Here is a 41,511-nt window from a genome sequence, read left to right on the forward strand (position 1 = left end):
CGCCAAACCTGCCCCTGCCGCCCCCAACACCCCGTCCTGGATCGCGCGCCCGGACGGCCTCGTTGCCAAGGCGAAGAACTGGCTGTTTACTGGCAACCTGGTCGCCAAGCTGGGCTTGCTGATCCTCTTCCTCGGGGTCAGCTTCCTGCTCAAATACGTGTCGGCGCAGATCACCGTGCCCATCGAACTGCGCCTGGCCGGCATCGCGCTGGCCGATATCGCCCTGCTGGTCTGGGCCTGGCGCATCCGCATCAAACGCCCCGGCATCAGCTTGCCGCTGCAGGGCACGGCGCTGGCGATATTGATGCTGGTGACGTTTGGCGCCTTCCGCCTGTATGAACTGATCCCGGCCGGCCTCGCGTTTGCCGTGCTGTTCGTGCTGACGGCGTTCACGTGTTTGCTGGCCGTGCTGCAAAACGCCGTCTGGCTGGCCGTCTTCGGCATCGTCGGCGGCTTTGCCGTGCCCCTGCTCGTATCGACGGGCAGCGGCAACCATATCGGCCTGTTCAGCTATTACGCGCTGCTCAACGCAGGCGTCTTCGCCATCGCCCTGAAACGCGCCTGGCGCGTCCTGAATGTGCTCAGTTTTGGCTTTACCTTCGTCGTCGCCACCACCTGGGGCCTGCTGCGCTACACGCCCGAGCACTATCTGTCGACGCAACTGTTTTTGATCCTGTTCGTGCTGTTCTACATCGGCATTGCGATTGCCTACTGCGCGCGCCAGGCGCCGCGCTTGAAACACTATGTGGATGGCACCCTCGTGTTCGGCACGCCGCTGGCGGCGATGGGCCTGCAATACGACCTGGTCTGGCACTTTGAATTTGGCCTGGCATTTTCCGCGCTGGTTGCCGGCTTGACCTACACGGGCCTGGCCGTGGCCCTGTGGCGCAGGAACGGCTTCAAACTGCTGGCCGAAGCCTTCCTCGCGCTGGGCATCGTCTTCGGTACACTGGCCATCCCGTTCGCCCTTGATGGCCGCTGGACGTCCGCCGCCTGGGCGCTGGAAGGCGCGGGCATCGTCTGGGTCGGCTTGCGCCAGCGCCAGACCCTGGCCTGGGCTTTCGGTCTGCTGGTGCAGGGGGCCGCCTGGATTGCCTTCCTCATCGCCATGCAGGGACTCGATACGGCAGCGGCCCTGCAAGCCAACATCTGGCTCGGCTGCGCGCTGCTGGCGGCCGCCGCGCTGGTAATGGCCTACAATTTCCGCCGCCACGCGAGCCACTTGCTTCCTGAATTCATGAGCAGCCTGTCCGTGCTGTTCCTGACGGCCGCCACGGCCTGGCTGCTGGGCGGTATCTGGAGCGAAATCCTGCTGCGCACGGATGCCGCCACGCAATTGAACCTGCTCACCGTCAGCGCGCTGGCGGTAGCGGCCCTGCTGGCGGCGCTGGCGCGGCGCGAACAATGGCATGCGCCGCGCGCGCTGCTGCTGGCCGTGCAGGTGCTGGCCGGCATGGTCATGCTCAGCCGCGCCAGTTGGGCCTGGGACCAGCACCCGGCCAGCTTGTTCGGCGGCTCCTTCCTCAGCGCCCTGCTGCTGGGCGCCGCCGCCTTTGCCAGCGCCCGTTTCCTTGCGCTGCGCGCACGCGGCGGCGACGAACTGCTGGCCCTGGTAGCGCGCCCGCTGCTGGTCTGGAGCGGCTTGCTGTGGTTTGCCGCCATCCTCGTGCCATTCACCAGTTGGCTGCTGCGCCTGATCGACGGCGACCTGAGCATGCAGCCGCACGCGGGCGAGCACTGGCTGGCGCTGTACCTGATTGCCGTGTCCGTTACGACGCCGGTGTTCGCCATCCTGGCCCGGCGCCTGGCGTGGCCGCAACTGCGCTGGTTCAGCGTGGCCGCCTGGCTGGGCCTGGGATTGTGGAGCGCCAACCTGCTGCTGGCGCTGTACCTGCGCGACTACCTGCCGACGGGCTTGAGCTGGCTGGCCCTGGCCAGCGCGCTGGCGGCCGGCGAATACCTGTTGCTGGCGTGGCCGCGAGCCAGCTGGCAACTCGACGTGCGCGCGCTGCGCCTCTTGCATACCCTGCGCACGGCGGCGCCATGGCTGATGCTGTGGCCCGTGGGCGCCATGCACGTCAGCACGTGGCTGGCGCGCCACGAAGACAGCGTCAGCCCCGCCTGGTCCCGCTACTTGCCGGCATGGGCCATGATGCTGGCGCTGGCCTGGCTGATCCGCCGCTGCCGAGCTGGCGCCTGGCCAGTGGCGCCGATTGCCGAGTGGTACCAGCGCACCCTGATACCGCTGGGCGCGCTCTGGTCGCTGCTGCTGATCGCCGCATGGAATATCTTCGACGATGGCGCCATGGCGCCGCTGCCCTATTTGCCGCTGCTCAATCCGCTGGACTTGAGCACGGGTTTTGCCGTGCTGCTGGCCATTGCCAGCTACCGTCTGCTGCCGGCGAAGCAGTTGCCGCTGCCCGCCCTGTGGCAGGCGCGCTTGCCCGTCGTGGCCGCGTGCTTGCTGTATGTGTGGTTCAACCTGATGCTGCTGCGCACGGTGTCGCATTACGTCGGCGTACCTTATACCTTCGACGCCATGCTGGCCTCGCAGTTCGTGCAAGCGATGCTGTCGCTCGTGTGGAGCGTCACGGCCCTGCTGCTGATGCGCCACGCGGCCCGCCAGCAGCGGCGCCAGCAATGGAGCATGGGCGCCGTACTGCTGGGCTTGGTTGTCGTGAAACTGTTCCTGATCGACCTGTCCAACGTGGGCGGCATCGAACGCATCATCTCCTTTGTCGGCGTCGGCTTGCTGATGGTCTTGATCGGCTACCTGGCGCCCTTCCCCAAGGCTGCCGCAGCAGCGCCAGCCGAACCGCAACAAGGAGCAGCATGAAAGCCTCATTGATCTGTTGCAGCCTGCTGGTGGCAGGCGCCGCGCTGGCCGCCGCCCCGGCGCCACCGGACCGGCCACAAGACTATGCCTGGAGCATGCCCATCCAATCGCCGGCCGGCGCGGGCATCGTCCAGCTATCGTTGCCCAGGGAAGTCTACCTGCACGCCAGCTCGGCCAGCCTGGCCGACGTACGCCTGTTCGATGCCGACGGCAAGCGCCTGGCCTATGCCATCGGCGCGCCGCCCCCGCAATCGGCGACGCAACGGACAGCCATCCCAGTGCGCATTTTCCCCGTGACGGGCGCGCCGACAACTGGCGACGGCTTGCAAGGAATCGACATCCGCACGGCCGACGACGGTCGACTACTCTCGGTCAGCACGCGCGCCGGGACGGCAGCGACCACGGCGGCGCTGCAAGCGCTGATCCTCGACCTGGGCAAGCAATCGCAAGACAAGCGCATTGCCGCCTTGCGCTTCACGCCACCGGCCCGCACGGATAATTACAGTGCGCAAGTGCTGCTGGAAGTGAGTGACGACCTGAAGCAATGGGACGCCATCGGCACCACCACCCTGAATTGGCTCAGCAACAGTGACACGCAAACCCTGGCCAACGACAGCATCGCCTTTGCGCCGCGCGCGTTTCGCTACGCGCGTCTGAGCTGGCAAGCGGGCGAACCACTGGCCTTTGCGGCGATCACGGCGCAAGCCGTCAGCGAAACGGACATCGCCACGCCGCGCGCCACCGTCGTGCTGCAAGGCAAGCCCGGCAAGCAGGCAAATGAATGGCGTTATGCCACTTCCCTCGCGATTCCGGCCGACAGCATCGCCCTGCAATTGACGCAGACCAACACGGTACTGCCAGTGACCCTGGGCGTATATCGCCAGAACAGTTATGTTCCCCGGCACCGGCTGCACCTGCGCCAGCAAGCGCGTCCCGCGCAAGGCGCGTATTTCGATCCCCTGCTGAGCACCACGTTTTACCGCATCGGCCTCGACGGCAAGGAGAGAATCTCGGGCGACTTGGCCATGCCGGTGACGCAGACAACCGAATGGGTGCTGCAGACGGCCACGGAACACCCGTTCTCCGCCAGCGATGCGCCCACATTGCGCCTGGGCTGGACACCTGCCACCGTGATCTTCCTGGCCAGCGGCAAGCCGCCCTATCAGATGGCATTCGGCAACAGCAACGCAGCTGCCGTTGCGCAGCCGCTGTCACAGGTGGCGCCCGGCTTCAAGGCGGACGAACTGCTGGTGCTCAAGACGGCCATCGCTGGCCCGCTCAAACCCAACACCGGCGCGGCGGCGCCAGCACTCGTTACAAAGGACGCGGCACCATGGCGCCTGGCCGCACTATGGGCGGCCCTGCTGCTGGGCGTGGCCGTACTGGGCTTTTTTGCCTGGCGCTTGCTGTCGCAGATGAAAGAGGAACAAGGCAGTACCGACAAGCAGGAACATTAGCCGCAACGTTAGCCACTTGAACGCTGCATTCGCCGGCTCACTGCCGCAACAGCGCCTTGAACGTCTGCGGCATCCAGGGACGCGCCGCCAGCATGAAGCTGATGGCCAGGCGCTCGTCGCCAGGCAGGCGGGCGTCTTCCTGGTGCTGCTGCGAAAATTCCACCGCTACTTGCTTCAAGCGTTCCAGCAAGGCCGCCGTGGATTTTTTCGACAGCATCACGTTCACCAGACGCAGCAATTCCGTCTCGCCATCGAACTGCGAATTCAAATAATCGCCATAGGCTTCCTTTTTGAAATACGTGTGGATGGGACCGTTAGGTATCCACGCAAACGTGCGCGCCACCAGCAATTTGACCCGGTTATTCGGCAGCAGTTCCAGAAAACCGATCTTGTCGAGGCGCAGCAGGTATTTCACGGCTTGCGCTTCGCTGATGTCGTAGATGGCGACGATCTGTTCCAGCGGCAGCAGGTTCAGGGCGGAGACGGCCACCACGAACAGCCGGGTATCCTCGATGATTTCCTTTTCCTGCGCATACGTCAGCCCCGTGATCAGGGTGGGCGCGGCCTGGGCTGACTGCACAGCCAGCGCCAGCTGCTGGAAATCGCTGCCGATGGCCACCAGGATCTGGTCCAGCCGTTGCAGGGTAAATTGCTTCTGCGAAAACATCCGCTTGACGCTGGCTTCGGACACGCCGATGCGCTGGGCCAGCTCGGCATACGTGACGGAACGCGCTTTCAACAGGCGTTTCAGGGCTTCGATCAAGGCGTGGGTTTGCGGCATGCACTTCCTTTATAAAAATAGCATCGGTTCTGGCGTCAAAAAAGTAGCGCAATACGCTACCTGCGGTATGCCTTCCTGCTACGAGTAGCGTATTCATTGACCAATTGCCCACAGTCTACAATGATGGCGTTGCCACTTGGCACACTTGAAGGAGAAACACATGAAACGCCTGCTGCCCCTCTGCCTGTCCCTGTCGCTGTTGACGCTCTCCGTGGCTGCTCCCGGCCTGGTCCACGCCGCCGCCTCCGAGAACCTGTCGAAAGGCTCGCAAAACCTCAGCGACGGTTCTGCCGTCGTCGTCGCCGGTTCCATGTCGATGCTGGTCGCCTCCGGCCAGGTGGTCGTTGCCAGCGTGGAAACGGTAGGCGAAGGCATCGTCATCGTGCTCAAGGGCGCCTCCGAAGCGGGCGGCGCCTCCATCCAGATGAGCGGGCAAGCGGCCAGGGGCCTGTCCTTGGCGGCCGGCACCGTGGTCAATGTGGTGGCGCTGTCCACCGGCCACATGCTGGTGCTGTCCGGCAAGGCCATCGCCTTCATCCCGAACGAACTGGGCAAGGCGCTGCTGCACCACTCCAAAGTGTAACCACCAATGAAGAACGGACATCCCATGAAACAGTTGCTCGCCACCGCCCTGCTGTGCGCCGCCGCCATCTCGCCGCTGGCCCAGGCCGCCAACTCCGACACCACCAACGCCTCCGACAACGCCAGCATGGCGTCGGCCATCGTGCTGGTCGGCTCCATGTCGGCGCTGGCCGCCGCCGGTGAAATCGTCATCGACAAGGTGGAAGACGTGGCCGACGGCAGCGTCCTGGTGCTGAAAAGCACGGCAAAAGGCGCGTCCTCCGCAGCCACGGCCTCCGTCAAGCTGAGCCAGAAGGCCACGCAAGGCCTGTCGCTGGCGGCCGGCACGGTCGTCAATGTCGTGGCCGTCTCGACGGGCCACATGCTGGTGCTGTCGGGCAAGGCAATCGCCTATGTGCCGAATGCGGCTGGCCAAGCCATCCTCCACCATTCGAAAGCGTGAATCCCATGAAACGCCTGACCGTGATGATCATCAGCCTGGCCCTGGCCGGCGCCGCCCATGCGGGACGCTCGTGCGAGGACAAGCCAACGGATGCGAGCACCCTCGTCAAATCGATGGACCTGGCGCAAAAGACCTTGCAGGCGCTCGACGCCTCGGGCGCGCAAGTGGCGCTGGTGGCGCGCGCCGGGCAAGACCTGTCGAAGTACAATTTGCGCTATTCGCACATGGCGCTGGCCTGGCGCGACCACCCGAAGGGCCGCTGGCTGGTGGTGCATGAACTCAATGAATGCGGCACGGCGCAATCGTCGCTGTACAACGAAGGCTTGGGCAATTTCTTTATGGATGATGTGTTCATGTATGAAACGCTGATCCTGGTTCCCGGTCAGGATACGCAGCAGCAACTGGTGCGCCTGCTGACGAGCAACACGCCCAAGCGCCTGCATGAGCCGCACTACAATATGCTGGCCTACCCGTTTTCCACCAAGTACCAGAACTCGAACCAGTGGGTGCTGGAAACCCTGGCCGCGGCCAGCAACGAGCCTGGCAAGATCGAAACGCGCGCCGAAGCGCAAACCTGGTTGCGCAGCGCCAGCTACGCGCCGCAAACGCTCAGCATCCCCGCCGCCACGCGCCTGGGCGCGCGCATGTTCCGTGCGAACATCGCTTTTGACGACCACCCGTTCGAGCGCCGCATGACGCGCCAGATCGACGTCGTCACCGTCGACTCCATCGTGCGCTTCGTACGCCAGCGCGAGCCGAAGGCGCAGGAGATCGTCGTGCGGGGGAATTGAGAACGCGGCAGCACGGATGAGGTGGCCAAGGTGGCCACCTCGTCGCCGTTAAAACACCCAGAGCTTATCGGCCGGCATGTGCAGCCAGTACTTGCCCGCTTCGAGCTTGTGGCGCGAATAGGCGCGCAGGCTGATGTTCTCGGCGCCGCCGCGCTCGAACAGGCATTCCCAGCGGTCGCCCAAATACATGCAGGTCAGCAGCGGCAGCTCAATGGCGTTGTCGACCTGCGTGGCGCTGATCTTCACTTCCTCGACGCGTATCATGGTCGTCACTTCCGTGCCCACGTTGGCGCCGCGCGCCACGCCCTGCATGGAGGCGCCGTCGACCAGCAGGCGCACCTGGTTGCCTTCGCGCTGCACCACCTTGCCGGGCAGGCGGTTATTACTGCCCATGAATTCGGCCGTAAACAGGGTGTCCGGCGTTTCATACATGCTTTGCGGCGTGCCCTGCTGCTCGATCTTGCCGTTATTGAGCAGCAAGATACGGTCGGAAATGGCCATCGCTTCGCCCTGGTCATGCGTCACCATCAGGGCCGACAGGCCCAGGCGCACGATCAATTCGCGCAGGAAGGCGCGCGCTTCCTCGCGCAGCTTGGCGTCCAGGTTCGACAGCGGTTCGTCGAGCAGGATCACAGGCGGGTTGTACACCAGGGCGCGGGCGATCGCCACGCGCTGCTGCTGGCCGCCGGACAGCTGGTGCGGATAGCGCTCGCCCAGGTGGCCCAGGCCCAGTTGCGTCAATACTTCCTTGATGCGCGCGGCGATTTCCGTGCTGCCCATCTTGCGCAGTTTGAGGCCGTAGGCGACATTATCGAACACGGTCTTGTGCGGCCACAGCGCGTACGACTGGAACACCAGTCCCAGGTTGCGGTGCTCGGCCGGCATCTCGAAATGCTTCGCGCCATCGAAGACATTGCGCTCGCCGATCTGAATGGTGCCTGCCTTCGGGCTTTCCAGCCCGGCGACGGCGCGCAGCAAGGTGGTCTTGCCGCTGCCCGAAGGCCCCAGCAGGGCGACCACTTCGCCTTTTTTCAGGTGCATCGAGACACCCTTCAGGATCTGGTTGGCGGAGGCGCCGGTGCCGTAGTCCAGGTACAGCTCATTGACGGTCAATTCATTCATGATGTGGTCTCAGTCTTTGTATTTAGTTATGCGGCTCAGTTGTGTAACTTGACGCCGAAACGCAGTGCGATGCCCAGGCCGATGGCCACCAGGGTGATATTGATGAAGGACAGCGCCGCCACCAGATCGGTCGAACCGCCCGCCCACAGCGATACCAGCATGGCGCCGATCACTTCCGTGCCCGGCGAGAGCAGGTACACGCCCGTCGAATATTCGCGCTCGAAGATCAGGAACACCATCAGCCAGGCGCCCAGCAAGCCGTATTTGATCAGCGGCAGGGTGACGTCGCGCGTCACCTGGCCGCGGTTGGCGCCGACGGCGCGCGCCGCCTCTTCCAGTTCCGGGCCCACTTGCAGCAGCGCGGTGGAAATCAAACGCATGCCGTAGGCCATCCACACCACCGAATACGCAAGCCACAGGGCGAAGATCGTCGAGCGCAGTTCGCGCAGCACGGGGATCACATGGCCGCTCAGCCACAGGGCCACGCCGTTGTCCATGCCTTTCAATATGCCGTCGAGCCAGGCCGGCACGAACAGGAACACCCACAGGAACGACAGGCCGGCCAGCAGGCCCGGCACGGCGCGCGGCACCAGCACGCTGTAATCGAGCAGGCGCGTGATGCCGTCCTGCTTGCGGTGCATGGCCAGCGCGATGAAGCTGTAGCAGCCGACGGCCAGCGCGCCGCCGACGACGCCGATCAGGATGGTGTTGACGATGCCGCGCACCAGCGATGGCTGGTCGAAGATATCGCGGAAATGCTGCAATGTCAGCACGTCGGCCAGGTGCACGCCCTCGCCCCAGTACTGCACGAAGGAGCGCAGCACGATACCCGTCAGCGGCAGGATGATGGTGAAGATCAGCCAGCCTGCCAGCAAGGCAAACGCCAGCCACTTCCAGCGGCCCAGCGGCATGGCCTTGCTGCGCGCGCCCTTGCCCTTGATCGACACATACTTGTTGGCGGACTTGAGCAGCCAGCGCTGTATCATCACCAGCGGCATGGTCACCATCACCAGGCAGACGGCGACGGCGGCCATCAGGTGGTACGACGGCGTGCCCAGTTTGTTCGTCAGCTTGTACAGATAGGTCGGCAGCACCAGGTGGCCTTCCGGATCACCGAGCACCAGCACCAGGCCGAACACTTCAAAGCCCAGGAAGAACACCAGCACGCCCGCATACGCCAGCGCCGGCATGATCATCGGCAGCGACACGTTGAGCATGACCTGCACCGGCGAAGCGCCGGCCACGCGGGCCGCTTCTTCCACGTCCGAGCCCAGGCTTTTCAGCGCCGACGAGGCATACAGGTAGACATGCGGCACGTGCGTCAGGCCGGCAATGATGACGATGCTGGTGAAGGAATAAATATTCCAGGGCACGAAGCCGAACAGCTCCTTGGCCCAGATCGAGTAAAAGCCCACGGGCCCCATCGACACGACGTAGCCAAAGCCCATCACCATCGGCGACACAAAAATCGGCACCAGCAGCATGGGCGCCACCCAGCCGCGGCCCGGCAAGTCCGTGCGCACCATCAGGAAGGCCAGCATGCCGCCCAGTGGCACGGCGATGACGGTCAGGCCGCAGGCGAGCATCAGGCCATTCTTGAAGGCCATCGAGAAATCGGGATCATCGAAGATGAAACGATAGGAATCAAAGCCGAATTCGCGCACCGGCATGAAAAACGGCGCGTTCAAAAAGCTCTGGTAAAAAATCAGGAACAGCGGCAGGAAAATGGCGACCATGGTGATCGCCACGACCACGCCGCGCGGCCAGTTCAGGCGCGACAAGGGAGAGCGCGACCATGCAGGCAGCGGCAAGATAGCAGTTTGCATGATGAATCCAATGAATGAAGGGTACGGCATCCGTCCGCGGGCACGCGCCTGCGGACGGCCAGGACGGCATTATTTTTTGCCGGCTGTTTCTTTCCATTGCTTCAAGAAGGCCATGCGCTTGGCTGGCCCCAGGAATTGCAGGATGATCGGGTGCACGGGAATCGGTTTGACATTGGCCGCGCCGATTTCCTTGATCAGGTCCGCCGAGGTGGTTTCGCCCGTGACATCGGCGCGGATCGCGAACAGCTTCGCGCCGTTCGCGATGATGGTCTGGCCGCGGTGCGACAAAATGTAATCGAGCCACAGCTTGCTGGCGTTGACGTTCTTCGCGTTCTTGTTGATGAACTGCACGCGCGACAGGATCAGGGTGTAATCCTTGGGCAGCACCACGCCGATCGACGGATCGGTCTTGGCGCGCACCAGGGCGTAGGAACCCAGCACGTTGTAGCCGATCAGGTTTTCACCCGACGAGATACGCTCCATCATGGTGCCGGTCGACGACTGCACGCGCACCTTGGCCGTGCCAAAGGCGTTTTCCAGGGCCAGGAATTGCGGGTATTCCTTGGCATCCTGCGCCATGAACATGAAACCCACGCCCGACTTTTCGATGTCGTAGGTGGTGACTTTGTCCTTGAATTTCGGCGTGGCGATCAGCTTGACAAAGTCGTCGTGGTTCTTCGGCACTTCCTTCGGATCGAGCAAACGCTTGTTGTAGACGATGGCGGCAGGCTCGAACGTGGTGCCGTAAGCCTGGTCGTCCCACATGGCCCAGCCGGGGATCTTGGACGCTTCGACCGACTTGTATTTCAGGGCGTAGCCGTCCGAGGCCAGGCGCATCTGCAAGTCCATCGCCGACGACCACATCACATCGGCCGTGTTGCCGCCGGCGGCCACTTCGGAAATGAAGCGGTTGTACACTTCGGTCGAATTCATGTCGTTGTATTCGACCGAGATGCCCGGATACAGGGCGCTGAAATCCTTGATCAGCGGCGCGGCGGCCTTGCTGTCGGTGGCGCTGTAGATCACCACCTTGCCTTCCTTCTTGGCCGCGTCGATGATCTTCTGGTAGTCGGCCGGATAACCTGCCGGCACCTGGGCGAAAGCGGCGCAGGTGGTACCCGCGAAAGCGGCTGCCAGGGCGATGGCGAGTATGGTCTTGGTTTGCATGGTTTGTCTCCGTCTGTGATTGTTGTATGGTTTGCTATTCGATTCAGCGCATCAGGCCCAGTTCGGCCGCCTGCCTGGAGTAGCGTTCGACTGCCTGGTTTACGTACTGCGTCAATTTGTCGCCCGTCAGCGCGAACGGATACATGCCCGATTGCGTGCGCCACTGGGCAAACTGCGGCGTGGCCATGGCACGGTCGAACGTGGCCACCCAGCGCTGGTAATCCTGCTCCGGCACTTGCGGCCCCATCCACAGGCCGCGGATGATGGGCCAGACCACGTCGATGCCCTGCTCGCGCGCCGTCGGCACGCTGGCCAGCACGCCGGGCAAGCGCTTTTCCGACAGCACCGCCAGCACCCGCGCATGGCTGTCGCCCGCGTTCAGGGTCGCTTCCGACGTATCGCCCGACATCACCTGCACGTAATTGGCCTGCATCGCCGTGAATATCTCGCCGCCGCCTTCCAGCGCCACGAAGCGCAGCACTTTCGGGTCGATGCCGGCCTGGCGCGCCACCAGCGCCATCTTCACCCAGTCCTGGCTGCCGATGGTGCCGGACACGCCGATCAGCACCTTGTCGGGGTGGCGCTTGAGCGCGGCGATCAGGTCGGCCAGGCTTTTGTAGGGCGAGTCGCTGCGCACGGCGATCATGCCGTAGTCGGCGCCCAGCGCCGCCACCCAGCGCACGTCGCCCGTCTTGGCGTTGCCGAACTTGCCCTGCGCCAGGTTCAGCAGCGAGCCGCCCGAAAACACCACCAGGGTGTTGGCTTCGGCACGCCGGCGCTGCGAGCCCATCGAACGCCACGCCACCGCGCCGATGCCGCCCGGCAGATAACTGATGCGCACCGACGACGCGAACGGCGCTGCCGCCGCAGGATCGGGCTGCAGCAAGCCTTTCTGCGCCAGCTTGCAGGTCAGGTCCATGGCGCCGCCCGGCTTGGAAGGCACCACGCAGTCGACTTCAGGCGCGGCGGCCGTTGCCAGCGCAGGCAGCAGCGCGGACAACAACAGCGACAGGAACGCGGTGCGCAGCATCGTCATGCCTTAGAAGCGGTGCTGGATGCCGGCGATCAGGCCGCGCTGCGTGTCGCCGAAACCGGCGTCGTCACGCGACAGGCTGACCAGCTGGTTGTGCTTGGCCTTGGCATAGGCGCCGGCCACGTACAGGTCGGTGCGCTTGGACAGGGCATAGCGCACGCGCGCCACATACATGATCGGGTCGGCATCGAGGTTGGCGGCCACGTTTTTCACGTCCTGGTAGTAGATCACGCCCGTCAGGGTGATGACCGGCGTGGTCTTGTAGCTGACGCCGCCCCAGTACAGGGTGCCGCGCACGTCGGCCTTGCCGGCTGCCGCAGGATCGAGCTTGTAGTCGCGCGCCGCCGCCTGCACTTTCCACGGGCCGTCGTCGTACATGGCGCCCAGGTGGTACACGGTGGTCTTGTCGCGCGCGCCGCCGGCGATGCTGTTGCCGTTCACCTGTTCATACGTGGCCAGCAGGCTGACAGGCCCCGTCTTGTAGGTGACGGCCGTCGACAGCTTGGCGCTGTCCGAGGTGCCCGTCGACTGTTCACCGAAGCCGTACGATGCGCCGTAGCTGAAATCGCCCGTCTTGCCCGAGTACTTGACCATGTTGTCGAAGGCCGTCGTCATGCCGTATTTGCTCGGGCCCGTCGCGTTGGCCGAAGTGGCCCACGAGTAGAACGGCGCGTAGGCCATCGGATCGAACGGCAGCACGAAGTCGTACACGGTGGTGAACGAGCGTCCCAGCACGACGCGGCCAAACGCGCCTTCCAGGCCCACGTTGGCCTGGCGCTTGAACAGCGCGCCGTCGGCCGCGCCCGTGTCGACGAGGATGCCGCCTTCCAGATTGAATACGGCTTTCAGGCCGCCGCCCAGGTCTTCGCTGCCCAGGATGCCCCAGCGCGACGTGTTCATGCCGCCGGAGCTCACTTGCGTCATCGAGCTTTTGTTCGGGCCGGCGTTGCTGGTGTTGCTGATGCCGGCGTCAAGACGGCCGTACAGGGTGACGTTCGACTGGGCGTGGGCGCTGCCGGCTGCGGCGAGTACCGCCATGGCGGTCAGCGAGAATGCAGTTTTCTTCATGTAGAGTGTCTCCCTTAGATATAGTTATTAGTGATATGCCTGATCAATTTCATGAATCAGGATCACACTATATGATCGCGATCCTTTCAATTCGCTTTCAGACTGACAGGTGTCGTCCATCAGCCACAGGGCATACCAACAAATTCATTGCGGCCCCTGTCGGCGGCGTGCCGACAGGCTTACACTGCATCAATTCAAACGAATGGCGGAGACCATGCGCATATTATTAGTGGAAGACCATCTGGAACTGTCGCACTGGCTGGCAAAGGCCCTGCGCGACGCGCACCTGACGGTGGAGACCGCCCACAACGGCGCCGATGCCGACGCCCTGCTGCATACGCAGGAATATTCCTTGGTGCTGCTCGACCTCTCCCTGCCGAAGATGGACGGCCTGGACGTGCTGCGCCGCCTGCGCGCGCGCGGCGGCACGCGCGGCAAGACTCCCGTCATGATACTCACGGCGCGCGGCGGCCTCGATGAAAAAGTGCAGGGCCTGAACCTGGGCGCCGACGACTACATGGCCAAGCCGTTCGAACTGGCCGAACTGGAAGCGCGCGTAAAAGCCCTGCTGCGCCGCAGCCAGGGCAACGAAGCGCTCGTGCACACCTGCGGCGCCCTCAGTTTCGACACCGTCACACGCATGTTCAGCTATGGCGGCACGGCGCTGGCCCTGACGCCGCGCGAACACGCCGTGCTCGAAGCGCTGATCACCCGCTCCGGGCGCGCCGTGTCGAAGGAAAAGCTGTTCGACGAAGTCTTCGCGCTGGCCGACGACGCCAACCTGGACGCCATCGAACTGTATATCCACCGCGTGCGCAAAAAACTCGAGAGCGGCGTCGAAACCGGTTCGCCCGACGGTGCCGTCATCACCACCTTGCGCGGCATCGGCTACCTGCTGCAGCCGCGCAGCGCGATGGCGCCGGCCGCGTCGAAATGAGCGTACGCGCCCCACGCCTGCCCCTGTTCGAAAGCCTGCGCCGACGCTGGGCACAGGGCCGGCCGCTGGGCAGCCTGCGCAGCCAGCTGCTGCGCTGGCTGCTCATCCCGCTGGTGATGCTGGTGCTGCTCGATGCCGTTTTTGTCTACCGCAACGCGCTCGACGCGGCCGACATGGCCTACGACCGCTCCTTGCTGGCATCGACGCGGGCGCTGGCCGAACGCGTCTCCATCGTCAACGGCAAGGTGGTGGCCGAAGTACCCTACGTGGCGCTCGACAGCTTCGAGACCGACACCCTGGGCCGCATCTACTACAAGGTGACGGGCATCAACGGCGAACTGGTGTCGGGCTATGCCGACTTGCCGCCCGTGCCGAAAAACGTGCCCCGCTCACAGAATTATCCGGCCCTGGTGCGCTTCTACCACGCCGACTACCACGGCAAACCGATCCGCATCGCCGCCCTGCTGCAGCCCGTGTATGACGACTCGATGCGCGGCATCACCCTGATCCAGGTGGCCGAGACGCTGGATGCGCGGCGCGGCCTGTCGAACCAGATCCTGTTCGACACCCTGATCTGGCAGGCAGCGATGATACTGGTGATGGGCGCCCTCGTGTGGTTCGCCGTGCGCCTGGTGCTGCGTCCGCTGATGCGCCTGAAAACGGAAGTCGAGACGCGCACCCTGTCCGACCTGTCCGACGTCGATCCCACGCTGGTGCACAAGGAAATGCGTCCGCTGGTGAGCGCCATGAATGGCTCCATGTCGCGCCTGCAGCAGCTGATCGCCAGCCAGCGCCGCTTCATCGCCGACGCCTCGCACCAGCTGCGCACGCCGTTGACGGTGCTGAAAACCCAGGCCGAACTGGCCATGCGCGAATGCGACCGCCAGGCGGGTACGCCGCCGGATATCGCCGCCCTGCGCGACATCGTGCGCTCGATCGCCGTCACCACAGATTCGACCGTGCTGCTGGCCAACCGCCTGTTGACCCTGGCGCGCATCGAGCATGGCGGCGAGAACCTGGCGATGGACACCGTACCCTTGCGCGACGTGGCGCAGCAGGTGGGGCTGGAAATGGCCATGGCCGCTGTCGGCAAAAATATCGACCTGTCGCTGGAAGCACCGGACGAAGCGCCCGTGCATGGCCAGGCCCTGCTGCTGCATGAACTGGTGGCCAACCTGGTCGACAACGCCCTGCGCTACACGCCGCCGGGCGGCAGCGTGATCCTGCGCGCGCGCGCGGGCGGCCCTGGAAACGAAACGCTGCTGGAAGTGGAAGACAGCGGCGCCGGCATCCCGCCATCCGAGCACGAACGCGTCTTCACGCCGTTCTACCGCGTCGGCGCGGCGCTGGAAAGCAATCCTGGCGGCGCCGGCCTGGGCCTGGCCATCGTGCGCGACATCGCGGCCCTGCACGGCGCCCGGCTGGAACTGGCGACCGCCGCGAATGGGCATGGATTGAAAGTCGGCGTGTATTTCGCCCCGGCGCCAGTCGATGCTAAGATCGCGTCCTGAGATTTTAAGGAAGGCAGCGCCATGATGACCAAAGAAGATGTGACCGAACTGTTTGCCAATATCGCCGAGAACGCGCCGTGGGACCTGTCCCAGCCGCTGCTGTGGGGCTATTACTTCACCAACCCGACCTCCGAACCGCTGGAGCAGGCCGCCACCCTGCTGGCGCTGCAGGGCTACCGCCCGGTGGAACTGTACCAGCCGGAACTCGACGATCCGGCGGCACCGCCCGTGTGGGTGCTGCACGTGGAAAAGGCTGAAGTGCATGGCGTCGACAGCCTGCACGCGCGCAATGGCGAACTGATGGCGTTTGCGCAGGACAACCAGCTGGCCAGCTATGACGGCATGGATGTCGGCCCCGTGGGCACGGCGGCGTAGGTCGGAGCAGGTCCGCAGGAGCCTGATCCGGCAACCTCGCGGACAAAAAAAACGGCGCCCTCGGGCGCCGTTTTGCATGGCTCGCTGAAAAAGATCAGCTGAGGTTTTCCAGGCGGATCTTGGTGACCGTGCCCACCACGCTGTTCAACGCTTCCATCTTCTCGATGGCTGCCGTGACGTTCTTTTCCTGCGTCTGGTGCGTCAGCATGATGATGTCCGTATGCGTCTCGCCCTCGGCCGGCTCTTTTTGCAGCATGGCGTCGATCGAGATGCCGCGTTCGGCCAGGATGCGCGTCAGGTCGGCCAGCACGCCCGGCTGGTCGGCCACGTGCATGCGCAGGTAGTAGCTGGTGGTGATTTCCGACATCGGCAGGATCGCGATATCGGTCATCGCATTCGGCTGGAACGCCAGGTGCGGCACACGGTGTTCCGGGTCGGCCGTGGCCAGGCGCGTGATGTCGACCAGGTCGGCGATCACCGACGAAGCTGTCGGCTCGGCGCCAGCGCCGCGGCCCGAGTACAGGCTGGCGCCGACGGCGTCGCCATGCACCAGCACGGCGTTCATGGCGCCTTCCACGTTGGCGATCAGGCGCTTGGCCGGGATCAAGGTCGGATGCACGCGCAGCTCGATGCCTTCCACGCCGTTGACGGTGGCGCGCTTGGTGATGCCCAGCAGCTTGATGCGGTAGCCCAGTTGCTCGGCGTAGCGGATGTCGACGGCATTGAGGTTGCTGATGCCTTCCACGTAGGCCTTGTCGAACTGCACCGGGATGCCGAAGGCGATGGCCGACATGATGGTGGCCTTGTGCGCGGCGTCGACGCCTTCGATGTCGAAAGTGGGATCGGCTTCCGCGTAGCCCAGTTCCTGCGCCTGTTTCAGCACGGTGGCGAAATCGAGGCCCTTGTCGCGCATTTCGGACAGGATGAAATTGGTGGTGCCGTTGATGATGCCGGCGATCCATTCGATGCGGTTGGCCGTCAAGCCTTCGCGCAGCGCCTTGATGATGGGGATGCCGCCGGCGACGGCCGCTTCGAAGGCCACCATCACGCCCTTGTCCTGGGCGGCGGCGAAGATTTCGTTGCCGTGCACGGCCAGCAGGGCCTTGTTGGCCGTGACCACGTGCTTGCCGTTGGCGATCGCCTGCATCACCAGGGTTTTCGACAGGTCGTAGCCGCCGATCAGTTCGACGACGATGTCGATCTCGGGATCGTTGACAATCAGGTGCGGGTCGTTGACGACCTTGCACCCGCCGGCGACGAGCGCTTCGGCGCGCGCCACGTCGCGCACGGCGACGGCGACGACTTCAATGCCGCGGCCCGCGCGGCGCTTGATTTCTTCCTGGTTGCGCTTCAGGACGCTGAACGTGCCGTAACCGACATTGCCCAGGCCCAGCAGGCCGATCTTGATGGATTTCATAGTTGTGCTTGACTGCTCATAAGTGGCGCCCCCTTGGGCGGCGCCAGGTTGATCGAGATTGCTGCTGGCTGGTTCAGCCCCGGCCGTGACGCTTGCGATAGCCTTCGAGGAAGCGCGCAATGCGCCCCATGGCCTCGGTCAGGTCATCGGAGTTGGGCAGGAAGACGACACGAAAATGGTCGGGCGCGATCCAGTTGAAGCCCGTGCCCTGCACGATCAGGACCTTCGCTTCGGCCAGTAATTCATAGGCAAACTGCTGGTCGTCGGCGATCGGGTAGATCTCCGGGTCCAGGCGCGGGAACATGTACAGCGCGGCCTTCGGCTTGACACAGGTGACGCCCGGAATATCGGTCAGCAGCTTGTGCGCCAGATCGCGCTGTTTCAACAGGCGCCCGCCGGGCCCCACCAGGTCTTGTATGCTCTGGTAGCCGCCAAGCGCCGTCTGGATGGCAAACTGCCCCGGCGCGTTGGCGCATAGCCGCATCGAGGCCAGCATGTTGAGGCCCTCGATGTAATCTTTTGCGTGGCGCTTTTCGCCCGAGACCACCATCCAGCCGGAACGGTAGCCGCAGGAGCGGTAATTCTTCGACAGGCCGTTCATGGTGATGAACAGCACGTCGTCGGCCAGCGAGGCGATCGACACGTGCTCGGCTTCGTCGTACAGCACCTTGTCGTAGATCTCGTCGGCGAAAATGATCAGTTGGTGCTGGCGCGCCAGTTCGACGATCTGCAGCAGCACGGAAACCGGGTACAGCGCGCCCGTGGGATTGTTCGGGTTGATGACGACGATGGCCTTGGTCTGCGGCGTGATCTTGCGGCGCATGTCCTCGATGTCGGGATACCACTCGTTCTGCTCGTCGCACACATAATGCACGGGATTGCCGCCCGACAGGCTGACGGCGGCCGTCCACAGCGGATAATCGGGCGCCGGCACCAGCACTTCGTCGCCACTGTTGAGCAGGGCGTTCATCGACATGACGATCAGTTCGGAAGCGCCATTGCCCAGGTAAATGTCATCGATGGTCACGCCGGCGATATTCTTGCCCTGCGTGTAGTGCATGACGGCCTTGCGCGGCGCAAACATGCCTTTCGAATCCGTATAGCCGGCCGCATTCTGCAGATTGAGCATCATGTCGCGCACGATCTCGTCGGGCGGATCGAAGCCGAATACGGCCAGATTGCCGATATTGAGCTTGGTGATCTTGTGGCCTTCTTCTTCCATTTGCCTGGATTTTTCCAGGACCGGGCCGCGGATGTCGTAGCAGACGTCCGCCAATTTATTCGATTTCTGAATCGGTCGCAAAATAAATCCCTGTCGTGATGCGGCGCGGTGACCAGAACTTGCAGCGTGGCCGCCGCGCCAGAACTATGAACCCGTGAAACTGCGATGCGAAAGACTGCAAGGCGAAAACAACCATTCTCGCCGAAAACAGGGCATTTTATCAAATTAAACATGGCGAACCGCAGCATTTGACGCCGATTCTGCCACGCCGGCGCCTCCGGACGGCAATCGGGCGGGCGCCATCTTCATCTTCCCTTAATCTTGCAGCATTACCATGGCGCAAGCATGCACCGCCACTGTGGCGCCGAACATTGCAATTTGGAAAGGATATTGCTTTTCAGTCGCTCTTTTCTGTCATTTATGGCATGCTTACGCCCTTGGCCGCGGCACGCAGTTTGGCCGCGCGCGTACCGATCAACCGACACGACCAGCCCCGATATCGCCATGAAACTCCACGCCAGCAGCACCCAACAATACCAGACTGTCACCGGCTATGACGAAAACGGCGTCGAGATCAATGCCCAGCCGTACAACTATAGCCTGATCGTCATGCCGGAAACACCGCCGCGGGCGTGGGAAGTCACCAGTTTCGAAGAATTGACCGAGGCGCATTTCGCGCAAATCCTGGCCGACTCTCCCGACGTGGTCATCCTCGGCACCGGCGAGCGCCAGCGCTTCGTGCATCCGAAACTGACGGCCGCGCTGACCATGCGCCGCATCGGCGTCGAATGCATGGATAGCCAGGCCGCCTGCCGCACCTACAATATCCTCATGGGCGAAAGCCGCAAAGTCACCCTGGCACTGATCCTGGCCCCGGCCGCAGGCAAGGCCGCATGAAAATCAACGTCAACGAACTGCACTCGTCGCGGGTGCTGATGTGGTCACTGCTGGGCATCTTCATCGTCGTCACCCTGTATGCGCTGGGCGTGCGCACCCTGGTGCCGCCCGACGAGGGCCGCTACGCCGAGATGGCGCGCGAAATGTTCGTCACGGGCGACTGGATCACCACGCGCCTGAACGGCATCAAGTACTTTGAAAAGCCGCCGCTGCAAACGTGGATGAATGCGCTGACCTTCGCCGCCTTCGGCCTGGGCGAGTGGCAGGCACGCCTGTGGACTGGCCTGTGCGGCATCATCGGCGTGTGCATGACGGCCTACGCGGGCAAGAAGGTCTTCGGCCCGCGCGTGGGACTGTATGCCGGCCTGGTGCTGGCGTCGAGCCTGTTCTGGCTCGCTTCCGGCCAGATCAATTCGCTGGACATGGGCTTGTCGGGCATGATGACCCTGACCATGGGCAGCCTGCTGATCGCCCAGCGCGACGACGCCACGGCGACCGAGCGGCGCAACTGGATGCTGGCCTGCTGGGCAGCCATGGCGCTGGCCGTGCTGGCCAAGGGCCTGATCGGCATCGTGCTGCCGGGCGCCGTGCTGGTGCTGTATTCGCTGTGCGCGCGCGACTGGCGCATCTGGACGCGTCTGCAGCTGGTCAAGGGCTTGCTGGTGTTCTTTGCCATCGCCACGCCGTGGTTCGTGCTGGTCGCCCTGCGCAATCCGGAACAGCCGCATTTCTTCTTCATCCACGAGCATTTCCAGCGCTTCCTGATGAAAGGTCACAAGCGCGAAGGCGCCTGGTACTACTTCCTCGTGCTGCTCATTCCCGGCATCCTGCCATGGATAGGCCTGCTGCCGCAAAGCCTGGCCGCCGCCTTCCAGCGCCAGGAAGGCGCCTTCCAGCCCCGTTTGATGCTGCTGGTCTGGGCTGTCTTCATTTTCTTCTTCTTCAGCTATTCGACCTCGAAGCTGCCTGGCTATATCGTGCCCATCTTCCCGGCGCTGGCCCTGCTGGTGGCGCTGTACCTGGAATCGGCATCGCGCCGCCAGCGCCTGTTCGCCGCCGGCCTGTTGTGCGTGCTGGGCGCGGCCATCCTGATCGGCGGACCGATCGCCTTCAGCAAGGCCAGCGCACGCGATGCGGATGCCCTGGTCGCGCTCAAGGGCTACCAGCCATGGCTGATGGCGGCCGGTTTCTTCGCCTTGGCGGGCGGCGCCCTGGCCTTGCTGCATGCGCGCCAGTTGCGCCGCGACATGACCGTGCTGACGATTGCCGGTGCCGGCTTCCTGGCCACGCATTGCATCCTGGCCGGCTCCGAACTGTATGGCCAGAACCGCGCGGGCACCGACATGCTGCCGCAGATCCAGGCCGAACTGACGGCCGATACCAAGCTCTATTCGGTCGGCATCTATGAACAGTCGCTGACGTATTACCTGCAGCGACCCGTGATCCTCGTCGATTACTGGGATGAGTTTACGTTTGGCCTGAAACAGCAGCCGGAACTGTCCATCCCGACCATCGAGCCTTTCATCACGCAATGGACGAACGATGCCAACGCCGGCGTGCACGACATGGCCATTATCAGCCTGAACCGTTACAAGGAATTGCAAGATCGTGGCGTGCCCATGCGTGTTATCGCCGAGGATGCGCGCCGCATGGTCATTGCCAACAAATAGTGTTTAACTGGGGCGCGAGGCAGCACGGAGCGCGCCCCCGGCCAGCTTGCCCCGCCCCCGCAGCAGCAGGATTTTTTCACTGCTGAACCGGCTGCGCCGCCATACTGACGATATAGAATAGCCATGCCTGCCGGCCGCGTTTGAGCGCACGGCAGCCTCGGCGACACCGATACCCTGACACCATACCGACCCAAGAGCCGCACCCATGACCTCTACCCTGCCCTTTTTGCCATTTTCCAAACCCACCATCGACGAAGCGACCATCGCCGCCGTCGGCGAAGTGCTGCGCTCGGGCTGGATCACCAGCGGCCCGAAAGTGCAGGCCTTCGAAGCCCAGCTGTCCGAGTATTTCGGCGGGCGTCCCGTGCGCACCTTCAATTCGGGCACGTGCACCATGGAAATCGCGCTGCGCATCGCCGGCATAGGCCCCGGCGACGAAGTCATCACCACGCCCGTGTCGTGGGTAGCGACGGCCAACGTCATCATCGAAGTGGGCGCCACGCCCGTGTTTGCCGATATCGATCCCGTCACGCGGAACATCGACCTCGACAAGCTGGAAGCGGCCATCACCCCGCGTACGAAAGCCATCATCCCCGTCTACCTGTCCGGCTTGCCCGTCGACATGGACCGCCTGTACGCGATTGCTGACAAGTACAATTTGCGGGTCGTGGAAGATGCGGCGCAAGCGTTCGGCTCCACGTGGAAAGGCAAGCGCATCGGCGCGTTTGGCGACTTCGTCTCGTTCAGCTTCCAGGCCAACAAGAACATCACCACGGGCGAAGGCGGCTGCCTCGTCCTGAACAACCTGGAAGAAGCCAAGCTGGCCGAGAAATACCGGCTGCAGGGCGTCACGCGCAGCGGCGTCGACGGCATCGACGTCGACGTGCTGGGCGGCAAATACAACATGAGCGACATCATGGCCGCCATCGGCCTGGGCCAGTTCGCCAATATCGACGCCATCACGGCCCACCGCCGCGCGCTGGCGCGCCATTACTTTGAGCAATTCGGCAGCGACTTCGAAGCGCACAGCGGCGCCCAGCTGCCCGTGCAGGACTTTGAAAACAGCAACTGGCACTTGTTCCAGATTATCCTCCCCGACAACGGCCCCGGCACGCGCGCCGCGTTCATGCAGCAAATGGCACAACAAAACGTGGGAACGGGCTATCATTACGCACCGATCCACCTGTTTACCATGTACCGCGAACGCGGCTTTACCGAGGGCATGTTCCCTGTCTCGGAAAAGATCGGCCGCCTGACCGTGACCTTGCCGATGTTCTACGCCATGACGACACAGGACGTGGAACGCGCCGTCGCCACCGTCAAATCCATTCTCATCAAATGAGCAGCGCGCCGATGAAACCTGAACTGTCCGTTATCATTCCGATCTACAACGAGCAGGATGGCCTGGCCAGCCTGTTCGCCCGCCTGTATCCGGCCCTCGATGCCTTGCAGACGAGCTACGAGATCATCTTCATCAACGATGGCAGCCGCGACAATTCGGTGGCCATCCTGGCGGAACAGTTCCGCCAGCGCCCCGACGTCACGCGCGTCGTCTTGTTCAACGGTAATTATGGCCAGCACATGGCCATCCTGGCCGGTTTTGAATCCTCGCGCGGGCAGATCATGGTCACGCTCGACGCCGACTTGCAGAATCCGCCCGAAGAAATCGGCAACCTCGTGGCGAAGATGCGCGAAGGCTACGATTACGTGGGTTCGATCCGGCGCAAGCGGCAAGATTCCGCCTGGCGCACCCTGGCCTCGAAGATGATGAACCGGCTGCGCGAGCGCATCACCAACATCAAGATCACGGACCAGGGCAACATGCTGCGCGCATATGGCCGCAACGTGATCGACCTGGTCAACCAATGCGCCGAAGTCAACACCTTCGTGCCGGCACTGGCCTACACGTTTGCCCGCAAGCCCACGGAAATTACCGTCGAACACGAGGAACGGGCAGCCGGCGAGTCGAAATACTCGCTGTACAGCCTGATCCGCCTCAATTTCGACCTGGTCACGGGCTTTTCGCTGATTCCCCTGCAAATTTTCTCGATGCTGGGCATGCTGCTGTCGCTCAGTTCGGCCGGGCTGGTGATCTATCTGCTGGCGCGCCGCTTCCTGTTCGGCGCCGAGGCGCAGGGCGTATTCACCCTTTTCGCCATCGCCTTCTTCCTGATGGGCGTGATCCTGTTCGGCATCGGCCTCGTGGGCGAGTACGTGGGACGCATCTTCCAGCAAGTGCGCGCCCGCCCCCGCTACGTGGTGCAAACCATCTTGCAGGACGGCATGGTCCAGGCGGAAGCCGAGGCGCCATCGTACGTGCGCCTGGAAAAACGCCAGGTGGGCCGCTGATGGGCGCCCCGCGCGCCGTCGTCTTCGGCTACCACAATGTGGGCGTGCGCTGCATCAAGGTGCTGCTGGCCGGCGGCGTCGATATCGCCTTGGTCGTCACGCACGAAGACAGCCCCACGGAAAACCTGTGGTTCGAATCCGTCGCCAGCCTGTGCCAAGCCGAAGGCATTCCCTACATCACGCCATCGGACGCACGCGCGCCCGAACTGCTGGCGCAGGTGCAGGCAGCCAAACCGGACATGCTGTTCAGTTTTTACTACCGTCACATGCTGCCGGCCAGCATTTTGGAAGTCGCGCCCGCCTACAATATGCACGGTTCGCTGCTGCCGCAGTTCCGCGGCCGCGCACCCGTCAACTGGGCCGTGCTGCACGGCGCCCCGCAAACGGGCGCCACCCTGCATGAAATGACGGTCAAACCCGATGCCGGCGCCATCGTCGCGCAAACGGCCGTCCCCATCCTGCCCGACGACACGGCTTTCGAAGTCTTCGGCAAGGTCACCGTGGCGGCGGAACAAACCCTGTGGAACGTGCTGCCAGCCTTGCTGGACGGCACGGCGCCGCGCCAGCTCAACGATTTGCGCCAGGGCGGCTACTTTGGCGGACGCACGCCGGAAGACGGCCGCATCGACTGGAAGTTACCCGCGCAGCAGGTATACAACCTGCACCGGGCCGTCGCGCCGCCCTATCCCGGCGCGTTCACCGAAGTCAACAATGTTATTTACACCATCGAAAAAGCCCGTTTAAGCAAGCATTCAGCAGGAAGTTTGCCACCGGGCTTGGCGGTAGTGGATAATTGCATCTTTGGCGTCTGCGGAGACGGCCACATGCTGGCCATTTCCGCGCTGAGGGCTGCCGGGGAGCCGGTTTCGGCTCAGCAATTGCAAGCAAGTCTGACCACCCGCGTCAGCACACACTGATATCACACAAGAGAATCTCACATGAAAAAAGTCCTCATCTTAGGCGTCAACGGCTTCATCGGCCACCACCTGTCCAAGCGCATCCTGGAAACCACCGACTGGCATGTCTACGGCATGGACATGAACACGGACCGCATCACGGAATTGCTGGAGGATGACAACTACAAGTCGCGCATGCACTTCTTCGAAGGCGACATCACGATCAACAAGGAATGGGTCGAGTACCACGTCAAGAAATGCGACGTGATCCTGCCGCTGGTGGCCATCGCCACGCCGTCGACCTACGTCAAGCAGCCGCTGCGCGTCTTCGAACTGGACTTCGAAGCCAACCTGCCCATCGTCCGCTCGGCCGCCAAGTACGGCAAGCACCTGGTCTTCCCGTCGACCTCGGAAGTGTATGGCATGTGCCATGATGAAGAATTCGATCCGGAAAACTCGGAACTGATCTGCGGCCCGATCAACAAGCCGCGCTGGATCTACTCGAACGCCAAGCAGCTGATGGACCGCGTGATCTGGGGCTACGGCATGGAAGGCTTGAACTTCACCCTGTTCCGTCCATTCAACTGGATCGGCGCGGGCCTGGACTCGATCCATACGCCCAAAGAAGGTTCCTCGCGCGTGGTGACGCAATTCTTCGGCCATATCGTGCGCGGCGAAAACATCTCGCTGGTGGACGGCGGCGCGCAGAAACGCGCGTTCACCTACATCGACGACGGCATCGACGCGCTGATGCGCATCATCGCCAACAAGAACGGCATCGCCAGCGGCAAGATCTACAACATTGGCAATCCGACCAATAACTATTCGATCCGCGACCTGGCCGGCATGATGCTGACCCTGGCCACCGAATATCCGGAATACGCCGAAGGCGCGAAACACGTGAAAATCGTGGAAACGACTTCGGGCGCCTACTACGGCGCCGGCTACCAGGACGTGCAAAACCGCGTGCCGAAAATCACGAATACCTGCGAAGAGCTGGGCTGGGCGCCGACCACCACCATGGCCGATTCCCTGCGCAATATTTTCGACGCCTACCGCAGCCAGGTAGCCCAAGCCAAAGCCCTGATGGATTAATGTTGAGCAAGCCGTTCCTGACCCTGAAAATCGACGTCGATACCTATCGCGGCACCCGTGAAGGCATGGGCAATCTGGTGCGCATGCTGGCCGCGCACCAGGCCAACGCCACCTTTCTGTTCTCGCTGGGCCCAGACCACACGGGCTGGGCCCTGCGGCGCGCCTTGAAGCCCGGCTTTTTCAGCAAGGTGTCGCGCACCTCGGTGGTCGAGCACTACGGCTTGAAGACATTGATGTACGGCACCTTGCTGCCGGGCCCCGATATCGGCAAGCAATGCGCGGCGCAATTGCGCGCCGTGCGCGATGCCGGTTTCGAGTGCGGCATCCACACCTGGGATCACACCCTGTGGCAAGACAACGTGGCCAAGCGCAACGCCGCCTGGACCATCAACATGATGCGCAAGGCCGCCAACCGCTACGAGCAGGTGTTTGGCGCCAAGCCGCACACGCACGGCGCGGCCGGCTGGCAAATGAACGTCAGCGCCTTTGTCGAGCACGACACGGCCGGCTACCGCTTTGCCTCCGACGGCCGCGCCATGCTCGATGCGCGCGGCGCCATGGCCCAGCCAACGCAAGGTCCGCACCGCGTGCGCAACGGCAACACCATCCTGCAATGCGTGCAATTGCCCACCACCCTGCCCACCCTGGATGAATTGCTGGGCTGCGAAATCGACGGCAAACTGATCACGACCGGCAATGTTGCCGCGCATATATTGTCATTGACGGCGGATAATCCCCGCGATCACGTGTATACCTTGCATGCGGAACTTGAAGGACAGAAACTCGCCCCCATTTTCGAACAACTGCTGGCTGGCTGGAAAGCCCAGGGCTACCAGTTCGCAGCGATGGGCGATTATTATGAAAAGATAAAAAATACGGACTTGCCCGTTTGCCCCATCACCTGGGACGAGTTGCCCGGGCGTTCGGGGCGCCTGATTGTGCAGGGCAAAGCGGCCTGAATGCTGTATTGTTGCACCTGGATGCGTTGCCAGATTAAAAACCAGCGCTGATGATCACCGTTCAGGAGAGAACCTGTGGCTGATAGCCAATCCCTCGTTAGCATACCCGACTTTAACGCCGCCATGACCAGCGGCAAAACCTTTCAGTTGCTGGGCCGCCCGGCCAAGGCCACCGTGCTGTTTTTCTATCCGAAGGACAACACCCCTGGCTGCACCACGGAAAACATCGCCTTCCGCGATGCGTATCCGCAATTCATCGCCGCCGGCGTGGAAATCTACGGCATCAGCCGCGATTCCCTGCGCTCGCACGAAAGCTTCAAAGCCAAGCTGGAGCTGCCATTCGAGCTTATTTCCGACACGGACGAAGCCGTTTGCCTGCTGTTTAACGTCATGAAGATGAAACAGATGTACGGCAAGACGGTCCGTGGCGTCGAGCGCAGTACGTTTGTGATTGACGCCCAGGGCCGATTGGTGAAAGAATGGAGAGGCGTGAAGGTCGCAACTCACGTGGAAGAAGTGCTGGAATTCGTAGCGCATCTGAATTGATCGTCCATTTTGATCCAATGCGCGTTGTCGGCTTCCAGCGAGCCTGGTTCAACCGCAGTTCAGTTCACGGTACCTATCGCCATTTTGAGTCAACGAAGCGCCTCCATCCACTCCGCCAGGCGGGCCTGCAGCCCGCCGATGGCGTCCATGACCGGCCATGCTGCCGGCCTTCCGGCAGTTTCTCGTCTTGTAGCATTGTTGTTCCCCTCGCATCCCCCCATGAGAAGTGCCGCCAGAAGCTGGCTGCCCATGGGAGATTCATTCCAGAAATTTTTTGATTGAGATCCTGATGCCACTGCCAAAATTACCGAGCAAGCCAGCCACCATCCTGGCCACCCAAGATTACCCAACCGCAGGCGCAGCGCGCCCGACCACCAAAACCCCGGCAGCCAAGAAAGTGGCTGCACCGATTATTGAAGCGGCGATCGCCGAAGTTGCCAAGCCGGTCCGCAATGCGGCCACGAAGATCAAGCAAGTGGCGGCCCTTATGGTCGCCAAGCCGGCGCCTACGCAAGCCGTTGCCGCGCCTGCCGCCGTTGCTCCTGCGGCGAAAGCCAAACCGGCGGCAAAAGGCAAAGTCACGCCGATCAAGCCCGTCAAGCAAGCCGAGCAGCCACATCCGGCCAAGCACAAGGCGGTGGAAGTGCAGCTCAAGTCGTCCGCCAGCCGCGCCGCCGACCAGCGCGGCATCAGCAAGCTGTTCGTACTCGACACGAACGTGCTGATGCACGATCCATCGTCGCTGTTCCGCTTCGAGGAACACGATGTGTACCTGCCGATGATGACCCTGGAAGAGCTGGACAACCATAAAAAGGGCATGACGGAAGTGGCGCGCAATGCACGCCAGGTCTCGCGCACGCTCGACGCCCTGATCAGCAACACGGACGACGACGCCATCGAACACGGCATCTTGCTGTCCAAGCTGGGCAACAAGGATGCCAAGGGCCGTCTGTTCTTCCAGACGCGTTTGCAAAGCGCCGATTTACCGGCTGGCTTGCCAGTGGGCAAGGCCGACAACCAGATCCTCGCCGTCGTGCGTTCGCTGGAATCGGAACAGGAAGGCCGCCCCGTCGTCTTGGTGTCGAAAGACATCAACATGCGCATCAAGGCGCGCGCCCTGGGCTTGCCAGCCGAAGATTACTTCAACGACCATGTGCTGGAAGACACGGACTTGCTGTACTCGGGCATCGTGCAATTGCCGGACGACTTCTGGAACAAGCACGGCAAGGACATGGAATCGTGGCAGGAAAGCAAGAACGGCTACAGCTCGACGTTCTACCGCGTGACGGGTCCGTTCATTCCATCCTTGCTGGTGAACCAGTTCATCTACCTGGAACCGAAAAACGGCGAAACCCCGTTCTACGGCCAGGTGAAACAGATCAATGGCAAGACGGCCGTGCTGCAAACCCTGCGCGACTTCAGCCACACGAAGAACAATGTGTGGGGCGTGACGGCGCGCAACCGCGAGCAGAATTTCGCGCTGAACTTGCTGATGAATCCGGAATGCGACTTCGTCACCCTGCTGGGCCAGGCCGGTACCGGCAAGACCCTGCTGGCCCTGGCCGCCGGCCTGGCGCAAGTGCTGGAAACCAAGCTCTACAATGAAATCATCGTCACCCGCGTCACGGTGCCGGTGGGCGAAGACATCGGTTTCCTGCCAGGCACGGAAGAAGAAAAGATGTCGCCATGGATGGGCGCCTTCGACGACAACCTGGAAGTGCTGAACAAGTCCGATTCGGACGGCGGCGAATGGGGCCGTGCGGCAACGCAAGACCTGATCCGCTCGCGCATCAAGATCAAGTCGCTCAACTTCATGCGCGGCCGCACGTTTGTGAACAAGTTCCTCATCATCGACGAAGCGCAAAACTTGACACCGAAACAGGTCAAGACCCTGGTCACGCGCGCCGGTCCCGGCACGAAGATCCTGTGCCTGGGCAACATCGCACAGATCGACACGCCGTACCTGACGGAAGGCTCGAGCGGCCTGACCTACGTGGTCGACCGCTTCAAGGGCTGGACCCACAGCGGCCACGTCACCCTGGCCCGCGGCGAGCGCTCGCGCCTGGCCGACCACGCCAGCGAAGTGCTGTAAGTGTTAGCGGGCGGCGCAAGCTGCCCAGTCATTCGAAAGCCCCGGCTGCAGTAGTTGCGGCCGGGGCTTTTTTCATGTGCGCAGCTTTTCGTGGCGGCATGTTCTAATACCGCTCCCTTCTTCCTGGACACCCCGCCCGATGCATCCCGCCTTTCAGTTGTTGCTCTGCTTTATCCTTTTCATGCTGATTCACATTTCCGTCATGCCCGTGTGCGCCCGCGCATTGGGCATCACCGTGCGCAGCGTCAGCTACGGCGTGGGGCCAATCCTGCTGGCCGTGGGAAAAATCCACGTCAGACTGCTGCCCCTGGCCGGGAATGTGGTGCTGAAGGATACGCGCGAAGAAATGCTGTATGACGACGATCCCTGCCTGGACGCCTATAATTTCCAGCCGCTGTGGAAGCAGGTGCTGCTGCCGTTGAGCGGCGTGGGGGTACTGCTGGCCTTATCGCTGAGCATCATGGGAGCTTCGGGCTGGGAACACTTTGTCGCTGCTTTCGAGCAAATTATCCATGGCGCGCTGGCGCCATTGTCAACGGCGCAGGCATTGCTGGGGGATGGAGAAACCTTTGCCCGCACGCACGGCTTTGCGCTGGTATTCGCCCTATTCTCGTTGAAACTGTGCGCCTTCAATCTGCTGCCGTTTGCCGGCTTGAACGGGGGCCAGGCGCTGCTGGCGATCGCGCGCGCAGGCAAGCCTTACGTGGCGTGGGAAGAGACGGCAGCAAAATGGCTGTTGCTGCCGGGGCTGGCGATCTTGCTGGCGTGGATAGTGGCATTCGGCTGGTACGGCTGGCAAGCCATGCCGGCGTAGGTCGGCTTGGCGCCTGCACGCGAATCAGCCAGCACACATCAGTTCACGCGCCTGGCCGGCATGTCCTGCCCTTCCTGGCGCAATACCAGCTGCTCGGTCTTGCCGCTGGCATCCTTGCTGAAACGCACTTCCGCATCGACTTCATTCGAGAAGAATGCCGTCTCGCTCATGGGCAGCATGAGCCAGCTTGCGGAAACCCGTCACCTGGGCAAAGAATCTATCGCCTTCGCGCGTCACTTCCAGGTACACCTCGGGCGCCAGCGCATAGCGGCCCACGTAGCCATCGAATTGCGCATGCGTCATGGCGACCACGGTGCGGGCCGGCTTGACGGCGCTGGCGCGCTCGTGCACGGACTTCGATTCGCCGCCATCGTTGAGGATCAGCTGCGCCTCGCCCTTCGGTCCCCGCTCGAACTCGGCCGTCGTCAACGTGTTTTCAATCAGGAAACCATTGGGCGAATACGCCAGCAAGCGCTGCGCCGGACGGCCCGTACGCTGCAGCAGCAAGTTGCCCTCGAAGTTGCGGATCGTGTAGCCGGCCTTGTCGTTGATCGCGTACACGCCCGCATAGGCGTCCAGGATGGCCGGCTTGAGCGTAATGACCTTGATCTCGGGATACGGCCGGCCCACGGCGATGGCGGCCGCCTTGCGCGCCACCACGTCAGGATCGACCAGACCCGTGTCCGAGTTTTCCAGCACGGCCACGTAGACTTTTTCCTTCGGCAAGCGCATCGCATAGGTGGCAAAACCATTGATGCCGCCGCTATGGTGGATGACGGGGGTGTTTTGCCAGGTGCCCACCTTCCAGCCGTAGCCGGAACGGACCGCCTTGCCATCGTTCAGCTTGGCCTGCGTGAACGCCTGCTGCCAGGTGGCTGGCTTGAGCAGCTTGCCGTCCGAGATGGCCGCATCCCAGCGCGCCAGGTCGTCCACGGTGGAAACGAGCGCGCCGGCCGCATAAGGCTGCGTCATGCTCAAGGGCAAGTTCGGCACATACGCCTCGCCCGAACGGATATGCCCGGCCGCGCGCTTGGCAGGCTGGCGCTCATGGCCTTCATAGGCCGTATCGTTCATGCCCAGCGGTACGAAGATCTGCTGCTCCACAAACGTGGCATACGGCTGGCCCGACGCCTTCTCGATGATGGCGCCCAGCAGGAAATAGCCGGAGCTGCTGTAACTCCACTGCGTGCCCGGTTCAAAGTCGGGCGCATCGTTCTTGAAGAAATCGATCATCTGCGCCACGCTCAAGTCTTTCGTGCTGTTGGGCACAAATTCCGGCTTCCTCGTGTAGTCATGGATGCCGGACGTGTGCGCGAGCAACTGTTCGATCGTGATTTTCTTGCCGTGGGTGGGATAGTCGGGCAGGAATTTCGTGATGTCATCGGTAACGGCCAGCTTGCCCTGGTCGGCCAGCAACAGGATGGCGACGGCCGTGAATTGCTTGGAAATCGACCCCAGGCGCAGCGACATGTCGGGCGTCAGCGGCGTGCCGTCCTGCACGCTGGCCAGGCCATACGCCTTGCGCAGCAGCGGCTGGCCATCCTTGACGACGATCACGACGGCACCAGGCTCGCCGGACTTGTAATAGGGCGCGATGCTGGCGTCGATTTGCGCGGCCAGCGCTTGCTGCTGCCGGCTCAGGGGCACTGCTTGGCCTGCCCAGCCGGCTGGCGCTTGCAACAGGATCAACGTGGCGAGACAGATGCTGGAAACTTTAAACATGCGGATCACTTTCACAAGAAGGATAAACAAGCTTGGTCGCCCCTTGGCGGCAGCTATTGGAATGACATGTTTTGCTTTAGGAAATATTTCCAAATAGCTCATTCAGCCTAACAGACGCGACCTGCGCAATTCTCCCCATTTGTCACATTGATAATTCATGCTTGCCCAAGGCTATGCATTTCGGGATACCTGTCGTATGCTCGAACCACTGCTTTACAACAATCGCAAAGGATGCATCATTCTCACGCTCGATACCTGTGGCAAGCACTTGGCCCTGTGGGCCATCCGCGCCTACCAGCGTTACCTGTCGCCATGGAAAGGGTTTTCCTGCGCCTATCGCGTGCTCACGGGGCGCGACAGCTGTTCCGCCTACGGCTACAAGGTCATCGCGCGCCACGGCTTGCGCGCGGGCCTGCCCCTGCTGCAACGCCGCTTGCGCGCCTGCGGCGAACGGCATCGCCAGCACCTCGCGCTGCATCCGCAGGCCCGGCGCAGCGCACGCCGCCAGGCACAGGCGGGGTATTGCGACTGCGACGTGCCCCTGTTCGACTGCGCCTGCGACTGCGCCGACGTGGCCAGCCTGGCTGATTGCTCCCGGCCGGGTCGCGGCAAGAACCCGACGTGGTTCCGCAACGACTATACAGCCAGTGCCGCACTGAAACGGCAGCAGGAAGAACGCCGCAAGAAGATACGGCAGGGACAGACCCCGGAAAGCTGAAATTTTTACTTACAAATGAAATATTCATTCATGAAATGAATAATACCCATTATCACTGTGAATTGGCTGGAAACAGGTCTGCGGCCTATACTCGGGCCGTCTCCCCTACTCTGCTTCCCATGCACACCCTGCTCAGCCCGCATACATCGCGGGCTTTTTGTTCCCGGCAATTGCCACCCTGTCTTTCCACCCTTACCGATCACCAAGTGCGTGTTTCCCCGCCAGCCCAGCCCCAAACCGGGAGTACGGCATGATCGTGCGCGAGCGTCCTTCGGCGCTACGGCTGTTCCTCGTGGTGCGCGGCTCCGTCCTGCCGCGCATCCGCACCACGCTGATCGTCAACACCCTGATCGCCACCCTCGTCACCTGGTGCCACGGCACCTTGTTCGACCACAAGGTGATCCTCACCACCATCCCGTTTACCCTGATCGGTTTGCCGCTGGCCATCTTCCTCGGCTTTCGCAACACGGCCGCCTATGACCGCTACTGGGAAGCGCGCAAGCTGTGGGGCGAACTGGTCTTGCGCAGCCGTAATTTCTCGCGCCAGTGCCAGACGATGATACGCAGCGACACGCCGGCCCACGCCAGACTGGGCCTGGAAGACGTGCGCGTGCGCATGATCTACCGCACCATCGCCTTTTGCCATGCGCTGCGCCACCAGCTGCGCGACACGCGCGGACCGGCCGACTTGCAGCCGCTGCTGCGCCCGGCAGAATGGGAAGCGGCATGCAAGGCGGCGAACCCATCCGACTATCTGATGCTGCAGATGGGCCACGACCTGGCCGACTGCGTCCGGCAGGGCCGCATCGACAGCATCTTCGCCACGCAGATCGATAACACGGTCTCGGCCATGGTGGCGGCGGGCGCTTCGTGCGAACGCATCCGCAGCACGCCGATTCCGTTTTCGTATTCGCTGCTGCTGCACCGCACGGCGTATCTGTACTGCTTCCTGCTGCCCTTCGGCCTCGTCGACTCGCTCGGTTTCATGACGCCATTCGTCGTCGCCATCGTCGCCTACACCTTCTTTGGACTCGACGCACTGGGTGACGAGATCGAGGAACCGTTCGGCGAAGACGCCAACGATCTGCCCCTGTCCGCCATGTGCCGCGCCATTAACATCAGCTTGCGTGAATCCCTGCAGGATGAGAACGTGCCGCCGCCCATGCAAGCCGTCGATTTTCTGCTGCACTAAGCTTGACCTTACCATTGGGGTAAGGCTTACAGTGGACACACTTAACCATTCAAGGAGTGCTTGCCATGTACCAGTTACAAGTTGAAAACATGAGCTGCGGCCATTGCGTCGGCTCGGTCACGAAAGCGGTGCAAGCCATCGATCCGCAAGCGCAGGTGCAGATCGACCTGGCCAGCAAGCGCGTCACGGTGGAATCGCCCGCCGAACTGGGGGCCATCAGCGCGGCCATCGTGGAGGCGGGCTTTCCCGTTACCAGCGCGCAATAAACCACACCCACACAAAACAGCCGGCCTTTGCGCCGGCTGTTTTTTTATCCGTCCAGTTCGGGGTAATGGCGGAAGATGCCGTCCTGGTTAAATGGGATTCTCCGCTTCGAACGCAGGTAACGGGCAATGTTCGGCCGCGCCGCCACGGCATCGTGCAAGTCGGACAAGGCGGGATATTCGGGCGCGAGGCGCGCCATGGCTTGCGGAAACGCATACTGCAGGCCCGCCAGCATCTGGAACAGCGACAGGTCGCCATACGTGAGTCTGGCGCCCACCAGATACTGGCCGCGGCTGCCATTGTTCTGCAACACTTGCGTGAAATAATCGAGAAACTTGGGCAAGCGTGCTTCTCGGAAATCCGCGCTGCGCAGCAGGGCCGCTTCTTTTTGCTCTTCGTAATATTGATTCATCGACAGCGGATGGTGCGTGTCGTGCACTTCCGTCAGCCAGTCGGCCATCGTCAGTTGCAGCTGGTTCAGCCACAAACGGCCGCTTTCCGCGCGCGGCGCCAGTCCCAGGCGCCGGCCCAGGTAGAACAGGATATTCGTCGTCTGGCCGATCAGCATCTCGCCATCGCGCAGCACGGGCGGCGCGTAGGCGGCCTGTGGCGTGCTGTCGCCGTCGAGGCAGGCCAGCATTGCGGGCATGCCTTGCCCCTTGCGCTCAGGCAAACGGGCGACGTCGCGGTAGTCGGCGCCCGCCTCTTCCAGGGCCAGTCGGATGAATTCGCCGCGGCCCTGTATCGTGGGCCAATAGTACAGTTCATACGCCATACGCCACCTCCATTGACTTACATCAAGGGCAACATGCTTTCGCTTCCTTGTCACCGGCCAGTCCCAGGCTTTGCAGGATGGGGCAATCGGGCTTGTCGTCGCCATGGCACGATTGCGCCAGGTGCGCCAGGGTATCGCGCATTTCCGTCAATTCGGCGATGCGCTGGTTCAAGTCCGCCACATGGGCCAGCGCGATGCCTTTTACGTCCGCGCTGGCGCGCTGGTCGTTTTGCCAGAGTGACAGCAGTTCGCGGATTTGCTCCAGCGAAAAACCCAGGCCACGCCCGCGCTTGATGAAACGCAGGGCGTGTAAATCGTTGGGCGTGTAGATGCGGTAACCGGCGTCGCTGCGCGCGCTGGGTTTTAACAAAGTAATGCTTTCATAGTAGCGTATCATTTTTGCCGATACGCCCGTTTCGCTTGCGGCCTGGCCGATATTCATCCTATGACTCCTTGGTATGCGCACTGCGGGCTTTCCAGCGGCGCAGCAACAGGGCATTGCTGATCACGCTGACCGAACTGAAGGCCATCGCCGCGCCCGCCACCATGGGGTTGAGCAAGCCAAAGGCGGCCAGGGGAATGCCGATCAGGTTGTAAATGAAGGCCCAGAACAGATTCTGCCGTATCTTGCTGTAGGTGCGGCGCGAGATATCGATGGCGTCCGCCACCAGGGCCGGATCGCCGCGCATCAGGGTAATGCCGGCCGCATGCATGGCCACATCCGTGCCCGTCGACATGGCGATGCCCACGTCGGCGGCCGCCAGCGCGGGCGCATCGTTGATGCCGTCGCCCACCATGGCGACTTTCGCGCCCTCGCCTTTCAGCGCGACAATTTTAGCGGTTTTATCGGCCGGCAGCATTTTCGCCGCCACCGTGTCGATGCCCAGCAGCTTGCCGACAGCGTCCGCGCTGCCCTGGTTGTCCCCGGTCAGCATCACCGTCTGGATGCCGAGGCTATGCAAGTGGGCAATGGCCGCCTGCGCGTTCGGCTTGACCTGGTCGGAAAAGGCGAACAAGCCCAGCAGTTCCGATCCCGAGGCCAGCCACGAAATCGTATTGCCCGTGTTTTCCAGCGACAAGGCCTGTTCCGCCAACGGCGTCATGTCCACGTTCAACTCCTGCATCAGCCGCGTGCTGCCCAGTTTCAACTCCAGGCCATCGACGTGGGCCGCCAGGCCGCGCCCCGGCAAGGCCGACAGGGCCGTGGCGGGCAAGGGCTCGATATGACGCACGCTGGCCGCATCGAGCACGGCCGCCGCCAGGCTGTGTTCACTGCCGCGCTGGATGCTGGCCGCCAGCTGCAACAGGCGTGCATCGCCGATGCCGTGCGCATGCATGGCCGCCAGGGCTGGTTTGCCGATGGTCAAGGTGCCCGTCTTGTCGAACACGACGGTATTGACGGCGTGCGCCACTTCCAGCGCTTCCGCATCCTTAATCAGGATGCCGTAACGGGCCGCCACGCCCGTGCCGGCCATGATGGCCGTCGGCGTGGCCAGGCCCAGCGCGCATGGGCAGGCGATGACCAGCACGGCCACGGCATTGATGATGGCGTTCTCCAGCTCGCCGGTAGCGAACCACCAGCCCAGCATGGTCAGCAGCGCCAGCACCAGCACCACGGGAACGAAGATCGCGCTGACCTTGTCGACCAGGTGCTGGATCGGCGCCTTGGCCGCCTGCGCATCTTCCACCAGGCGGATGATGCGCGACAAGGTCGTCTCGCCGCCCACGGCCTGCGTGCGCACCAGCAACAAGCCATCGGCATTGATGGCGCCGCCCGTGACCTTGTCACCCGGATGCTTATCAACCGGCAAGCTTTCGCCCGTGATCAGGGATTCATTGATCTGGCTGGCGCCCTCCACCACCACGCCATCGACGGCCACCCGCTCGCCAGGACGGATCACCACCAGGTCGCCCACTTTCACCTGTTCCACGGGCAAGTCGATCTCGATGCCGTCGCGGCGCACGCGGGCCGATTCCGGACGCAAGACCTGCAGCGCACGGATGGCCGAGGCCGTTTGGCGCTTGGCGCGGCTTTCCAGCCATTTGCCCAGCAGCACGAGGGTGATGACGACGGCCGATGCTTCAAAGTACAGGTGTGGCAGCATTTCGCCCGCCGTCAGCCACTGGTAGACGGACAAGCCATACGCCGCGCTCGTGCCCAGCGCCACCAGCAGATCCATGTTGCCGCTGCCGGCGCGGGCCGCCTTCCAGCCCGCCTTGTAGAAACGCGCGCCAAAGTAAAACTGCACGGGCGTGGCCAGCGCGAATTGCAGCCAGCCTGGCAGCATCAGATGAATTCCGGCCCACTCGAGCAGCATCGGCAGCATCAAGGGGAAGGCCAGCACGGCCGCGAACGCCACTTTCACGCCGTCGCGGTTGGGCGCGGCAGCGGGCGCGCTGGCCTGGCTGGCGGCGGGAACCCTGGCTGCATAGCCGGCCTTGTCGATGGCTGCGATCAGGGCGCCTGCTTCCACGCCGCCCGTCACCTTGATGCGCGCGCTTTCCGTGGCCAGGTTGACGCTGGCCACGAGCACGCCAGGCACTTTCAGCAGGGCTTTTTCCACCCGGCCCACGCAAGAGGCGCACGTCATGCCGGCGATGTTCAGGTCGATTTCGCGCTGCGCCACCGTGTAGCCGGCCTTTTCCACGGCCGCCTGCAGGGTGGCCAGTGGAATCGGCGTGTCGGAACTGATTTTGGCCACTTCCGTGGCCAGGTTGACGCTGGCCTGGGTCACGCCGGGCACGGCGGCCAGGGCCTTTTCCACGCGGCCAACGCACGAGGCGCAGCTCATGCCTTCGATGGCCAGCGCCTGCGCGTGCGCGGCGGCGGGAGGAGAAGCGGCGGGAGCGAGTGCACTCTGGTTCATGACAGATCCTGTACGAAAGATTGACTAATAGGGTCAGGATCTGCTATCCAACGATGGGAAGGTCAAGCCCTATTTGCAAGGAAAACGGGGCTTGCCTGTAAGACTTAGCGCACCACGCAGTCGATGGCGGCAGGCTTGGTGGCGCCGGCAGGAGCACCGCCGCCTGAGGACGATGGCAAAAAGGCCGGCGGCAGCGTGAACTGCAGGCCTGGATTGACGGGCAACAGGACGGGAGGTTGCCGGAAGTTGGGCGTGTAGCCAAACTGTCCCGGGGCAAAGTTTTGCGTGCTCACTGGATTCGTCACATGAATCATGCCATCGATCACGTGCACATACAGGCCGGGACTCAGTCCCTGCACTGCCGATGGTGATGGCGGCGCCGTCGGCAGCGGCGCCGAAGGAGCGACATAGCTGGCAACAAACGTCGTGCCACGAATGCCGATGGTGGCGGCCGGCGTTTTCATCTCGAAACGCTCCTTGTTGCGCTTGCCCAGCAATCCCGTGACGGAGCGCAAGCCCCCCTTGAGCAAGCTGAAGATGGCGTGGTCGCCGTCGGGCTGCTCGGCCGTGTAGCTGAATTGTTCGATCACAAAACTGGTATTCGGTTTCAAAGTGATTTCGCTATTGTCGATCAGCTTGATCAAGGCATAGGTTTCCTTTTCCGTCAGCAAGGTATCCCCCTGCTCGACTTCGGACTTGATGGCCAGGATTTTCATCTTGCCATCCGCCTTCTTGGCCATCAGGGGGCCGCTCAGTTGCATCACCGTGCCGGCCACTTGCCCGGCCCAGACGTGCGCGCCCACGCACATCAGGGCCAGCCACAACAAGGCCTTAATTGCAGTACATTTTTTTGGCGGGGTCATCGAATTTGTATCCTGTTGGTTTATCTGTGGCATCGGCAACATCCTTGCTGTCTTTTTTCTTGTCATCCGGCTTGGCCGACGGCGTGGAAGCGAGCGGGTCGTTGGCGCGGTCGGCCTGCTTGATGATGCGCAAGGCATCATCGATGGCCGCGCTCGTGGCGGGGTCAATCACGGGCGGGTCGATGGTAGTCGATGGCAAGAAGATGGCGTCCGCCATGTTTACCGTGCCATTCGGCGCCAGCAGTGTCGCGCCGCTGCGCTGGCGGTTCACGCGCACGCCCGAGTCGCCCGTGATGCTGCCCGTTTTCGCCAGCACGCTCATGCTGCCCGTCGCCGGCAAGGTGACGCTGGCAGTGTCCGCAAAGCGTACACTGGCGCCCGCGCTGGCGCTGAAATTGCCGCCGCTAACGATCTTCGCATTGCCGCCGACACTGATGTCACGGCCCGCCGTCACGCTGACTTCGCGCGCCGCCTCCAGCTGTGCGCCATCGCCCAGCTGCACGTCCGTGCTGGCATTGAGCGCGATGTTATTGCCCGCGATCTTGCCGTTGACGGTGACGGGGCTGTGCGCCGTCACGCTGACGTTGCCGCCATTCGCATTGATATTGCCAGCCGCGACGCCGCCCGTGTTGTCGATGGAGATATTGCCTGCACCCGTGACTAGCGTTCCCAGGCTCAAGGTGCCGGGCGCCGAAGTATTGTTCAGCGCAATGCCGCCCCCTGCGCTATTGCTGGCGGTAAAGCTACCCACCTGGTTGCCAGCATTGCCCAGCACGATGCCATCGCGCGCTTGCGCAGCCACGCTGCCGGCAAGCAGCGCGCCGTCCTGGGAGATGGCGCCGTTCAAGGCGCTCAGCTGTACAGTGTTCGCCGCCACGCTGGCGAAGCGCAAGTCGCCAGCCGCTTGCGTGATGGCCAGCTGGCCAGCCAGCCGGATGGCGCCGGCAGTCTGATTAAAACTGTTGGCGACGAGCAGGTTACCGCTGCCGCTCAGCAACCCACCTCCTTGCGCATAGCGGTCCGCCGACAGGCTGCCGTTCAGCAGCAAGCTGCCGCCGTTGATTTCCAGACCAGCCAGACCGCCCAGCACGGAGCGGTCCAACGCGCTTTCACCGAGGGTCAAGCTGCCGCCCGTCAACAGCAAACCCGTTGCCGAGTTCAGGTTTTTCAGAATGGTGCTGCCAGCCGCCGCGCTGTAGGTGACGATGCCCTTGCTGTTTGTAAAATCGACAGCCAGCACGTTCGCGCCTTCCGGCACCACGCCGCCATCCCAGTTGGCGGCATCGCTCCACAAGCCGTTGCCGCTGCCGATCCAGGTGGACAATTGTTTTTGTGCAATCGATGCCTGCGCCGTGCCACCCGTCGTTTCCAGGGTGTAGTTGCCCGCATCGGCACCCGCCAGGCGGAAGCCGCTAACCGTCACCAGTTTTCCGGCGCCTGCATTCTTGTCGGCAAAGCTACCGCTGCCGCCCACCACGCTGACCACATCCTGGCCCAGCACGCCATTCGCCGACGCGCTGACGGTGGCGGACGTCGTGCCGTCATACACCTTGCCGGCGGCGCTCAAGCCTGCCAGGGTCAGGCTGGCGGGCGTGATGCTGGCCAGCAGGCCCGTCGGCAAGACGATAAAGTAATTGCCCGCATCGGCACCCGTCAGCGCCGCGCCGCTCACTTGCACGGCCTTGCCCGCCCCCACGTTCTTGTCCGCAAAGTTGGCCACTGCCGAGGCGATCAAGCTGTCGCCAGCGACACGGTCATCGCCCAGGCTCAGCTGCGCGCCCGTCGTGCCATCGTAGACCTTGCTGCCCGCCACGCCGGACAGGTTCAGCGCGCGCGCGCCGATATCGGCCGTGGTGCTGCCCGCATTGGCGCCCAGCACATAGTTGCCCGCATCGCCGCCGCTCAGCGCCACATTTGTAACGTTGACGGCCTTGCCGGTACCCGCGTTCTTGTTGCCAAACGCCGCATTGCCCGCCACCGTCAGGGTATCGCCCTGAATACGGTCATCGCCAAAGCTGACCTGTGCGCCTGTCGTGCCGTCATACGTCTTGTTGACGCCGTTAAAGCTTACGTTCAAGGTACGCGCTGCGATGTCGGCCGTGGTGCTGCCGCTGTTGGCGCCCAGCACATAGTTGCCCGCATCGCCGCCGCTCACACCCACGTTCGTCACCGTGACAGCCTTGCCAACACCCGCGTTCTTGTTGCCAAAGGCGGCGCTGCCCGCCACCGTCAGGGCATCGCCCTGAATACGGTCATCGCCAAAGTTCACTTGCGCGCCTGTCGTCCCGTCGTAGGTTTTGTTGACGCCGTTAAAGCTCACGTTCAAGGTACGCGCCGCGATGTCGGCCGTGGTGCTGCCGCTGTTGGCGCCCAGCACATAGTTGCCCGCATCGCCGCCGCTCAGTGCAACGTTCGTGACATTGACGGCCTTGCCAACACCCGCGTTCTTGTTGCCAAAGGCGGCGCTGCCCGCTACCGTCAAGGCATCGCCCTGAACGCGGTCATCGCCAAAGTTCACTTGCGCGCCCGTCGTGCCGTCGTAGGTTTTGTTGACGCCGTTAAAACTCACGTTCAAGGTACGCGCCGCGATGTCGGCCGTGGTGCTGCCGGCATTGGCGTTCAGCACATAGTTGCCCGCATCGCCGCCGCTCACACCCACATTACTTACATTGACAGCCTTGCCAACACCCGCGTTCTTGTTGCCAAAGGCGGCGCTGCCCGCCACCGTCAGGGCATCGCCCTGAATACGGTCATCGCCAAAGCTGACCTGTGCGCCTGTCGTGCCGTCATACGTCTTGTTGACGCCATTAAAGCTCACGTTCAAGGTACGCGCCGCGATGTCGGCCGTAGTACTGCCCGCATTGGCGTTCAGCACATAGTTGTCCGCATCGCCGCCGCTCAGCGCCACATTTGTAACGTTGACGGCCTTGCCGGCACCCGCGTTCTTGTTGCCAAAGGCGGCGCTGCCCGCTACCGTCAGATTGTCGCCACTGATCCTGTCGTCGCCAAAGCCTACCTGCGCGCCTGTCGTACCGTCGTACGTCTTGTTAATGCCGCTAAAACTCACGTTCAAGGTACGCGCCGCGATGTCGGCTGTGGTGCTGCCCGCATTGGCGTTCAGCACATAGTTGTCCGCATCGCCGCCGCTCAACGCCACGTTCGTCACCGTGACGGTTTTTCCAATACCCGCGTTCTTGTTGCCAAAGGCGGCGCTGCCCGCCACCG

General features: G+C 62.9%; 36 protein-coding genes. 21 read left to right on the forward strand and 15 right to left on the reverse strand.

The window, feature by feature from the left end:
* Together GYK42_RS27265 and GYK42_RS27270 are read left to right on the forward strand one after the other, a co-directional pair.
* Positions 1-2,836, forward strand: a 2,836-nt coding sequence (locus GYK42_RS27265; protein ID WP_346768170.1) for a DUF2339 domain-containing protein, incomplete at its 5' end; no start/stop codon positions are given.
* Positions 2,833-4,293 (forward strand): DUF3999 family protein, encoded by a 1,461-nt coding sequence (locus tag GYK42_RS27270; protein ID WP_166450054.1) that lies wholly within the window; start codon positions 2,833-2,835, stop codon positions 4,291-4,293. The genes GYK42_RS27265 and GYK42_RS27270, both read left to right, overlap by 4 nt.
* Positions 4,294-4,330: 37 nt before the next feature.
* Here the strand turns inward: GYK42_RS27270 and GYK42_RS27275 are convergent, their stop codons facing one another.
* Entirely contained in the window at positions 4,331-5,074 is a 744-nt protein-coding gene (locus GYK42_RS27275) for a helix-turn-helix domain-containing protein (protein WP_070219154.1), read from the reverse strand.
* Between the two features lie 160 nt (positions 5,075-5,234).
* Between GYK42_RS27275 and GYK42_RS27280 the strand changes: the two genes are divergently transcribed.
* From GYK42_RS27280 to GYK42_RS27290, 3 genes are read left to right on the forward strand one after another with little or no spacing between them, the layout of a single operon-like run.
* Entirely contained in the window at positions 5,235-5,657 is a 423-nt protein-coding gene (locus tag GYK42_RS27280) for a hypothetical protein (RefSeq protein WP_166450055.1), read from the forward strand.
* A 24-nt stretch (positions 5,658-5,681) separates the two neighbouring features.
* The gene (locus GYK42_RS27285) at positions 5,682-6,098 is read left to right on the forward strand and encodes a hypothetical protein (protein ID WP_052755925.1); all 417 of its coding nucleotides are present in this window, start codon (positions 5,682-5,684) and stop codon (positions 6,096-6,098) included.
* Between the two features lie 5 nt (positions 6,099-6,103).
* On the forward strand, positions 6,104-6,889 hold the full coding sequence (locus tag GYK42_RS27290) for a DUF2145 domain-containing protein (protein ID WP_046686225.1): 786 nt from the start codon (positions 6,104-6,106) through the stop codon (positions 6,887-6,889).
* Between the two features lie 48 nt (positions 6,890-6,937).
* Here the strand turns inward: GYK42_RS27290 and GYK42_RS27295 are convergent, their stop codons facing one another.
* The 5 genes from GYK42_RS27295 to GYK42_RS27315 form a co-directional block, all read right to left on the reverse strand.
* The gene (locus tag GYK42_RS27295; RefSeq protein WP_046685768.1) at positions 6,938-8,011 is read right to left on the reverse strand and encodes an ABC transporter ATP-binding protein; all 1,074 of its coding nucleotides are present in this window, start codon (positions 8,009-8,011) and stop codon (positions 6,938-6,940) included.
* Positions 8,012-8,046: 35 nt separating this feature from the next.
* Entirely contained in the window at positions 8,047-9,837 is a 1,791-nt protein-coding gene (locus GYK42_RS27300; RefSeq protein ID WP_166450056.1) for an ABC transporter permease, read from the reverse strand.
* 69 nt (positions 9,838-9,906) lie between these two features.
* A complete protein-coding gene (locus tag GYK42_RS27305; RefSeq protein WP_166450057.1) occupies positions 9,907-11,004 on the reverse strand; it encodes an ABC transporter substrate-binding protein in 1,098 nt (365 codons plus the stop codon).
* A gap of 43 nt (positions 11,005-11,047) precedes the next feature.
* A complete protein-coding gene (locus GYK42_RS27310) occupies positions 11,048-12,040 on the reverse strand; it encodes a tripartite tricarboxylate transporter substrate binding protein (protein ID WP_082127894.1) in 993 nt (330 codons plus the stop codon).
* Positions 12,041-12,043: 3 nt separating this feature from the next.
* Positions 12,044-13,105, reverse strand: coding sequence for a porin (locus tag GYK42_RS27315; protein ID WP_166450058.1), 1,062 nt, complete (start codon positions 13,103-13,105; stop codon positions 12,044-12,046).
* Between the two features lie 214 nt (positions 13,106-13,319).
* Here GYK42_RS27315 and GYK42_RS27320 point away from each other — a divergent pair, with 214 nt between their 5' ends.
* From GYK42_RS27320 to GYK42_RS27330, 3 genes are read left to right on the forward strand one after another with little or no spacing between them, the layout of a single operon-like run.
* Positions 13,320-14,042 (forward strand): response regulator, encoded by a 723-nt coding sequence (locus tag GYK42_RS27320; protein WP_166450059.1) that lies wholly within the window; start codon positions 13,320-13,322, stop codon positions 14,040-14,042.
* Positions 14,039-15,553 (forward strand): sensor histidine kinase, encoded by a 1,515-nt coding sequence (locus GYK42_RS27325; RefSeq protein ID WP_166450060.1) that lies wholly within the window; start codon positions 14,039-14,041, stop codon positions 15,551-15,553. Before GYK42_RS27320 ends, GYK42_RS27325 begins: the two co-directional genes overlap by 4 nt.
* 21 nt (positions 15,554-15,574) lie before the next feature.
* Positions 15,575-15,928, forward strand: a complete 354-nt coding sequence (locus GYK42_RS27330) for a ribonuclease E inhibitor RraB (protein WP_166450061.1) — start codon at positions 15,575-15,577, stop codon at positions 15,926-15,928.
* Between the two features lie 94 nt (positions 15,929-16,022).
* On the opposite strand, the gene GYK42_RS27335 is transcribed toward GYK42_RS27330, so the two are convergent.
* Positions 16,023-17,345: a homoserine dehydrogenase gene (locus GYK42_RS27335; RefSeq protein ID WP_034750424.1), complete on the reverse strand. Its 1,323-nt coding sequence runs from the start codon at positions 17,343-17,345 to the stop codon at positions 16,023-16,025.
* Positions 17,346-17,418: 73 nt separating this feature from the next.
* Positions 17,419-18,648 carry a pyridoxal phosphate-dependent aminotransferase gene (locus tag GYK42_RS27340; protein ID WP_034750427.1) on the reverse strand — a complete coding sequence of 410 codons (1,230 nt, stop codon included), beginning with the start codon at positions 18,646-18,648 and terminating at the stop codon, positions 17,419-17,421.
* Between the two features lie 423 nt (positions 18,649-19,071).
* On the opposite strand from GYK42_RS27340, the gene GYK42_RS27345 reads away from it, so the two are divergent.
* The 10 genes from GYK42_RS27345 to GYK42_RS27390 all read left to right on the forward strand — a co-directional run bounded on the left by GYK42_RS27345 (position 19,072) and on the right by GYK42_RS27390 (position 29,885).
* Positions 19,072-19,464 (forward strand): Mth938-like domain-containing protein, encoded by a 393-nt coding sequence (locus tag GYK42_RS27345; protein ID WP_166450062.1) that lies wholly within the window; start codon positions 19,072-19,074, stop codon positions 19,462-19,464.
* Positions 19,461-21,134 carry a glycosyltransferase family 39 protein gene (locus tag GYK42_RS27350; RefSeq protein WP_166450063.1) on the forward strand — a complete coding sequence of 558 codons (1,674 nt, stop codon included), beginning with the start codon at positions 19,461-19,463 and terminating at the stop codon, positions 21,132-21,134. Before GYK42_RS27345 ends, GYK42_RS27350 begins: the two co-directional genes overlap by 4 nt.
* A 205-nt stretch (positions 21,135-21,339) precedes the next feature.
* Positions 21,340-22,476: a DegT/DnrJ/EryC1/StrS family aminotransferase gene (locus GYK42_RS27355; RefSeq protein WP_166450064.1), complete on the forward strand. Its 1,137-nt coding sequence runs from the start codon at positions 21,340-21,342 to the stop codon at positions 22,474-22,476.
* A gap of 11 nt (positions 22,477-22,487) precedes the next feature.
* Positions 22,488-23,483: a glycosyltransferase gene (locus GYK42_RS27360; protein ID WP_046686229.1), complete on the forward strand. Its 996-nt coding sequence runs from the start codon at positions 22,488-22,490 to the stop codon at positions 23,481-23,483.
* A complete protein-coding gene (locus GYK42_RS27365) occupies positions 23,483-24,400 on the forward strand; it encodes a formyltransferase (RefSeq protein WP_166450065.1) in 918 nt (305 codons plus the stop codon). Before GYK42_RS27360 ends, GYK42_RS27365 begins: the two co-directional genes overlap by 1 nt.
* A gap of 21 nt (positions 24,401-24,421) precedes the next feature.
* On the forward strand, positions 24,422-25,474 hold the full coding sequence (locus tag GYK42_RS27370) for a bifunctional UDP-4-keto-pentose/UDP-xylose synthase (RefSeq protein WP_046685777.1): 1,053 nt from the start codon (positions 24,422-24,424) through the stop codon (positions 25,472-25,474).
* Positions 25,474-26,433 (forward strand): polysaccharide deacetylase family protein, encoded by a 960-nt coding sequence (locus GYK42_RS27375; RefSeq protein ID WP_166450066.1) that lies wholly within the window; start codon positions 25,474-25,476, stop codon positions 26,431-26,433. Before GYK42_RS27370 ends, GYK42_RS27375 begins: the two co-directional genes overlap by 1 nt.
* 75 nt (positions 26,434-26,508) lie before the next feature.
* The gene (locus GYK42_RS27380; RefSeq protein ID WP_166450067.1) at positions 26,509-26,979 is read left to right on the forward strand and encodes a redoxin domain-containing protein; all 471 of its coding nucleotides are present in this window, start codon (positions 26,509-26,511) and stop codon (positions 26,977-26,979) included.
* 289 nt (positions 26,980-27,268) lie between these two features.
* Entirely contained in the window at positions 27,269-29,071 is a 1,803-nt protein-coding gene (locus GYK42_RS27385) for a PhoH family protein (RefSeq protein WP_166450068.1), read from the forward strand.
* 139 nt (positions 29,072-29,210) lie between these two features.
* The gene (locus GYK42_RS27390) at positions 29,211-29,885 is read left to right on the forward strand and encodes a site-2 protease family protein (protein WP_346768171.1); all 675 of its coding nucleotides are present in this window, start codon (positions 29,211-29,213) and stop codon (positions 29,883-29,885) included.
* Between the two features lie 38 nt (positions 29,886-29,923).
* On the opposite strand, the gene GYK42_RS29630 is transcribed toward GYK42_RS27390, so the two are convergent.
* Both GYK42_RS29630 and GYK42_RS27395 read right to left on the reverse strand, forming a co-directional pair.
* The gene (locus GYK42_RS29630; protein WP_277346715.1) at positions 29,924-30,055 is read right to left on the reverse strand and encodes a hypothetical protein; all 132 of its coding nucleotides are present in this window, start codon (positions 30,053-30,055) and stop codon (positions 29,924-29,926) included.
* A complete protein-coding gene (locus tag GYK42_RS27395; protein WP_166450070.1) occupies positions 30,027-31,607 on the reverse strand; it encodes a serine hydrolase in 1,581 nt (526 codons plus the stop codon). Before GYK42_RS27395 ends, GYK42_RS29630 begins: the two co-directional genes overlap by 29 nt.
* Before the next feature lie 196 nt (positions 31,608-31,803).
* On the opposite strand from GYK42_RS27395, the gene yidD reads away from it, so the two are divergent.
* The 3 genes from yidD to GYK42_RS27410 all read left to right on the forward strand — a co-directional run bounded on the left by yidD (position 31,804) and on the right by GYK42_RS27410 (position 33,783).
* Positions 31,804-32,325, forward strand: a complete 522-nt coding sequence (yidD, locus tag GYK42_RS27400; RefSeq protein WP_166450071.1) for a membrane protein insertion efficiency factor YidD — start codon at positions 31,804-31,806, stop codon at positions 32,323-32,325.
* A 250-nt stretch (positions 32,326-32,575) separates the two neighbouring features.
* Complete coding sequence (locus GYK42_RS27405) at positions 32,576-33,517, forward strand: bestrophin family protein (protein ID WP_166450072.1); 942 nt, start codon at positions 32,576-32,578, stop codon at positions 33,515-33,517.
* Positions 33,518-33,582: 65 nt separating this feature from the next.
* Entirely contained in the window at positions 33,583-33,783 is a 201-nt protein-coding gene (locus GYK42_RS27410; protein WP_034750458.1) for a heavy-metal-associated domain-containing protein, read from the forward strand.
* A 44-nt stretch (positions 33,784-33,827) separates the two neighbouring features.
* On the opposite strand, the gene GYK42_RS27415 is transcribed toward GYK42_RS27410, so the two are convergent.
* The 5 genes from GYK42_RS27415 to GYK42_RS27435 all read right to left on the reverse strand — a co-directional run.
* Complete coding sequence (locus GYK42_RS27415) at positions 33,828-34,556, reverse strand: glutathione S-transferase family protein (protein ID WP_166450073.1); 729 nt, start codon at positions 34,554-34,556, stop codon at positions 33,828-33,830.
* Positions 34,557-34,578: 22 nt separating this feature from the next.
* Positions 34,579-34,998 (reverse strand): Cu(I)-responsive transcriptional regulator, encoded by a 420-nt coding sequence (cueR, locus tag GYK42_RS27420; protein ID WP_034750463.1) that lies wholly within the window; start codon positions 34,996-34,998, stop codon positions 34,579-34,581.
* A 1-nt stretch (position 34,999) separates the two neighbouring features.
* On the reverse strand, positions 35,000-37,423 hold the full coding sequence (locus GYK42_RS27425; protein WP_166450074.1) for a heavy metal translocating P-type ATPase: 2,424 nt from the start codon (positions 37,421-37,423) through the stop codon (positions 35,000-35,002).
* Positions 37,424-37,527: 104 nt separating this feature from the next.
* Positions 37,528-38,286 carry a FecR family protein gene (locus GYK42_RS27430; protein ID WP_240943892.1) on the reverse strand — a complete coding sequence of 253 codons (759 nt, stop codon included), beginning with the start codon at positions 38,284-38,286 and terminating at the stop codon, positions 37,528-37,530.
* Positions 38,255-41,511: beta strand repeat-containing protein (locus GYK42_RS27435; RefSeq protein WP_240943894.1), on the reverse strand; the 3,257-nt coding region annotated here is incomplete at its 5' end. The genes GYK42_RS27435 and GYK42_RS27430, both read right to left, overlap by 32 nt.

Source organism: Janthinobacterium lividum, from assembly GCF_011601275.1.
Lineage (GTDB): Bacteria > Pseudomonadota > Gammaproteobacteria > Burkholderiales > Burkholderiaceae_D > Janthinobacterium > Janthinobacterium lividum_E.

Excerpts from the sequence above, each read along its gene's own strand:
- GYK42_RS27290 (WP_046686225.1), top strand. The coding sequence starts at position 6,104 with ATGAAACGCCTGACCGTGATGATCATCAGCCTGGCCCTGGCCGGCGCC.
- GYK42_RS27385 (WP_166450068.1), top strand. The coding sequence starts at position 27,269 with ATGCCACTGCCAAAATTACCGAGCAAGCCAGCCACCATCCTGGCCACC.
- cueR (WP_034750463.1), bottom strand. The coding sequence starts at position 34,998 with ATGAATATCGGCCAGGCCGCAAGCGAAACGGGCGTATCGGCAAAAATG.
- GYK42_RS27415 (WP_166450073.1), bottom strand. The coding sequence starts at position 34,556 with ATGGCGTATGAACTGTACTATTGGCCCACGATACAGGGCCGCGGCGAA.
- GYK42_RS27350 (WP_166450063.1), top strand. The coding sequence starts at position 19,461 with ATGAAAATCAACGTCAACGAACTGCACTCGTCGCGGGTGCTGATGTGG.
- GYK42_RS27395 (WP_166450070.1), bottom strand. The coding sequence starts at position 31,607 with ATGTTTAAAGTTTCCAGCATCTGTCTCGCCACGTTGATCCTGTTGCAA.
- GYK42_RS27280 (WP_166450055.1), top strand. The coding sequence starts at position 5,235 with ATGAAACGCCTGCTGCCCCTCTGCCTGTCCCTGTCGCTGTTGACGCTC.
- GYK42_RS27355 (WP_166450064.1), top strand. The coding sequence starts at position 21,340 with ATGACCTCTACCCTGCCCTTTTTGCCATTTTCCAAACCCACCATCGAC.
- GYK42_RS27305 (WP_166450057.1), bottom strand. The coding sequence starts at position 11,004 with ATGCAAACCAAGACCATACTCGCCATCGCCCTGGCAGCCGCTTTCGCG.
- GYK42_RS27270 (WP_166450054.1), top strand. The coding sequence starts at position 2,833 with ATGAAAGCCTCATTGATCTGTTGCAGCCTGCTGGTGGCAGGCGCCGCG.
- GYK42_RS27295 (WP_046685768.1), bottom strand. The coding sequence starts at position 8,011 with ATGAATGAATTGACCGTCAATGAGCTGTACCTGGACTACGGCACCGGC.
- GYK42_RS27425 (WP_166450074.1), bottom strand. The coding sequence starts at position 37,423 with ATGAACCAGAGTGCACTCGCTCCCGCCGCTTCTCCTCCCGCCGCCGCG.
- GYK42_RS27335 (WP_034750424.1), bottom strand. The coding sequence starts at position 17,345 with ATGAAATCCATCAAGATCGGCCTGCTGGGCCTGGGCAATGTCGGTTAC.
- GYK42_RS27300 (WP_166450056.1), bottom strand. The coding sequence starts at position 9,837 with ATGCAAACTGCTATCTTGCCGCTGCCTGCATGGTCGCGCTCTCCCTTG.
- GYK42_RS27330 (WP_166450061.1), top strand. The coding sequence starts at position 15,575 with ATGATGACCAAAGAAGATGTGACCGAACTGTTTGCCAATATCGCCGAG.
- GYK42_RS27410 (WP_034750458.1), top strand. The coding sequence starts at position 33,583 with ATGTACCAGTTACAAGTTGAAAACATGAGCTGCGGCCATTGCGTCGGC.
- yidD (WP_166450071.1), top strand. The coding sequence starts at position 31,804 with ATGCTCGAACCACTGCTTTACAACAATCGCAAAGGATGCATCATTCTC.
- GYK42_RS27360 (WP_046686229.1), top strand. The coding sequence starts at position 22,488 with ATGAAACCTGAACTGTCCGTTATCATTCCGATCTACAACGAGCAGGAT.
- GYK42_RS27310 (WP_082127894.1), bottom strand. The coding sequence starts at position 12,040 with ATGACGATGCTGCGCACCGCGTTCCTGTCGCTGTTGTTGTCCGCGCTG.
- GYK42_RS27285 (WP_052755925.1), top strand. The coding sequence starts at position 5,682 with ATGAAACAGTTGCTCGCCACCGCCCTGCTGTGCGCCGCCGCCATCTCG.
- GYK42_RS27405 (WP_166450072.1), top strand. The coding sequence starts at position 32,576 with ATGATCGTGCGCGAGCGTCCTTCGGCGCTACGGCTGTTCCTCGTGGTG.
- GYK42_RS27275 (WP_070219154.1), bottom strand. The coding sequence starts at position 5,074 with ATGCCGCAAACCCACGCCTTGATCGAAGCCCTGAAACGCCTGTTGAAA.
- GYK42_RS27430 (WP_240943892.1), bottom strand. The coding sequence starts at position 38,286 with ATGACCCCGCCAAAAAAATGTACTGCAATTAAGGCCTTGTTGTGGCTG.
- GYK42_RS27370 (WP_046685777.1), top strand. The coding sequence starts at position 24,422 with ATGAAAAAAGTCCTCATCTTAGGCGTCAACGGCTTCATCGGCCACCAC.
- GYK42_RS27365 (WP_166450065.1), top strand. The coding sequence starts at position 23,483 with ATGGGCGCCCCGCGCGCCGTCGTCTTCGGCTACCACAATGTGGGCGTG.
- GYK42_RS29630 (WP_277346715.1), bottom strand. The coding sequence starts at position 30,055 with ATGAGCGAGACGGCATTCTTCTCGAATGAAGTCGATGCGGAAGTGCGT.
- GYK42_RS27320 (WP_166450059.1), top strand. The coding sequence starts at position 13,320 with ATGCGCATATTATTAGTGGAAGACCATCTGGAACTGTCGCACTGGCTG.
- GYK42_RS27345 (WP_166450062.1), top strand. The coding sequence starts at position 19,072 with ATGAAACTCCACGCCAGCAGCACCCAACAATACCAGACTGTCACCGGC.
- GYK42_RS27325 (WP_166450060.1), top strand. The coding sequence starts at position 14,039 with ATGAGCGTACGCGCCCCACGCCTGCCCCTGTTCGAAAGCCTGCGCCGA.
- GYK42_RS27315 (WP_166450058.1), bottom strand. The coding sequence starts at position 13,105 with ATGAAGAAAACTGCATTCTCGCTGACCGCCATGGCGGTACTCGCCGCA.
- GYK42_RS27390 (WP_346768171.1), top strand. The coding sequence starts at position 29,211 with ATGCATCCCGCCTTTCAGTTGTTGCTCTGCTTTATCCTTTTCATGCTG.
- GYK42_RS27375 (WP_166450066.1), top strand. The coding sequence starts at position 25,474 with ATGTTGAGCAAGCCGTTCCTGACCCTGAAAATCGACGTCGATACCTAT.